This is a genomic window from Streptomyces sp. ISL-87 (assembly GCF_018614095.1).
GTDB lineage: Bacteria > Actinomycetota > Actinomycetes > Streptomycetales > Streptomycetaceae > Streptomyces.
This window is the reverse complement of record NZ_JAGGOY010000008.1, coordinates 1-53,841: the sequence shown is the minus strand read 5'-3', so window position 1 is coordinate 53,841 and position 53,841 is coordinate 1. Positions and strand designations below refer to the sequence as shown.

Sequence of the window (53,841 nt, the reverse complement as noted above, 5' to 3'; positions counted from 1 at the left end):
CATGCTCATCTCTCTCCTGATCTGACGTGAGGGCATCGCAAGGGTGGGCACCTCCGAGAGTGCCCAAGGCTGGTGATGGACATGCCGAATGATCATGGCCGTGGCCAACCTCTGGCCAGGACGACGGCCGAAGAGCAGGCGACGGAGCCAAAGGCCCAGGTGAAGGCGCGGGTGAGTTACGCCACGCGATCGGTCTTGAAAACCGTCGTGGCGCGAGTCACCGTGGGTTCAAATCCCACACCCACCGCACCAGGTCAGCGAACGCGCTGATCAGAAGGGGCGCCCCTTGCCAGGGGCGCCCCTTCGGCATGGGGCCTGTCTCGCGGGCTCGGCCGGGGCCGAGGGGCGGGGGTCAGTAGTCCTTGAGGGTGATCGCCTTGGCGGCCTTCTGGATGGGCTCGATGACCTTGGCCATCATGCGCTCCTTGCCGGGCAGTCGCCCGAGGATGGCCAGGATGGTCAGCTGTACGGAGATCTGCCGCTTGCTCCGCAGCACCATGTGCTTGATGTTCGAGGGGCCCAGCTTCTGGTTCTCCTCGACGAAGTGCCGCATCTCCCGCTCGTAGGCGGCGAAGGCGGTCCGGTGGTCGCCCTTGGCGGCAGCGAGCTCGCCCGCGAGGACGTACGCGCCGACCAGGGCCAGGCTGGTGCCCTGCCCGGAGGCGGGCGACGCGCAGTAGGCGGCGTCGCCGACCAGGGCGGTGCGGCCCTTGGACCAGTGGTCGAGGTGGACTTGGCTGAGGGAGTCGAAGTAGAAGTCCGGGGCCTCGCCGAGCGCCTCCAGCAGGCGCGGTACCTCCCAGCTCTCGTTGGCGTACGCGTCGGCGAGGAGCTTCTTTTGCGCCTCGGGGTCGTGGCGGTCGTAGTCCAGGGGCTCCGAGGCGAACAGGAACATGGCCTTGGCGCCGGTGTCCTTGGCCGTGCTGTACGTCAGCGCCGTCCGCTGTGGTGCGACGTAGGTCAGCTCCCAGCGGTCGAGGTTCAGGTGGTTGGGGACGCTGTAGATCGAGACGTAGTAGCCCAGATCCTTGATGAACTGCCCCTCGGGACCGAAGGCCAGGGCTCTGGTGTTCGAGTGCAGGCCGTCGGCGCCTATCACCAGGTCGAACACGCGGCTCTCCCCGCTGTCGAAGACCACTTCGACGCCGGTCTCGACTTCGGTGGCCGAGGCTATGGAGTCGCCGAAGCGGTACTCCACACCGTCGGCGGCGAGGTCGTAGAGGATTCGGTTGAGGTCACCGCGCAGGATCTCGGCATCCCCGCCCTCGCGGCCGCCGAAGGTGTCGCCGTCCAAGGTGGCCACGCGCTTGCCCGCGGCGTTGACGATGGAGCCGCCCTGTACATCGGTCCGGTGGGCGCGGACGGTGTCCAGCACGCCGGTGCGGGAGACGACGTCGAGTGCGGCGCCCCGGATGTCGATCTTGTAGCCGCCCTCGCGGATGGCCGGCGCACGCTCGACGACGGTCGGCTGGAAGCCGTGACGACGCAGCCAGTAGACCAATGTGGTGCCCGCGATGCTGGCGCCCGATATCAGGACGTGCTTGTTCTGCATGGAAGATCCCTTGCTGTCCGGAAGAGAGACGAGGAAAAGTCAATGTCCGGCGAGACGGCGACGAGGACAGACTTGCGTTGTGCGCAGGGGAGTTGGGCCTGAGGGCTGAGCCTGGCGGGGTCGTCCCGGGGAATGGTTCCGCAGGTGCCGGGGCGGCTGGGGCTTTCGCCCCGCTGGGCCTTCCGGGTGGTGTTTGTCGGAAGATCGGCGCGCGTGGTGGGGGCGGTGCGGTTGCGGCCACATCATGACGAATGTATGCAGATCCGCCCGTCGGAACATCGCGAAATGAGGCACTCCGTCATGGCTCACCGCAGCACCTTCACGTCGATCTGGACCGCCGTCGTCGCCGCGCTCGTGGCCCTGCTCGCAGCGCTCGGCCTTGGCGGGAAGACGGCCCTTGCCGCCGCTGGTGTCTCCGCCTCCTCCGGTACCCCGGCGACTGGGACCGGGACCGCGACCGGGGCCGCAACCGCGACCGCGGCCGTGCGCAGGCCGGGCCTGATGGCCCGGCGGACCTGGCGGGCGATGATGCGGGGCGGTTCGCTTCCGCCGACCATCAAGCAGCGCATCCGCGCCGAGGCTCACGGCAAGACCCCCTCCGTCCGCCGCTCGACCACCGCCGCGGCCCTGACCGCCGGAGCGCCTGCCGGAGCCGCCGGAATCGTCGGGGCAGGTGGAGCAGGCGGAGCAGGTGGAGCGCAGGCCGGGGCCGTCGGAGTGCTGGGATCGGTCGGTGCGGTCCGGGATGGGCTGGGGCTCGCCGCGTAGCGCAGGCGTATGGAAGCAGGCGCTGGAGCCCGGTCGTTCGCGCGACCGAGGATCGCGCCGCGAGGTGCCCCGGGAGCGGGGCAGGGGTGGAACACCCCGGCGTGCGCCGGGAGCGCGCAGAGGGCGCGCAGGGGGCGTGAAGGTTGATATCGCAGGGCCGCAGGCCCGGGAGACGGTGGGGTTCCCGGACGGCGCGGCCCTTTTTGGCATGTCCGGGGTGCGGCAGTTTGCCGGAACGCTTCAGCCCGTGCGGGGCGCGGGTTTCACCGGCTTTCAGTGCGCTGACCTGGGGCATTGGGGGCGTGAATGGCAGCAGGTCGCCACGGGCTCAGGTGCGTCCAACCAGAGCAACACCGCGCAGGTCAACGGCTCGGCCTTCACTGCGATCGAGCAGTCCAACTCGAACGTCGCGGTGAACTTCCACCCCTGGTGGTAGAAGCTCCCTGAGCTGCTCCGACCACTGAGGGCGCTTGTGTGACCGGACCGGCTGGGGTCCGGAGCGCAGGCGCCCTCGGCGCGTTCCCGCCGGCCGGAGTGAGCGCCGCATGATCGCCGCCTTCCTCCGCCCTTCCTCCGCTCTTCCTAGGCCCTTCTTCCGCCCTGCCTCCGGCCTTCCGCGGTTCTCCCCGACCTTGACATCCACAGCGAATCTGACGGACAGTCAGGTTCACTCGTTTGATGTGATGCCGGGAGGCCAGCGCCGTGCACCTCGCCCCGACCGAAGGCCAGTTGCGGCTCCACGCCGAACTGCGGGAGTACTTCCAGGATCTGCTGCCGGACGGCGTGCCCGAGGACCCCGCCGACCAGCGCTCACTGCTGCGCCGCATCGGCGCCGACGGGCTGCTCGGCCTCGGCTGGCCCGTCGAGTACGGCGGCCAAGGACGCGGCTCCGACGAGCAGTTCGTGTTCTTCGACGAGGCGTACCGGGCCGGCGCCCCCGTCTCCATGGTCACCCTCAACACGGTCGGCCCGACCCTGATGAAGTACGGGACGCCAGAGCAGAAGGACTACTTCCTGCCCCGGATCCTCAAAGGGGAGATCGTCTTCGCCATCGGCTACTCGGAGCCCGAGGCCGGCACGGACCTCGCCTCGTTGCGCACCCGGGCCGTCCGCGAGGGCGGGGCCGACGGGGACTGGGTGATCGACGGGCAGAAGATCTTCACCTCCAACGCCCAGAACGCCGACTGGATCTGGCTCGCCTGCCGCACCGACCCGGAGGCCCCCAAGCACAAGGGGATCTCCATCATCCTGGTGCCCACCGACGCCCCCGGCTTCGCCTGGACCCCGATCGACACGGTCGGCGGGCTCACCACCACCGCCACGTACTACGACTCCATCCGCGTGCCCGCCGGCAACCTCGTCGGCCCCGAGCACGGCGGCTGGGGACTGATCACCAACCAGCTCAACCACGAGCGCGTGGCCCTCGCCGCCATCGGCATGCAGGCCGAGGACTTCTACGAGCGCGCGCTCAGCCACGCCCGCACCACTGACCCGGTCACCGGCGACCGCCCGGCCGACCTCCCCTGGGTGCGGTCCCGGCTCGCCGAGGCGCATGCACGACTGGCCGCCGTACGCCTTCTCAACTGGCGCCTCGTCCAGGACGTGGGCGCCGACACCCTGGCCCCCGGCGACGCCAGCGGCGTGAAGTTCCTCGGCACCGAGTCCACCGTCGAGGTGTACCGGATGTGCCAGGAGGTGGTCGGCGAGGAGGCCCTGATACGGGGGCCTGCGGCCTTTGCGGGGGGCGAACTGGAGCGGATGAACCGGGCCGCCCAGATCAACACCTTCGGCGGCGGGGTCAGCGAGGTCCAGCGGGAGATCGTCGCCATGATGCGGCTCGGCATGAAGGGGAGGAAGCGATGACGGCAGACGGAGCCGAGGAGGCAGCCCGGTTCCACGAGCTGCTCAAGGCCTTCGAGGGGCGGCCCGCCGCCACCGCGGGCCGGGCCAAGGACGCGGTCAACGAGCCGATGATCCGCCACTGGTGCGAGGCGATGGGCGATGCCAACCCCGCCTACACCGGCCCGGACGCCATCGCTCCGCCCACCATGCTCCAGGCGTGGACCATGGGTGGGCTCTCCGGCCACACCGACCGCTCCTCCGCCTACGACGAGCTCTTCAAGCTCCTCGACGGCGCGGGCTGTACCTCCGTGGTCGCCACCGACTGCGAACAGGAGTACTTCCGGCCGCTGCGCCCCGGTGACGCGGTCACATTCGACGCCGTCATCGAGTCCGTGTCGCCGCACAAGACGACGAAGCTCGGTACCGGCCACTTCGTCACCACCCGCATGGACGTCCGCGCCGACGGCGAACTCGCGGGCACCCACCGCTTCCGGATCCTGAAGTACGCGCCCGCACGGAAGTCCGCGGCCACGCGGCAGGCGCGGCCCCAGCGCCCCCGCCCGGTGGTCAACCGCGACAACCAGGGCTTCTGGGACGGCGTCCGGGACCACAAGCTGCTGATCCAGCGCTGCACCGCCTGCGCGACCCTCCGCTTCCCCTGGCTGCCCGGATGCAACGCCTGCGCGAGCCTCGACTGGGACACGGTGGAGGCCTCCGGCGCCGGGACCGTGTTCAGTTACGTCGTCATGCACCACCCGCCGTTCCCCGCCTTCGCCCCCCCTTACGCGGTCGCGCTCGTCGAACTCGCCGAAGGGGTCCGGATGATCAGCAACATCACCGGTGTCCCGTACGACAAGGTGCGCATCGGCCTGCCCGTCCAGCTGGAGTTCCTGCGCGTAGACGACGACCTCGAACTCCCCGTCTTCCGAGGGGAGGCCGGCTGACATGGACTTCCACCCCACCGAGGAGCACGCCGCCGCGGCCGGCCTTGCCGCCCGGATATTCGGCGACCTCGCCACCCACGACCGCCTCGCCGCCGCGGGTACCGGCAGTGATGCCGAACTGTGGAAGGCCCTCACCGCCGCGGGACTGACCGCCGCCGTCGAGGACATCGGCCTGCTCGGCCTGGTGCTGCTGCTGGAGGAACAGGGCCGCACCACCGCACAGGTCCCCTACGCCGCCACCTGCGTCTACGGGATCCACGCCGTCGCAGGACACGGCAGCGCCGAGCAGCGGGCCCGCCTGCTGCCGGCCCTCGGCACGGGCGAGGCGGTGGCCACCGGTGCCTTCCCGGCCCGCGGCCGGATCACCGCCTCGCCGGACGGCCGGATCACGGGTACCGCGCCCGCCGTGCCCTGGCTGCGCGAGGCCACGCACGTGCTGGTCCCGGACGCGGAGCAGACGCTGTGGCTGGTACGCACGGACGCGCCCGGTGTACGGACGCGGGCGGTGGAGACCACCGCCCCGTGGTCGGCGGGGCGGCTGACTCTGACCGGCGCGCAAGGGGAGCGGCTCGGCGGCGCGGATGCGTACGGCCAGGTGCTCGCGGCCGCCCGGACCGCCTTCGCCGGGCTCCAGGCGGGCGTCTGCGCGGGCGCGCTGGCCCGCGCCGTGGAGTACACCTCCACCCGCGAGCAGTTCGGGCGGCCGCTGTCCACGAACCAGGGGGTCATGCTGCGCGCGGCGGACGCGTACATGGACACGGAGGCGATCCGGGTCACCGCGTACGAGGCGGCCTGGCGCATCGACGAGGGGCTTCCGGCGCGCGAGCACGCGCTGACCGCGGCCTGGTGGGCCTCGGAGGCGGGCAAACGGGTCGTACACGCGGGCCAGCACCTGCACGGCGGCATGGGCGCCGACCTGGACCACCCCGTCCACCGGCACTTCCTGTGGGGGCGCCAGCTGGACGCGTACCTGGGCTGCGGCAGCGAGCTGCTGGCCGAGCTGGGCGCGCTCCTGGCCGGCGAAACCGCGGTGACCGGCGAAAGCGCGCCGCCAGACGAAACCGCGGCGACCAACGCGACCAACGCATCCGAGGGGGACGACGCATGAACGTCGGCGACGCACTGCCACCGCTGGAGATCCCGGTCACCCGCACTTTGATCGTCGCGGGCGCGATCGCCTCCCGCGACTACCAGGACGTGCACCACGACGCATCGCTCGCGCGGGAGAAGGGCTCCCCGGACATCTTCATGAACATCCTGACCACCAACGGCCTGGTCGGCCGGTACATCACCGATCGCCTCGGGCCGTCCGCCATCCTGCGCAGGGTGGCCATCCGCCTCGGCGCCCCCAACTACCCCGGCGACACCATGACCCTGACCGGCACCGTCACCGCCCTCGACGGGGACACCGCCGAGATCAGCGTCGTCGGCGCCAACGGCCTCGGCCACCACGTCACCGGAACCGTCACCGTGACCGTCACCGTCGGCGGGGGCACCGCGGGAGGTGCGGCATGAGCGTCCGCAACCGCGACGAACTCGGCGGCCGCGCCGCCATCGCCGGCATCGGGGCGACCGAGTTTTCGAAGGACTCCGGCCGCAGCGAGCTCAAGCTCGCCGTCGAGGCCGTGCACGCCGCCCTCGACGACGCCGGGCTCACCCCGGCCGACGTCGACGGCATGGTCACCTTCACGATGGACACCAGTCCCGAGATCACCGTGGCCCAGGCGGCCGGCATCGGCGAGCTGTCCTTCTTCTCCCGCATCCACTACGGGGGCGGTGCGGCCTGCGCCACCATCCAGCAGGCCGCCCTGGCCGTCGCCACCGGAGTGGCAGAGGTCGTGGTCTGCTACCGCGCCTTCAATGAGCGCTCCGGGCGCCGCTTCGGCTCCGGCGTGCAGCAGCGCGAGCCCTCGGCGGAGGGTGCGGCGCTCGGCTGGTCGCTGCCCTGGGGGCTGCTCACCCCGGCCTCCTGGGTGGCCATGGCCGCCCAGCGCTACCTGCACACCTTCAACCTGATCCCCGAGGCCTTCGGCCATGTCGCGGTCACCGGCCGTCGGCATGCCGCCAACAACCCCGCCGCGTACTTCCACGGCAAGCCCATCACCCTCGCCGACCACGCCGCCTCGCGCTGGATCGTCGAGCCGCTGCGGCTGCTGGACTGCTGCCAGGAGACGGACGGCGGGCAGGCGATCATCGTCACCAGCACCGAGCGGGCCCGGGACCTGCGGCACACGCCCGCCGTGATCACGGCCGCGGCGCAGGGCGCGGGCCGCCGCCAGGAGGGCATGACCTCCTTCTACCGCGACGACCTCACCGGGCTCCCGGAGATGGACGTGGTCGCCCGCCAGCTGTGGCGGACCAGCGGACTGCGGCCCGCTGACATCGACGTCGGCATCCTCTACGACCACTTCACCCCCTTCGTGCTGATGCAGCTGGAGGAGTTCGGCTTCTGCAAGCCGGGGGAGGCCACCGATTTCGTGGCCGCCGACGCGCTGCCGCTGAACACCCACGGCGGCCAGCTCGGGGAGGCGTACCTGCACGGCATGAACGGCATCGCCGAGGCCGTCCGCCAGCTGCGGGGCAGCTCCGTCAACCAGGTCGCGGGCGCGGCGCACGTCCTGGTCACGGCCGGTACAGGGGTCCCGACCTCCGGGCTGATCCTCGGTACGGACGGCTGAGCACCGCCCGCGAACCGCCGGCGCCGAAGCCCCCGCCTCCTCCACCTTCAGGAGGTGGGGCACGCCCCCGTCCTACAACCTGAGACGGACCCCGCTTCGGCACCTGCGGGCGATCCCGGAAGCGGTGTCCGCTCCTAGCGTTGAGCCATGACCACGCCTGTGTGCACGCTCGCCTCGAATCCGACGCCGTACCCGTCGTTCTCGGCGTACGTACGGACCCGCGGCACGGTCCTGATGCGCACCGCCCGCTCACTCACCGCCAACCCCTGCGATGCCGAGGACCTGCTCCAGACAGCGCTCGCCAAGACGTACGTCGCCTGGGACCGTATCGAGGACCACCGCGCCCTGGACGGCTATGTCCGGCGGACCCTGGTCAACACCCGAACCTCCCAGTGGCGCAAGCGCAAGGTGGACGAGTTCGTCTGCGACGAGCTCCCGGAGACGGAAGAGGTGCCGGGCACCGACCCCGCGGAGGCCCAGGCGCTGCGCGATGCGATGTGGCGTGCGGTGACCCGGCTGCCGGACCGGCAGCGGGCGATGGTCGTGCTCCGCTACTACGAGGACCTGACCGAGGTGCAGACCGCCGAACTGCTCGGGGTCTCGGTCGGCACGGTGAAGAGCGCCGTCTCCCGTGCGCTGGTCAAGCTCCGCGAGGACCCGGAGCTCACGCCGATCCGCTGACCGGCCGATGTTTCACGTGAAAGCTCACGCCGATCCGCTGACTGGCCGATGTTTCACGTGAAACATGGCCGGGCTCCCGTCGGGGTGTTTCACGTGAAACATGGCCCGGGGCTCCGTCGGGTGTTTCACGTGAAACATCCCGCGGACCGACCCGCACAGCGATTACTCGCCGTGTTTGTACCCCCGGGTAGTGACATGCCGACCGGTACGTGCGCAGAATCGGCAGCATCCGTAGCCGCCGCAGCGCCGCAGCGCTCACCGGGAGGACGCTTTGCTGAGCACCATGCAGGACGTACCGCTCCTCGTCACCCGCATACTCCAACACGGGATGACGATCCACGGAAAGTCCCAGGTCACGACCTGGACCGGGGAGGCCGAGCCGCATCGCCGCAGCTTCGCCGAGATCGGTACCCGCGCCACCCGACTCGCCAACGCCCTGCGCGACGAGCTCGGGGTCCAGCAGGACGACCGCGTCGCCACCCTGATGTGGAACAACGCCGAGCACGTCGAGGCGTACTTCGCGATCCCCTCCATGGGCGCGGTCCTGCACACGCTCAACCTGCGGCTGCCCCCCGAGCAGCTGATCTTCATCGTCAACCACGCCGCGGACCGGGTCGTCCTGGTCAACGGCACCCTGCTGCCGCTGCTCGCGCCGCTGCTGCCGCACCTGCCCACCATCGAGCACGTCGTGGTCTCCGGCATCGGCGACCGCTCCGTGCTCGAAGGCCTCGACGTGCGTGTGCATGAGTACGAGGACCTCCTCGCGGGCCGCCCCGACAGCTACGCCTGGCCCGAGCTGGACGAGCGCCAGGCCGCCGCCATGTGCTACACCTCCGGCACCACCGGGGACCCCAAGGGCGTCATCTACTCCCACCGCTCGATCTACCTGCACTCCATGCAGGTCAACATGGCCGAGTCGATGGGCCTGACCGACAAGGACACCAGCCTCGTCGTCGTCCCGCAGTTCCACGTGAACGCCTGGGGTCTGCCGCACGCCACCTTCATGACCGGCATCAACATGCTGATGCCGGACCGCTTCCTCCAGCCCGCCCCGCTCGCCGAGATGATCGAGCGGGAGAAGCCCACGCACGCCGCGGCCGTGCCCACCATCTGGCAGGGGCTGCTGGCCGAGGTCACCGCCAACCCGCGCGACCTGACCTCGATGAAGCAGGTCACCATCGGCGGCGCGGCCTGCCCGCCCTCCCTGATGGAGGCGTACGACAAGCTCGGCGTCCGCCTCTGCCACGCGTGGGGCATGACCGAGACCTCCCCGCTGGGCACCATGGCGCACCCGCCGGCCGGCCTGAGCGCCGAGGAGGAGTGGCCCTACCGGGTCACCCAGGGCCGTTTCCCGGCGGGCGTCGAGGCACGCCTGGTCGGCCCCGGCGGCGGCTTCCTGCCCTGGGACGGCGAGTCTGCGGGCGAGCTCGAGGTACGCGGCACCTGGATCGCGGGCGCCTACTACGGCGGCGCGTCCGGCGAACCCATCCGCCCCGAGGACAAGTTCAGCGCGGACGGCTGGCTCAAGACCGGCGACGTCGGAGTGATTAGCCCCGACGGCTACCTCACCCTGACCGACCGCGCCAAGGACGTCATCAAGTCCGGCGGCGAGTGGATCTCCAGCGTGGAGCTGGAGAACGCCCTGATGGCGCACCCCGAGGTCGCCGAGGCGGCGGTGGTCGCCGTACCCGACGACAAGTGGGGCGAGCGTCCGCTGGCCACCGTCGTCCTCAAGGAGGGCGCCACCGTGGACTTCACGGGGCTGCGCGCGTTCCTCGCCGGGTCGATCGCCAAGTGGCAGCTCCCGGAGCGCTGGACGGTCATCGAGTCCGTGCCGAAAACCAGCGTCGGCAAGTTCGACAAGAAGGTGATTCGTGAACAACACAGGTTGGGTCTGCTCGACGTGACCAAGCTCGACTGACCAGGCCGTACGCCCGCACCTTGGCGCCTGCTGGCGCCCCAGAGAGCCCCTGGCGCCCCCGCCGGGGGCTCTTGCCGCTACCTGCCCCTCCCGGGCCCGCAGGGCCCGCCCACGGGGCGACCCGGCGCCAACGTAGATCGACTACCCGACTACGCGAATATTTCCGATTCGGCATAGACGGGCCCTGATGTGGTCCCTAGCGTTGTGGCCAGACGGCCCAACTGGGGCCCAGGTGAAGGGGGTTCGACATGGCTCGCGAGGAACTGACCCGACTTACCGGCAACGGCAATGGCGAGTGCAGTCAAAACGACTGCCCCAATGTGTACCGGACGGCCAGCGGTTCCATCGTCGTTCAGGGAGACCTGTCCGAAGCCTTCCAGCCTCCGCAGGGGGAAGGGCTTGTGGAGATCCCGGAAAGCGTGTTGCGGGAGGCTGTCCGTGCTCTTGGATGGTGACGCCTGGCAGGCCAAGTTTCGGGACTTCCAGAGTGAGGCATGGCGACTGGAGACGCTGCCCGTCTACACGGTCCCTCAGGAAGAGGACGACATTCGCGCCTTCATCGAAGGTCAGCGAATCGATCCCCACGCTTACTCGAACGAATACACCGACGACCTGAAACGAGTACGCCGCGAAGGAAAAACAAAGGGGCGCGTGCACGTCCTGAGCCGGCCGCTCTCCACCTACCTTCAGTACGAGTTCATGTATTACCGCCCCCACGCGTGGGCGGGCGAAGACATCCGCATCCTGGATGTCACCGACCGCGAGAACCCATTGCCTGACGTCCAAGACTTCTGGATGTTCGACAGAAGGGAGGTCGTCCTAATGAACTACGGGGCAGACGGGACACAGATCAGTCGGGAACTGTACGAGGGCGACGTGGCTCCCTTCCTCGAATATCAGCGCATCGCGCTTTCCGAGTCAGTTCCCTTCGAGGAGTACGTGAAGGGCATTGACGTTTGAACCGGAGGAGCTAGGCCAGTCCCGAGCCGACCTAGGAGCGTGGGTCAGTAACGGGCGAGTGGCCGGGCGGTCGGGGTCGGCGGAATCGGTCACGGTTGCCCGGCCGGTGTCGGCTGGCCCGAGGCTGGGGTCTCCTGGTCCCCGGGCTGGGGTCTCCTGGTCCCCGGGATGGGTGAGGGGCCCACGACCGTGCCGGTCACCCGGTTGCTGCGGCGAGTCCGGTGGTCGCGGTGTGTCGGAAGATCTTGCGGAAGTTGTGGCAAGCGGCCAGCAGTCGCCACTCTCCGCGGGCGCCGTCCTCGCCGCGGAGCATGAGCCGGCGGCCGTTCTGGCAGGTCATGATCTGGCCGAAGACGGGTTCGACGATGGCTTTGCGGCGGCGGTAGGCGGCTTTGCCGGGTTTGGTCCGCAGCTTGCGGGCCATGCGTTCCTTCAGTGTGGCGCTCGCTGGTATCCGTCCGCGCGGTGCGGGTGGGACCTGCTCGTCGTGGGCGAGTCGGCCGGTGGCCATGAATGTGTCGGTCCCGCAGTCGAGTTGGCGGTCTTTCGCAGCTTCGAGGTTCGTCTCGGAGCAGTACCCGGCGTCGAGGAGGGCCTGCCCCGGATGGATGCCGGTGTTCTGGGCGGACTGGTCGAGCATCGTGGTGTAGTTCAGCGCGTCCGAGGCGTTGGTCGTCACGTCGGCGGCGGTGATGACCTGGTGTGCCTCGTCGACCACGGCCTGCGCGTTGTAGGCCTGGATGTAGGCCCCGGCGCCGTTCTTCATGATCCGCGAGTCGGAGTCGGTAAAGTTGGCCTGCGCCTTCGGCTTGGGCCGGGCCTTCGCGGCGGCCTTCTGCCCGGCCTCGGTGACCGCGCCCTCGTCACTGGTGCCGGCGCGTCCCTGCCTGCGGCGTTCCTTCTCCTCGGCGTGGCGGCGGGCCTTGGCGGCGGCTTCGGCCTCGATCTGAGCGCGGGCCGCCTGCATCTTGGCCAGGCGTTTCTCGCGTCGGTCGAGTTCGGCGGGCAGATCAACGTCCCTGCCGTCGATGCCGAAGACCTGGTCCTCGGCGGTATCGCTCGCTTCGGCGTCGGCCAGCAGCGCGGCGGCCATCGCTTCCAGCTGGGCGATCTCGGCCTCGACGCGCTCCTCCTTGTCGACCAGCCGGCCGTAGCTCATCGCCTTGTGCTTGGAGGCGCTGGCTTCCAGCTTCGTGCCGTCCAGGGCGACGCGGCCCATCTTGACCAGGCCCAGCTTCTTCGCCAGGTGCAGGGACTGGGTGAACAGGTCGGCGAGCGCGTCCAGGTGACGGCGGCGGAACCGGGAGATCGAGCGGAAGTCCGGGGCCTGGTCGGCGGCCAGGAACCGGAACGCGACGTCGTCGGCGCACTTGCGCTCGATCGCACGCGAGGAGCGGATGCCGGTGGTGTAGCCGTAGATCAGCAGGCGCACCATCAGCCGTGGGTCGTAGGGCGGGTAGCCGCGCTTCTCTGTGTAGTCGGCCAGAACCGGCCCCAGATCCAGCACGTCGTCGACCAGGTCGGCGACGAACCGGGCCAAGTGTCCCTCGGGCAGCCAGTCGTCCAGCGACGGTGGCAGCAGCAGGACCTGGTGCGGGTCGAACGCCCTGAACCGCTTGTCCACCGCCGCCGGACGGCCCTGCGGCTGCTTCTTCTCGACCGGCTCGACCTCGAACAGCCCATCCCCACCACGCATACTGCCATTATTCCGTACGAATGATCACGAACCGAAGGCGGGTTGCCGGTTACTGACCCACGCTCCTAGCCGGACTGGCCGGACTGGCCGGACTGGCCGGACTGGCCGGACTGGCTGGACTGGCTGGACTGGCCCTGGCTCGACTTGGTGAGCCAGGGCCGCAGCAGCCGGCTGACCGCGGGCATGGCCACATAGGTCATCAGGGTGCTGAAGACGGTGGCGAAGGCGGCCGTCCTCAGTACGACGTGCAGATCCACCAGGAACGGCCCGAGCACCGCATTGCCGACGAGCGAGATCGGGAAGATGGCCAGCCCCGAGCTGATCGCCATCTTCCACCGCGGCGGCGCGGGCCGGGTCGTACCCGGCTTGGCGAACCAGGTCTCCATGCCGTGCAGTTCACGCCGGGCTATCTCGGTGTGGTGGTGGCCCAGGCAGTTCGAGAACCACTGGGCCCGCTCGGCGGAGTCCTGCCACTGTTGGAAGGCCGCCTGGTTGCGGAAGCGGTGGACCAGGAACCACGGCCCGCCCTCCGTCGCCGGACGGAACAGCCCGTATCCGAGATGGCCCGGGAAGGTCGCGGCCGTCTCCAGGATCCCGTGTGCCCAGGCCTCGAACGTCTCCTCGTGTCCCGGCTCCACCTGCCGGGCGATGAGGAGGTTCACCTCGCCGTTGTCGGCGGGGACGGTGTGTTCGGGCGTGTCGATGATGGCCATGCGGCCAGGATGGCTAGTTCGTCCCGATCTTGGCCAGCAGGTCCACGATGCGGCCCTGTACATCGGCCGTGGTGGCCCGCTCGGCGAGGAACAGCACGCTCTCGCCCGAGGCCAGCCGCGGGAGTTCGGCCGGGTCGATCCCGGCGGTCGTGTAAACGACCAGCGGGGTGCGGTTCAGCTGCCCGTTCGCGCGCAGCCAGTCCACGATCCCGGCACGTCGCCGACGGACCTGCATCAGGTCCATGACCACCAGGTTGGGCCGCATCCGGGTCGCCAGCTCCACGGCGTCGGTGTCGGCTCCCGCCCGGGCGACCTGGAGGCCGCGCCGCTCCAGGGCGGCGGTCAGCGCGGTCGCGATCTCGTCGTGCTCCTCGATCAGCAGCACCCGGGAGGGGTGCTGCTCGCTGTCGCGCGGCGCGAGCGCCTTGAGGAGGACGGCCGGATCGGCGCCGTACGCGGCCTCGCGCGTGGCATGCCCCAGCCCGGCCGTGACCAGTACGGGCACCTCCGCGGCCACCGCCGCCTGGCGCAGGGACTGCAGGGCGGTCCGGGTGATCGGACCGGTGAGCGGGTCCACGAACAACGCGGCGGGGAACGCGGCGATCTGCGCGTCCACCTCCTCGCGGGAGTGCACGATCACCGGCCGGTAGCCGCGGTCGCTGAGGGCCTGCTGAGTCTGCACATCGGGCGCGGGCCACACCAGGAGCCGACGCGGGTTGTCCAGCGGCTCCGGCGGCAGTTCGTCGTCTACGGGCTGCGGCACGGGCCGGTTGACCACCTCGACGGCGCCACCGGGGCCGTCCAGCGGCTCGGGCCCCTCGGCGGAGCCCGCCTCGGGGGCTCCTATGGCGAAGGCCCGGCCCTGAGGCGCGGGCTCGGAGAGCCGACGGCGGCGGCCCGAGCCGGTGGCGTCCACGGAGATGCCCTGGCCCAGGGTGCCGAGGGCGCGCACGCTGATCGGCTGCGCGCCGGGCTCCGCCGGAGTGTCCTGCGCCTGCCGGGCCCCGGGGAGGGCCACCTGCCCGGAGGCATCGTCGCCCTCGGGGGCGGTCCGGGCTCCGGGAACCGGCCACGCCGGGGTCGCGGGCAGCGCTCGGCGCCGCCCGGTGGGGGGTACCGGGCCCGCAGGGTTCTGTGCGGCCTGTGCTGCCTCGGCGGGCTGTGCGCCGGGGGCTTCGGGCGCGGCGGCGGGCGCGCCCAGCACCCGGCGGCCGCGCCGCCCGCCCGGAGCCTCGGAGTCGGCCTCGGCGGGAGCGGGGGCCGAACCGGCCATCGCGGCAGCCTGCGGGGCCTGAGGGGCCTGCGGGGCCTGGGCTGTCTGAGGGGCCGACAGGGACGGCGGCGCGGCCGGCGTCGGCCCGGCGGGCAGCGCGAAGCCGCCCTCGGGAGCGATGGGGCGCGCGGGAGCCGGAGCGGCCAGCCCGGTCGCCGGAACGGGCCCACCGGGCCGCGCGGGCGGACCGGCCGGCCCCAGCGCCCGGCGACGCCCTGCCGGATGCTCGGTCACCGGAATCGGCGGCACAGAAGGAGCAGAAGGACCGGAAGGAAGAGAAGGGCTGGGAGCACCGGGAGCACCGGAAGGAACAACAGATGAAGGAGACGAAGGGGATGAAGGAGACGAAGCAGGCGGACCGGACGGAACAGAAGACACCTGCGGCACGGACGGCACCGGTGCCAGCGCGGGCATGCCGGTGCCCTGCGGGGGCACGGGCCGCCCGGGGCCGCCCTGGCCTGCGTCACCGCTGTCGTCGCCGGCCCGGCCGCGGCGTCGCCCGGTACCCAGGCCCGCCGGGTTCACCGGCGACTGCGCCAGCCCCGGCCCCGCGTCGGGGACGCCGGCCTCACCGGCCCGGCGTCGTCCGGACGCCAGCGCCAGCGCGCCCCCGCCCTCTCGGGCCTCCGGCGCCTTCGCCTCGGCGGCCTCGTCATCCAGGAACGCGTCCACGCCGCGCCGGGCCCGGCGGCCGCCGCCGGAGCCGCCCTTGCCGGCGCCCTTGCCCGCGTCCGCCGCCTCCGCCGACTCCCCCGCGTTGGGGGCCGCGTCGTCCTTGGGGGCCTCCAACGGCTCCGGCAGGGTAACCGTCCCGGCTCCCGCACCCAGCGGCAGCTCCAGCACGTACGCCCCGCCCGGCGCGCCCGGGACCTCCACCGTCTGCAGTACACCGCCGTGCGCGGCCACGATGCCCCGCACGATCGGCTCGTGCACCGGGTTGCCGCCCTCGTACGGCCCCCGCACCTCGATCCGTACGACATCACCGCGCTGGGCGGCGGCCACCACGATCGTCGAATCCATGTACCCGCTGCCGTTGCGGGTCTTGCCGGTGGCGTCCACCCCGGCGACATCCGCGACCAGGTGTGCCAGCGCGGTCGCGATCCGCGCCGCGTCCACCTCGGCCTCGATGGTGGGCGCGTGGACGGCGAACTGCGCACGCCCCGGCCCGATCAGTTCGACCGCACCGTCGACGCCGGCCGCGACGACCTTGTTGATCAGGACCTTCTTCTTGGCGAGCTTCTCGCTGCCCGCGTCCAGACGCTGGAAGCCGAGCACGTTGTCCACCAGCGTGGTCATCCGGGAGTAGCCGGCGGCCAAGTGGTGCAGCAGCTGGTTGGCCTCGGGCCACAGCTGGCCCGCGTCGTCGGCGGCCAGCGTCGCCAGCTCTCCGCGCAGCTCCTCCAGCGGCCCCCGCAGGGACTCGCCGAGGACCGCCAGCAGCTGCGCGTGCCGCGCGGCCAGGGCGTCGTAGGGGCGCCGGTCGGTGAAGGTCATCACGGCGCCGACGAGCAGCTCCCCGTCCCGTACGGGCGAGGTGGTCAAGTCGACGGCGACGGGCTGCCCGGCCTTGTTCCACAGCACCTGACCGCGGACCCGGTGCTTGCGCCCACTGCGCAGGGTGTCGGCGAGCGGGGACTCCTCGAACGGGAACGGCGAGCCGTCGGTCCGCGAGTGCTGGACCAGCCCGTGCAGCTCGCGGTTGCCGAGGTCGGTGGCGCGGTAGCCCAGGATCTGCGCGGCGGCCGGGTTGACCAGGACGACCCGGCCGTCCGTGTCCGTGCCCACCACGCCTTCGGCGGCGGCGCGCAGGATCATCTCGGTCTGCCGCTGCGAGCGGGCCAGCTCGGCCTCGGTGTCCACGGTCTGGGAGAGATCCCGTACGACGAGCATCAGCAGCTCGTCACCGGTGTAGCCGGGCTGGGGCTCGCGGTAGGCGTCGCGGCCGTCGAGATGGGCGGCGGTGACCTCGACGGGGAACTCGGAGCCGTCGGTACGGCGCGCGATCATCCGCTTCGGCTTGGCCCGGCCGCCCTCGTCCTCGCCGGGCCGGCGCATGGAGCCGGGGATCAGCTTGGAGTCGAACTCGGGCAGGAGGTCCAGCACGCCCCGGCCGACGAGCCCCGTACCGGGGCTCTCCATGACCTCAAGGGCGATCGAATTGGCGTTGACGACCGTGCCGTTGGCGTTGACGAGCAACAGCGCGTCCGGAAGAGCGTCGAGTATTGCTGCGAGGCGAGCAGCGCCTCGGGATGGCCTGCTGCTCACGACGAGCTTCCTCCCTGACCACAACTACCGGCATGTCACGGGAGGAGTCTAAGGCCACAGCCCCGCGGCGAGGTGGCGGATGTGCGGTGGATACGCGCATCTCCCGCATCCTTCCTGGTCAGGAACGCGCAGGCGGAAGCACAGGTTCCAAGTCGTTCCAACGGCTGATCTCGCAACCGTTCTTCCGCCGGAAGGTGGTGTCGACCGTGCGGCCCTGCCAGGTACCGGTGACGCGGGCGGTGGCTGGCCCGCCGTCGACCATGGTGCACATCCCCCGCTTCGTGTCTGCGGCGAAGGGGTCCTTGCCCGCCTTGGTGAACTCGTCGAGGCGGGCACAGGCCTGCTCGGCCTCGGGGTGGTTACCGCCGACGGGGTGGCACTCCAGCCGGTACTCGCCGTCGGCGCGCCGGTTGCCGGTGTCGGAGACGGTGATCGTGAGCCGGTCCGGGGGCGCCGCGAGCAGCCGCCCCAGTGGCAGCGGCGGCAGCGGTCCGGTGGCCGCGGCGGCCAGGGCGGAGGTGACGGCGAAGGCGGCGAGACGCAGCATGGGGCACTCCAGGTCGTCCGTACGTCATATGCCTGACCAACGACCTGCCCGCCCCGACGTTGCGTGCGGTGCGTGACGTCCGTATGTGCGTGTCCTTAAGGCTTTGCCCTGTGGCCTCCGCTCCTTGTACCGTGGGAGCGGATTGGTGAGCGGCCCTGCGCCTGTGTCATCATCTGCACGCACCCTCGTACGCGGGGGTGTGCTGGAGGCGTCGCCTAGTCCGGTCTATGGCGCCGCACTGCTAATGCGGTTTGGGGCTTACCCCCCATCGAGGGTTCAAATCCCTCCGCCTCCGCACCTCGCCGAAGCCCCGGTCCACATGGACCGGGGCTTCGGTGCGTTCCGGCCACGATCCACGGGCCGCGAACCACGGGCGATCCACTCGGGCCAAATGATCTCCATCTGGCCCGTTTTTGCAGGTCAGCAGTGGTTTGGCTAATGGATTTCGCGTCCCGCCGAGGTCCATGTATTGTTGTTCTCGCAAGGCCAACGGGGCGCAAAACCCCGAGAAGCCCAAGCACTCGTAGCTTAACGGATAGAGCATCTGACTACGGATCAGAAGGTTGCAGGTTCGAATCCTGCCGAGTGCACAGCCGAAAAGGCCCCCCGGTTCGCCGGGGGGCCTTTTGCGTTGTCTGCGGCACGTCGCTCTCCTCCTCTGTGGGGAGGGCGGACCCGGGGGAAGTCCGGGGTGGGGGTCGGTCCAGCGGGGGACGACGCGTCGGGGGGCCCTGGATACGGTTTCTGGAGATCGTCCGGAGTCAAAGGGCGGAAACCAGGAAGAGGGGGGTCCTCATGGGGCTGTTCGGTAACGCGCACACCACCGATCCGGTGTCGGCGCAGCGGGACTACGCGCGGCTGCTGGGGCAGGGGGAGCAGGTGCATGCCGCGTATGTGCTGATCCGCGACACGATCCTGTTTACCGATCGGCGGCTGGTGCTGGTCGACAAGCAGGGGATCACCGGAAAGAAGGTGGAGTACCACTCCATCCCGTACCGGAGCATCACGCACTTCTCCGTGGAGACGGCCGGCCACTTCGACCTCGACGCCGAGCTCAAGATCTGGATCTCGGGCAGCGCGGCGCCGATAGAGAAGACCTTCACCAAGGGTGTGAACATCTACGAGGTGCAGGCGATCCTGACGCAGTTCGTCGCGCGGTAGCCGACCGCCCGGCCTAGCCTGGGATGGGGGGCCGTCCGGGTGAAGGGTGACGCCTGTGAGACTGCGAGGCGTTGGGGCTGTGGCCGTTGCCACGGCTGTGGTGCTCGGGGTGATGGGCGGATCGGCCCTCGCGGACGATCTCGACCCGAAGGAGATCTACGAGCGGGCCGCGCCTGCCACCGTGCATGTGCTGGGGTCCGACTCTGCCGGTACCGGAGTCGTCTACGACGCCGGCCAAGGGCTGATCGTCACCAATGCGCACGTCGTGCAGGGCCAGGCCGCGCTCAAGGCCGCCGTCGGGGACCACCCCCCGGCACCGGTGCAGGTGCTCGGCGTGGACCCCTGCGAGGACTTGGCCGTGCTGAAGTTCTCCGCGCCCCAAGACGGCTTGAAGGAGCTGAAGTTCGGCTCCAGCAAGGATGTGGAGACCGCGGACAGTGTGACGGCCCTCGGGTACCCCGAATCGTACGGGGACCAGAGCTCCGCGAAGGCTGCCTTCACCACCGGGTCGGTGCAGAACTCCGACGTCAAGAACGCCGAGCCGTCGCCCTCGCTGCCCAGGTACCCCGACACCATCCAGCACTCCGCGACGCTGAACCCCGGCAACTCCGGCGGTCCGCTGCTCAACGGCAAGGGTGAGGTCGTCGGGATCAACACCCTGAGGGCCACCGGTGAGGTGTCGGGGCAGTTCTACGCCATCAGCAGCGACCACGTCCGGCCGCTGCTGGACTCGCTTGCCGCAGGGGACACCAAGAACGACCCCGGCTGGAACATCGCGGCGCTGAGCGACCCAGGGCTGAGTGAGGAGTTCGTACCTGAGGATCAAGCCGGCGTCGCGAGGGACCAGAAGAAGCTGATCAACTCCGGGGTGGACGGCGTGGTCGTCCTGAACGTGCGGACCAACTCGCCCGCGTACAAGGCGCATCTCGGGGGCGGGGACCTGATCACGGACGTAAAGGACACGCCCGTGACCTCCGTCGGTGACGTCTGCGACATCCTGCAGTCGGCCGCGCCCGGCGAGAAGTTGGCCTTGGAGGGGGTCTGGTCCTTCAACGTCGCGGGGACCAAGTACAAGTTCGGGGAGGCCTGGGCTGAGAATCTGACGCTGTCCCCGGCGAAGCCCTAGAGAGGGCTAAAGAAGATCAGAGGGTTAGAGGGCGAGAGGGCGAGAGGGCGAGAGGACGCGCGGCAGGCCCGTCACCGACATCACCAGGGAGTACAGGGAGGTGGTGGCGGTGATGAAGAGGCGGTTGTTCTTCGGGCCGCCGAAGGCGATGTTCGAGACCGGCTCCGGGACGCGCAGGCGGCCGATCAGGGTGCCGTCCGGCGCGTAGCAGTGCACTCCTGACTCCATCGCGGCCGCCCACAGCCGGCCCTCGTCGTCGAAACGGATGTTGTCGAGCGGGCGGCACTGCGCGAAGACGCGGTCGTCCGTCAGGGTGCCCTCGTCGGTGACCTTGAAGGCGCGGATGTGGCCCGCGCGGGTGTCCGCCGCGTACAGCTCGCTCTCGTCGGGCGAGAAGACCAGGCCGTTCGGACCCAGGAAGCCGTCCGCGACCAGCCGGACATCGCCGCTCGATGGGTCGGCGCGGTAGAGGTTGCAGGCGCCGATCTCACTCGGCGCGCGACGGCCCTCGTAGTCGTTGGTGATCCCGAAGTCCGGGTCGGAGAACCAGATGGAGCCGTCCGAGCGCACCACCGCGTCGTTCGGGCTGTTGAGCCGCTTGCCCTCGTACCGGTCGGCGATGACGGTGAGAGTGCCGTCCGGTTCGGTGCGGGTCACGCGCCGGTTGCCCTGCTCGCAGGTGATCAGGCGGCCCTCGCGGTCCAGGGTGTTGCCGTTGGAGTGGCCGGCCGGGGAGCGGAAGACGGAGACCGCGCCGCTCGCCTCGTCCCAGCGCAGCATCCGGTCGTTGGGGATGTCGCTCCACACCAGCTGGCGCCAGGCCGGCAGGTACAGCGGCCCCTCCGCCCAGCGGCAGCCGTCGTAGAGCCGCTCCAGCCGCGCGTCGCCGTTGGCACAGCGGCCGGTACGGAAACGGTCGTCCAGGATCTCGTACAGATTGAGGTCGGCAATGCCTGACATGATTTCCCCCAACGGATGAGCCACCGAATTGTGTTCGGCATGAAGATGAGATTGCAGGATCCGGTACTGTCTTCGCAAGGCCTGACGGGGATACGGGAGGAAGATCGCGTGGACGACATCGACCGGGCGCTCGTCCGGCGCCTCCAGCAGGACGCGGGCCAGTCCTACGCCACCCTCGGCGCAGCCGTCGGGCTGTCGGCGGGGGCCACCCACGAGCGGGTGCGCAAGCTGCGGGAGCGCGGGGTCATCCGGCGGACGACGGTCGAGGTGGATCCCGCCGCCGTCGGCAGCGGGGTGCTGGCCTACGTGATGGTCGATTCCACCGCCTGGATGGGGGACTCCGCGGCCGCGTTCGAAGGGATCGCCGAGATCCAGGAGGCGCACATCATCGCGGGCAGCGCCTCCGTGCTGGTGAAGGTGCGCACGGCCTCGACGGAGCAGTTGCAGGACGTGCTGCGCCGCCTCTACGGCATCGACGGCGTGAGCGGTACGCACGCGACCGTCGTACTGGAGACCTTCTTCGAGCGTCCCCTCCCGCTGTGACCTGGTGGTGCACCGGGATCCGGTGGAGCGAGGGGCGCCCGGCCATCGGCTGGTACGGGGAGGGGCGCGGGGAGCGGACCAGCGTGCTCGTGTACGGGCAGCCGCTCGCCTTCGCCGCCCGCGGGGAGCGGCACTGCCTCGGCGTGCGGCGGGCCGGGAAGCGGACCCCGTGTCCGACGGCCGCGACCGTGCCCGCCCGGACGGGGAACGCCCAGTGCCCCCAGTGCGCCCGCCTGGACCGGTCCTTCTCGGTGGCCGCCGACACCAACGCCGCCGATCCGCGCACCTACCGGGTGTACCTGGCCTGGTTCGGGCCCGGGCTGGTCAAGGTCGGCATCACCGCCGAGGAGCGCGGCTCGGCCCGGCTGCTGGAGCAGGGGGCGGTGACCTGGGCCTGGCTGGGCCGCGGGCCGCTGATGGCCGCCCGGCGGACCGAGGAGCTGCTGCGGGCGGCGCTGGGCGTGCCCGACCGGATCGCGTACGCCCGCAAGCGCGCCGTACGGGCCCACCTGCCGCCGGAGCCCGAGCGGGCCCGGGAGGTCGCCGAACTGCACGCCCGGGCCGTGGCGCTGCCCGGGTGGCCGGAGTCGCTGGAGCGGGTGGGCTGTGAAGCCGTCGATCACGCGCGGGCGTTCGGGCTGAGAGGGCTGCCGGTGCCCACCCGGGTGATCACCGGGATGGTGCCGGGAGGGGTGGTGGCGGGTCGGCTGGCGGGCGCGGCCGGGCCGGATCTGCATGTCGCGGACGGGCTGGTGGTGGACACCCGGCTGCTGGCCGGCTGGGAGCTGGTCGCCCCCGGCGAGCACAGCGCCACCGACGTGCCGGTCGTGGGGATCACGCCACCCGTGGACCTTGAGCAGGACGGGCTGTTTTGACCACACAGGCCCGGGTTTCCAAGGTCAAAACTTGGATCCCTTTGGCCTCCAGGGCCTCTTACCCGTGGACATGCCAGGGGCTCGCCGCCGAGGGTGGAGGCCATGAGCATCCAGCCTGTACCGGCCTTCGAACCGCCTTACCTGATGGCGGTTTTCACCAGTGTCCGCACCCCGGACGACAGCGGCTACCCGGAGACCCTCTCCCGGATGAAGGAGATCGTGGGCGAGATCCCCGGCTTCCTCGGCTACGAGTCCGCGCGCAACCCCGGCGGCCTCGGCATCACCGTCGCCTACTTCCGCGACCAGGAGTCCCTCACCGCCTGGCGGGAGGACTTGGAGCACCAGGCGGCCATGGCACAGGGCCGCGCCGACTGGTACGAGAGCTACACCCTTCACGTCGCCACGGTAGAGCGGAGCCACGGCTTTGCCCGCAACGGCTGAGGCGGTCCGCGCCTTCCGGGAGCGGCTCGGGCTGCCCGGACTGGTCGACGTACACACCCACTTCATGCCCGAGCGGGTCCTGGACAAGGTGTGGGACTACTTCGACGCGGTCGGCCCGCTGACCGGCGTCGAGTGGCCCATCACCTACCGGCACGAGGAGGAGCAGCGGGTCGCGCTGCTGCGGGAGTTCGGGGTGCGGGCCTTCACCGCCATGCTGTACCCGCACAAGCCCGCGATGGCCGCCTGGCTCAATTCCTGGGCCGCCGATTTCGCCGCCCGGACCCCGGACTGCCTGCACACCGCCACCTTCTTCCCGGAGGAGGGCGTGGGGGATTACACCCGGCAGGCGGTGGAGGCCGGCGCCCGCGTCTTCAAGGCACACCTCCAGGTCGGCGGCTACGACCCGAACGACGACCGGCTCGCCCCGGTCTGGGGGCTGCTCGCCGAGGCCGGCATCCCCGTCGTGATCCATTGTGGTTCGGGGCCGGTCCCGGGCAAGTACACCGGCCCGGAGCCGATCGCCCGGCTGCTGGCCCGGCATCCGCGGCTGCCGCTGATCATTGCGCACATGGGCATGCCCGAGTACGCGGACTTCCTCGACCTGGCCGACCGGTACGCCGAGGTCCGCCTCGACACCACGATGGCCTTCACCGACTTCTCCGAACAGTTCAGCGGGTTCCCGCCGGGCGACGTCGGGCGGCTCGCCGACCTCGGTGACCGGATCCTGCTCGGTACCGACTTCCCGAACATCCCCTACCCGTACGAGCACCAGCTGGAGGCTCTGGAACGGCTCGGCCTGGGTGACGACTGGCTGCGGGCGGTCTGCCACGACAACGGCGCCCGGTTGTTCCGCCTCGACTGAGGGCCTGAACGGGCTGAGGGCCTGGGCTGGCTGAGGGGCTGAGCTGGCTGAGGGGCTGAGCTGGCTGAGGGGCCGGGCGTTTCTCAGGAAATTCACAGGAAGGGACAAGAACGCTCTCAGAGGCACGGGACAGCGTGTCCTCATGACTGCGACGACCACCTCCCACGCGTCCACGTCCACCAGTAACCCCACGGCCCTCGTGCGGCCCGACGGCGGCCCCTGCCGGGTGCTCGTGGTCGACGACGAGGCCGCGCTCTCCGAGCTCCTGTCCATGGCCCTGCGCTACGAGGGCTGCGAGGTCCGCAGCGCGGGCGACGGGGCGGGCGCGGTGCGGGCGGCGCGGGAGTTCCGTCCCGACGTGGTGGTCCTCGACATCATGCTCCCCGACATGGACGGCCTGGCCGTCCTCGGGCGGCTGCGGCGGGAGATCCCGCAGGTCCCGGTGCTGTTCCTGACCGCCAAGGACTCGGTGGAGGACCGGATCGCGGGCCTGACGGCGGGCGGCGACGACTACGTCACCAAGCCGTTCAGCCTGGAGGAGGTCGTGGCCCGGCTGCGCGGCCTGGTCCGCCGCTCGGGTGCCGCGCAGGCGGCGCGCGGCGGCTCGGTCCTGGCCGTGGGGGATCTGCGGCTCGACGAGGACAGCCACGAGGTGACGCGGGGCGGTCAGGAGATCCACCTGACCGCCACCGAGTTCGAGCTGCTGCGCTACCTGATGCGCAATCCGCGCCGGGTGCTGAGCAAGGCGCAGATCCTGGACCGGGTGTGGTCGTACGACTTCGGAGGCCAGGCCAATGTGGTCGAGCTGTACATCTCCTACCTGCGGCGGAAGCTGGAGAGCGGCCCCGGGCGGCCGCCGATGATCCACACCCGGCGCGGCGCCGGCTACCTGATCAAGCCGGCCGAGTAGTGAAGCTCCGCCGTCTCCGCCGTCTCCGCCGTCTCCGCCGTCTCCGCCGTCTCCGCCGTCTCCGCCGTCTCCGCCGTCTCCGCCGTCTCCGCCGTCTCTGCCATCTCCGCCATCTCCGCCGTCTCCCTTTTCCCCGGGCCCTCCGCCCTCTCCCCTTTCCCCGGGCCGTACGCCGGTCCGCGCGCCCGAGTCGCCTCCGGCGGCCCTGGTCCCTGCGGACCCGGCTGGTGTTCTCGGCCGTGGCGCTGATCGCCGTCGTGGGCGCCGCCATCGGAACCGTGACCACCCTCGCGCTGCGGTCCTACCTGGTCGACCAGCTCGACGACCAGCTGCGTACCTCCGTGGGCATGGCCATCCGCGGACCCGGCTTCGGGAAGGGGACACACGAGAGCACCCTCGGCTTCGTGCTGCCACCCGGATCCCCCCTCGGCACCGCCGGGATCCGGCTCGACGCCGCCGGGAAGGTGATCGGCACTGCCCGGATCGTCCCCGCCGACGGGCCCGCCCTCGACCACCGCCAGCCCCTCACCGAGGCCCAGAGCGCCGTCTTCGCCGAAGCCGCCCGCAAGGCCGTCCCCGGCGGGTTCGGCCCGGTGGACCTGAAGCTGCCCGGGCTGGGGGACTACCGGGTGCTCACCGCCCCCGACGGGAGCATGGTCCTCGGGTTCCCGCTCGACGGGGTCGACTCCACCGTCCGCATCCTGATCGCGGTGGAGGTCTGCGTCACCCTGGCCGGGCTGATCGCGGCCTCCCTCGCCGGGCAGGCCCTGGTCGGAGTCGCCCTGCGCCCGCTGCGCCGGGTGGCCGCCACCGCGACCCGGGTCTCCGAACTCACCCTGCACAGCGGCGAGCCCGCCCTGCACGAACGTGTCCCGGACGCCGAGGCCGACCCGCGCACCGAGGTGGGCCAGGTCGGCGCGGCCCTCAACCGGATGCTGGGCCATGTCTCCTCCGCCCTCACCGTCCGCCAGCAGAGCGAGACCCGGGTCCGGCAGTTCGTCGCCGACGCCAGTCACGAGCTGCGCACCCCGCTGGCCTCCATCCGCGGCTACGCCGAACTCACCCGACGGGGACGGGAGGAGCCCGGCCCCGACACCCGGCACGCCCTGGGCCGGATCGAGTCCGAGGCCACCCGGATGACCGGCCTGGTCGAGGACCTCCTGCTGCTGGCCCGGCTCGACGCGGGCCGCCCGCTCTCCTCCGACGAGACCGACCTCGCCCCGCTCGTCGTGGACGCCGTAAGCGATGCCCGGGCCGCCGGGCCCGAACACCACTGGCGCCTGGAACTCCCGGACGAGCCCGCGCCCGTCCGGGGCGACTCCGCGCGGATCCAGCAGGTCCTGGTGAACCTCCTCGCCAACGCCCGCACCCACACCCCGCCGGGCACCACCGTCACCGCGCATGTTTCACGTGAAACATCCGCCGTCCGGCTGCGGATCGAGGACAACGGGCCCGGGATCCCCCCGGCCCTGCTCCCCCACATCTTCGAGCGCTTCGCCCGGGGCGACGCCTCCCGCTCCCGGGCGGCGGGTTCCACCGGACTCGGGCTCGCCATCGTCGAGGCGGTGGTCTCGGCGCACGGGGGACGGGTCGATGTGGAGAGCGAGCCGGGGCGGACCCGCTTCCAGGTGCTGCTGCCGCTCGCCGCCGACGCCGACAGGCACAAGCACCAGCACCAGCACCAGTACCAGGCCCAGCACCAGGACTCACAGACGGGCCACAGGCTCACCACACAGCGGTGACAGCCCGCCCGGCGAGGGTCGGTCCATGCCAATCGACACCTCTCCCGGCCTTGGCGCCCTCCCGGCCCGGGCGCCCCTCCAGCCTGTGCCCGGCGAGCCCGTACTCGACGTGGTGATCCCGGTGTTCAACGAGGAGAAGGACCTCGGCCCTTGTGTGCGTCGGCTGCACGAGCACCTCACCCGGACCTTCCCGTACCCCTTCCGCATCACCATCGCCGACAACGCGAGCACCGACCGCACCCCCGAGGTCGCGGCCACCCTCGCCGACACCGTCGACGGCGTACGCAGCACCCGGCTGGAGGAGAAGGGCCGCGGCCGCGCCCTGCGCACCGTGTGGTCCGATTCCGAGGCGCCCGTCCTCGCGTACATGGACGTGGACCTCTCCACCGACCTCAACGCACTGCTGCCGCTGGTCGCCCCGCTGATCTCCGGCCACTCCGACCTCGCCATCGGCACCCGCCTCGCCCGTTCCTCCCGCGTGGTGCGCGGAGCGAAGCGGGAGTTCGTCTCCCGGGCCTACAATCTGCTCCTGCGCTCCTCCCTGGCCGCCCGGTTCAGCGACGCCCAGTGCGGGTTCAAGGCGATACGCCGGGAGGTCGCGGAGCGGCTGCTGCCGCTGGTGGAGGACTCCGGCTGGTTCTTCGACACCGAGCTGCTGGTGCTCGCCGAGCGGGCCGGGCTGCGGATCCACGAGGTGCCGGTGGACTGGGTGGACGATCCCGACTCCACCGTCCACATCGTGCGCACCGCCACCGAGGACCTCAAGGGTGTCTGGCGGGTCGGCAGGGCGCTGGCCGTCGGGGCGCTCCCGCTCGACCGGCTCTCCCGCCCCTTCGGCGACGACCCGCGCGACCGGACCGCCCTGCCCGGAGTGCCCAGCGGGCTGGCCCGCCAGTTCCTCGGCTTCTGTGTCGTCGGGGTGCTGAGCACCCTGCTCTACCTGCTGCTGTACTCCGCCTTCCGCGCCGGAGCCGGGCCCCAGGCCGCCAACGCGGCGGCCCTGCTGCTCTCCGCCGTCGGCAACACCGCCGCCAACCGCCGGCTCACCTTCGGGGTGCGGGGCCGGGCCCGGGCCGTACGCCACCAGGCCCAGGGGCTCGTCGTGTTCGGCATCGGGCTGGCCCTGACCAGTGGCTCGCTCGCCGCCCTCGGCGCGGCCAGCGCCGACCCGGCCCACAGCACCGAACTGGCCGTCCTGATCACGGCCAACCTCGCCGCCACCGTGCTGAGGTTCCTGCTCTTCCGCGCCTGGGTCTTCCCCGAGCGGCGCACCACTCCTGCGAAGGACGACATCCGATGACCACGGCAGCACTGCCGCTCTTCCCGCCCGTCGCGGCCAGGGCGCACACCCTCCGCCCGCGCTGGGAACGCCCCGCCTACGCCGCACTCCTGATCGCCACCGCCCTCCTGCTGCTGTGGGACCTCGGCGCCTCCGGCTACGCCAACTCCTTCTACTCCGCAGCCGTCCAGGCAGGCTCCGAGAGCTGGAAGGCCTTCTTCTTCGGCTCCTCCGACGCGGGCAACTCCATCACCGTCGACAAGCCCCCGGCCGCCCTGTGGCCGATGGCGCTCTCCGTCCGGCTGTTCGGGCTCGGAGCCTGGCAGATCCTCGTCCCGCAGGCCCTGATGGGCGTCGCCACCACCGCCGTGCTCTACGCCGCCGTACGCCGTCAGTTCGGACCGGTCGCCGCGCTGCTGAGCGGCACCGTCTTCGCGCTCACGCCCGTCGCCGCGCTGATGTTCCGCTTCAACAACCCCGACGCGCTGCTCACCCTGCTGCTCACCGTCACGGTGTACTGCGTCCTGCGCGCCCTCGACGGGGCCCGGACGAAGTGGCTGCTCTGGGCGGGCGTGGCGGTCGGCTTCGCCTTCCTCACCAAGACCCTCCAGGCCTTCGTCATCCTGCCGCCGCTCGCCCTGCTGTACGCGGTCTGCGCGCCCACCGGCTTGCGCCGGCGCCTGGGCCAGCTGCTGCTCGCCGGGCTCGCGATGGTCCTGGCCGGGGGCTGGTGGGTGGCCGTCGTGAAGCTCTGGCCCGCCTCCTCCCGCCCGTACATCGGCGGTTCGCAGAACAACTCCTTCCTGGAGCTGACCCTCGGCTACAACGGCCTCGGCCGGATCAACGGCAACGAGACCGGCAGCGTCGGCGGTGGCGGACGCGCCGGCGGTGGCGGGGGGATGAGCTGGGGGGAGACCGGCATCGACCGGCTGTTCTCGGCCAATATCGGCGGTCAGATCTCCTGGCTGCTGCCGACGGCCCTGGTGCTGCTCGTGGCCGGCCTGGTGATCACCTGGCGGGCTCGCCGGGCCACCGACTCGCTGGAGAGCATGGCCCGGGCGGCCTTCCTGGCCTGGGGCGGCTCGCTGCTGATCACCGCGCTGGTGTTCAGCTATATGCAGGGCATCTTCCACGAGTACTACACCGTCGCGCTGGCGCCCTTCGTGGCCGCGCTCGTCGGCATGGGCGTCGTCGTGCTGTGGGAGGAGCGGGGCAGCCGGGCCGCCTCCCTCACCCTCGCCGGAACCCTCGCGCTGACCGCGTACTGGGCGTTCGTGCTGCTCGGCCGCTCCACCGGGTACGTGCCGTGGCTGCGCTGGACCGTGCTCGCCGCCGGACTCGGGGCGGCGGCCGTGCTGCCCTTCGCCGGCCGGCTGGGGCGCCGGGGGCTGCTCGCGGTGGCCGCCGTGGGCCTGGGTGCGGCGCTCGCGGGGCCGCTCGCTTACTGCCTGACCACGGTGGGCACCGCGCACCAGGGGTCGATCGTGACGGCCGGCCCCGCGGTCATGGGCGGCCGGGGCGGGATGGGCGGCCCGGGCGGCCCCGGTGGCCAGGGCCTGCGCACCTTCTACCTGCCGGGCGGCGCCGCCCCGCAGGGCGCAGTGCCGGGCCGGATGATGCCGGGCGGCCCAGGCGGCCAGGGCGCCCCCGCGGGCCAGGGCGGCCAGGCAGGTCAAGGCGGGCGCGGCGTCGAGCGGATGGGCGGCGGCCCGGGCGGTATGGGCGGCCTGCTGAACGGTACAGAGGCCAGCGCCGAGGCGAAGGCGGCCCTGCGCACCGACGCCGCGAGGTACACCTGGGCGGCAGCCGCCATCGGCTCCCAGAACGCGGCGAGCTACCAACTGGCCTCCGGCGTCCCGGTCATGCCGGTCGGCGGCTTCAACGGGAGCGACCCTTCGCCGACGCTGAAGCAGTTCCAGGAGTACGTGAAGGCGGGGAAGATCCACTGGTTCATCGGCCAGAGCGGCGCCCAGAGCAGCGGCCAGGGCGTTGAGGGTGGCGGCGGCCCGGGCGAGGCCCCGGGCATGAACCGTGCGGGCGGCATGGGTGGCCCGGGCGGCGGCACCAGCAGCGCCATCGAGACCTGGGTGAAGGCCAACTTCAAGGCCACCACGGTCGGCGGAGCCACCTTCTACGACCTCACGGCTTCCACCTCCGGCACGTCCTGATCCGACCGGAATTTGAGACGCACCCCCTAGCATCAAGAGGAGCATCAAGAGGGCGGACCGGGCATTCCGGGCTGATCCACCTGTCGTGAGGAGGGTGCCTCCATGGTGACCGCGGCCGATTCCGGCAAGACCCGGACCAGTGTGTGGCTGGCCGCCAGGCCCGCCGCCCCGGCCAGACGCCGCACCGAGGCACCCTCCGGCCTCGACCGGGACCGGATCACCGCCGCCACCGTGCGGCTGCTCGATGCCGAAGGGCTGGGCCGGTTCTCGATGCGGCGCCTCGCCGCCGCGCTCGGGGTCACCGCGATGTCCCTGTACTGGTACGTGGACACCAAGCACGATCTGCTCGAACTCGCCCTGGACAGCGCCCTGGGCGAGCTCACCCTGACGGCCGGGCCGGCGCCGGAGACCTGGCCCGGCCGTCTGCGTGCCCTGGCCTGCGGCTACCGGCAACTGCTGGCCGACCATCCGTGGGTGGCCCCGCTCACCGCCACGTACCCCAACATCGGCCCGCACGCCCGGGCCTTCGACGCCGCCTTGCAGCGGCTGCTGGACGCCACCGGCCTGGCGGACCCCGGCCGGACCGGCGCCCACCTGGCCGTCTCGCATTTCCTGCACGGCTGCGGGGGCACGGTCCGGCGGGCGCCCGAGGGCGACTTCGGCCTCGCGCTCGACGTCCTGATCGCGGGCATCGAGGCGAAGACCGCCACCGCCTAGACCGCCACCGCCCAGGCCATCGCCGCTGGACCAGCCCCTCCCTAGAGCTGGGCCTGGGCCTTCTCCGGGAGGGAAGCCGGCGCGTCAGTCTCGGTGGAGCCGGCCGCCGCCGGGGCGTGCGCCGCCGGCTTCGACTTCAGCGCGACCTCCTTGATGCACAGCACCAGCACCAGCGAGAGCAGCGCGAACGGGGCGGCGTACAGAAACACATCGCCGACGCCGTGCCCGTACGCGGACTCGATGACCTGCCGCAACGGCGCGGGCAGCTTGTCGAGCTCGGGGATCGCGCCCCCGGCGGTGCCGCCGTGGCCCATGGCCGCCGCCTTCGGGCCGAGTGCGGTCAGCCCGTCCTTGACGTAGTGGGTGACCCGGGTGGCCATGACCGCGCCGAGCGCCGAGACGCCCATGGCGCCGCCGAGAGAACGGAAGAAGGTGACGACCGAGCTGGCCGCGCCCAGGTCCTCGGGGGCCACCTGGTTCTGCGTGGCGAGGACCAGGTTCTGCATCATCATGCCGAGACCGAGCCCGGTCAGCGCCATGTAGATCGCGATGTGCCAGTACGGGGTGTCGTACCGCAGGGTGCCCAGCAGGCCCAGACCGGCCGTCAGGAGCACACCGCCGGCGACGAGCCAGGCCTTCCACTTACCGGTCTTGGTGATCACCTGACCGGAAAGAGTGGAGGAGACGAAGAGCCCGCCGATCATCGGAATCGTCAGGATTCCGGACATCGTGGGGGACTCGCCGCGAGCCAGCTGGAAGAACTGGCTGAAAAACACGGTGCCCGAGAACATCGCGATGCCGACGAACAGCGAGGCCGCGGAAGCGAGGGTGATGGTCTTGTTGCGGAACAGCCGCAGCGGGATGATCGGATCGCTCGCGCGGGACTCGACGAGGACGAAGAGCAGGCCGAGCGCCACCGCGCCGCCGGTCATCGCCAGGGTCGTCCAGGAGATCCAGTCGTACGAGTCACCGGCCTGCGTGACCCAGATCAGCAGCAGGGACACGGCGCCGCTGATCAGGAAGGCGCCCAGCCAGTCGACCTTGACGTCGCGGCGGACCACCGGGAGCCGGAGGGTCTTCTGGAGCACGATCAGCGCGATGATCGCGAAGGGCACGCCGACGTAGAAGCACCAGCGCCAGCCCAGCCACTCGGTGTCGGTGATGACACCGCCCAGCAGCGGTCCGCCGACGGTGGCGACTGCGAAGACCGCGCCGAGGTAGCCGCTGTACCGGCCGCGCTCGCGCGGGGAGATCATCGCCGCCATCACGATCTGCGCGAGGGCGGACAGGCCGCCGACGCCGATGCCCTGGACCACGCGGCAGGCGATGAGCATGCCGGTGTTCTGGGACAGGCCCGCGACCACGGAGCCGAGGACGTAGATCACCAGGGATATCTGGACCAGCAGCTTCTTGCTGAAGAGGTCGGACAGCTTGCCCCACAGCGGGGTCGCGGCCGTCATCGACAGGAGGGCTGCGGTGACGACCCAGGTGTAGGAGGACTGGGTGCCGCCGAGGTCGCTGATGATCTGGGGCAGGGCGTTGGAGACGATCGTCGAGGACAGGATCGCCACGAACATGCCGAGCATCAGCCCGGACAGCGCCTTCATGATCTGCGGGTGGGTCATGGGTGCGCCGTCGGACGTGGTTTCCGACTGGCCGCCTCCCCGCACACCGTGGGGTGTGGTCGTAGCCATGTGTTTCCTTTGTCTAGAAGCTCGATCGGAGTCGGGCCAGCAGGGTGTTGAGTACGTCGATGTCCTCGGCCGGCCAGTCGGCCAGGGCCCTTTCCAGCGCGCCGGTGTACCGGGCGCCGAGCTCGGTGAGCAGGGCGCGGCCGGCCGGGGTGAGGCGCAGGATCCGGCAGCGGGCGTCGCCGGGGTCGGTCTCGCGGTCGATCCAGCCGCGCTCGGCGACGTGGGCGACGTGGCGGCTGGTCACCGAGATGTCGATGGCCATGAGCTCGGCGAGCCGGCTGAGCCGCATGGCGCCGTGCCGGTCGATCACGGTGAGGACGGCGGCGGAGCCGGGCGGGCATTCGGCGGGCAGGGTCCGGGCGAGGTCGCGCTTGACCGCGCCGATTCCGGTGAGCTGGCGGGCCAGCTCCTCGTACCGGGACTTCTGCATTGCCTGCGTGGTCACCGGAGAGCCCCCATCAATCTTGTTGCTTAGAGCAACCATAGAAGCGGATGGTTGCTACAGGCAAATGAATCCTGGGGGCGGGGCGGTAAAGGAATCGGAAAACCCGCTAGGGTCCTGAGGCATGTCTGACACCCACAACACACAGGGCCCCGAGGGCAACTACGACCCGGCGGGCAGCACCCAGATGTTCCGTGCGTTCGTCGAGGAGGCCGCACCCTCAGGGCCCGCCGGTCCGGGGGCGCGGATGCAGCAGCGTGCCGCGCAGCAGAAGTCCGGCTCGAAGGCGGGCGTATGGCTGGGCCTCGCGGCCGTGGTCGTGATCGGCGTCGTGATCTGGCTGGCCGTCCGCTAGGACGTAGGACGTAGTACGTACGGCGGGCAGGCCGGGCAGGCCGGGCGGTCCGGGCGGTCCGAGCACGTCGGGCAGGCCGGGCCTCAGCTCCAGGTCGCCGTGACCGTCCGGGTCTCCACGTGCATGCCCAAGAGGACCCGCCAGTCGTCCACGCAGACCGTGTAGGTCTGCGTCTTCGCCGTGCCGCCCGCGATGGGGGCCGGGAGGGGCTGGGTCGTGGTGCGGGTGCCCCAGTCGCCGCCCAGGATGCCGATGATGTGCGTCGAGAAGGTGACGGTGCCGGAACGGGCCGCCGTCGTACCGGTGTTGGTGAAGGTGACCGTGACCCGCTCGCACCAGCGGTCGGCCGCCGCCGTGCGGGTCGGGGTGCTCAGCGTCAGCTTCGCCGGCGTGGCGGGGGGCCGCGGCGGGGCGGTGGTGCCCGGCGGGGTGGTCCCCGGGGGTGTGGTCCCCGGGTGTGTGGTCCCCGGTGTGGTGGTTCCGGGTGTCGTGGTTCCAGGCCCGGCGCCGGAGCCGCCCGGGCTGGAAGGGCTGCCCGGTCCCGGGGTGATGCCGGGTGCGCTCGCGGTATCCCCGGGGGCGGCGGGCGCGGCTCCGCCTCGGGTGGAGCCGGCCGGCGCACTGGCTCCCGGCGCGCTGGGCGACGTAATGGCGGATGCCGAGGAACCCGCCGCGGCGGGCGGGGCGGCGAGCGGCTGGAATTCGACCTCGCCCCGCGGTGCCACGTTCTCCCCCGCGCCCCGTTCCGGCCCGGGGGCCGCCGCGCCCACGGCCACGTAGCCGTCTCGCGCGGAGCCGCCGCAGCCCGTCAGGGTGGCGGCGGCCGTGCACAGGGCGAGCCAGACGTACGCGCCTCGTGATCCCTTTCGCATCGCGTCAGTTTGGCTGACGATGCGTCAAATGGGAAGCGGCTGCGCCCCGTTCACTCGCCGATGAGGCCCACCCGGAGTTGGGCCAGGGTGCGCGTGAGGAGCCGGGAGACGTGCATCTGGGAGATGCCGACCTCCTCGCCGATCTGCGACTGCGTCATGTTCGCGAAGAAGCGCAGCATGATGATCTGCCGTTCCCGGGGCGGGAGTTTGGCCAGCAGCGGCTTCAGGGACTCGCGGTACTCGACGCCTTCCAGCGCGGTGTCCTCGTACCCGAGGCGGTCCGCGAGCGAGCCCTCGCCGCCCTCGTCCTCGGGGGAGGGCGAGTCGAGCGAGGAGGCGGTGTAGGCGTTGCCGACGGCGAGGCCGTCGACGACCTCCTCCTCGGAGACCCCGAGCACGGCGGCGAGCTCCGGCACGGTCGGCGAGCGGTCCAGTTTCTGGGCGAGCTCGTCACTGGCCTTGGTGAGGGCGAGGCGGAGCTCCTGGAGGCGGCGCGGGACGCGCACCGACCAGGAGGTGTCCCGGAAGAACCGTTTGATCTCACCCACGACGGTTGGCATCGCGAACGTCGGGAACTCCACGCCGCGTTCGCAGTCGAAGCGGTCGATCGCCTTGATCAGGCCGATGGTGCCGACCTGGACGATGTCCTCCATCGGCTCGTTGCGGCTGCGGAACCGGGCCGCGGCGTAGCGCACCAGCGGCAGGTTCAGCTCGATCAGGGTGTCGCGTACGTACGCACGTTCGGGGCTGTCCGCGTCCAGGGCGGCAAGTCGCTGGAAGAGGGAGCGGGAGAGGGTGCGGGTGTCGATGGCTTCCGAGCGGTTGGACACTGCCGGCAGCTCACGCTTGACGAGCGTGAGCACCTTGGAGCTGCCCTGGTCTACGGACATGCCACCCCCTTGAGGTCGCGGACGGTCGCGTCTCTGCGCGCCCGTCGGAGGAACGCAGCCTCCACCTGAATACCGGAGGCGGGGCTGCGGCAAACGCGGTTCCAGCAGAATGTCACATGTCGGCAACACGCTGTAGCGCCATGTCGACATATATCTCCAGCGACAGAGCGGAATGAGCCCGTTCTGCCGGAAACGAGGGAGTGATCTCCACTCGTTCCGGTTAAGCCTCGATCCTGTTTGCGGATCGCAGCCGGGCGAAGCTCCGGGCGAGCAGCCGGGACACGTGCATCTGGGATACCCCCAGCTCCGCGCTGATCTGCGACTGCGTCAGGTTGTTGTAGTACCGCAGGAGAAGGATCCGCTGCTCGCGCTCGGGCAGCTGTACGAGGAGGTGCCGGACGAGGTCGCGGTGCTCGACCCCGGCCAGCTCCGGGTCCTCGTAGCCGAGGCGGTCCAGCAGCCCGGGCAGTCCATCGCCTTCCTGGGCGGCTTCGAGCGAGGTTGCGTGATAGCTCCGGCCGGCCTCGATGCAGGAGAGCACCTCGTCCTCGGTGATCCGCAGCCGCTCGGCGATCTCGGGGGTGGTCGGGGTGCGTCCGTGGAGCGTGGTGAGGTCCTCGGTGGCCGCGTTGACCTGGACCCACAGCTCGTGGAGCCGACGGGGTACGTGGACGGTGCGGACGTTGTCGCGGAAGTACCGTTTGATCTCGCCCACCACGGTCGGCATCGCGAAGGTCGGGAACTGCACCCCGCGGTCCGGGTCGAACCGGTCGATGGCGTTGATGAGGCCGATGGTGCCGACCTGGACCACGTCCTCCATCGGCTCGTTGCGGCTGCGGAAGCGGGCGGCCGCGTACCGGACGAGCGGGAGGTTGGCCTCGATCAGGGCCCCGCGCACCCGGTTGTGCTCGCTGGTGCCCGGCTGGAGGCCCTTCAGCTGCCCGAAGAGCACCTGGGTGAGTGCCCGGGTGTCCGCGCCCCGGCTCTGCGGTCTCGGGGCGGCGGCCGGGGGCTCCTCCGGGGAGTCGTGCTGGGGTGGGACCTGGGAGTCGTGCGGGGGGCCCTGCGGGGCGTGCGGGGGGTCCTGCTGGGGTGGCACCTGAGGCGCTGTACTGGCCGGCACGGTCACGCCACCCCTTCAGTCAACTCATCGGTCAAAACCGGTCATAGCATCACAAGACATGTGCACTGTGTGCAAGCACCGTATATCACCGTGTTGAGGGCAAGTTGGGCATATTGGGGCATCAAGCCTAGCGGGGCGGACGGCCCCGGACGTGGCGCCGGACCGGGGCCGGAACGCACGAAGCCCCCCACCGTCGGAGTGGGGGGCCGGGATGTCCGGAAACCGCTTCAGCGTACGGGTTCAGCGCACCAGTTCGGTCATGAACTCGCCGATCGCGTTGGCGGCGTCCGAGATCCCCTGGAATCCGATGAGGACCAGGTCGGCGGCCTTGACCGGCTGGGTGATGATCACGAAGAGCACGAAGGCGACGAGCGCGCCCATGACGATCTTCTTGGTCTCCATGAGCGGTTTCGGCCTCCCCAACCGGTACTGCAAAGTCGGGTGAGTCTAACCGGTCGGGTTTGGACACTCACCCGGCCTTTAAAGACCAATGACCCGGTGCTCCAGGCCCTTTGCCGGTGGGGCCCGTGTTGCGCGGGGCGCAGGATTGAACACGAGCCCACCGGTTCTGGCAGGAAATCGGTGGGTGAGGGACAGGGCCTCACTGCGGGGTCCGAGCCGCGAGATTCCCCTGACTGCGGCCCGGGCCGGCAGGTCCCGTCCTCGTCGGGGGAGGTGGCTCGTCCCCCCGATGCCACTTCCCCCGTCCCGCACGTCGAAGGCCCCGGCCCCGGTCGGGGCCTTCTTCGCGTCCCGTCGCGGGTCCTGGGAGGGTTTAGGAGGCGACGACCGCGCCGGCCAGGTCCGTGACCGGCTGCACGGGGGCGATCACGGGCGAAAGCTGGTTCGGCAGGTCCATGAGCTGGTTGAGCTGGTTCACCCCCTGGGTGAGCCGCTCGCCGATCTCCTCCACCGAGGAGGGCGTGGCCTCTTCCGGCATGCCGGGGGCCGCCGAGGGCAGGTCCGGGAGGGTGATGGGCGCCATCGGGGCGGCGGAGGCGGCGGGTGCGGCGAGGCCCGCGGCGGCCCCCGCGAGGGCGATGGCGGCGAGCATGCGCTGGGTCTTGGTCATGCCGTGACAACGGCGGAACGGGCGGCCGGTCACGCGGGTGTCGCCCGGAGAGACGCGGCGGGGCGGGCCGGGACGCGGAATCCCGGCGAGGCGTGGAAGCGCGGCGAGGGGTGGAACCCCAGCGAGACGCGGAACCCCAGCAAGGCGTGGAAACGCCGAGAGCCCCGACCCTTGCGGGGCGGGGCTCTCGGTCAGAGCGGTAGCGGTGGGATTTGAACCCACGGATAGCTTGCACCATCACACGCTTTCGAGGCGTGCTCCTTCGGCCGCTCGGACACGCTACCGAGAGAGAGCTTAGCCCAAGGTGCCCCGTGCTCTGAAATCCGTATCCGCGGAGCCGCCGGAGTGCCCGCCCGCAGTCACAGCCCGCGGAAGAAGTCCGTGAGCTGCCGGGCGCACTCCTCGGCGAGCACCCCGCGGATCACCTCCGGGCGGTGGTTGAGCCTGCGGTCCCGTACGAGGTCCCAGAGCGACCCCGCCGCGCCCGCCTTCTCGTCCTGCGCGCCGTAGACCACCCGGGCCACCCGGGACTGCACGAGCGCGCCCGCGCACATCACGCACGGCTCCAGGGTCACCACCAGGGTGCACCCCGGAAGCCGCCATTCCCCGAGCTTCGCGGCGGCCCTGCGCAGCGCCAGTACCTCGGCGTGCGCGGTGGGGTCACCGGTGGCCTCGCGCTCGTTGTGCCCGGTGGCGAGGAGCTCGCCGTCCGGGCCGAGCACGACGGCACCGACCGGCACATCGCCGGCCGGCACCGCCCGGGCGGCCTCCTGGAGCGCGAGGCGCATGGAGGGCCGCCAGGGGTCCCGTACAGGGTCGGGATCGGGATCGGGGTCGGGTTTGTGGTCGTGGTCGTGGTCGTAGGCAGGGTCGTTCGGAGGGGGCACGTGCGGGTCGATCACTAGCGGACGGCCTCCAGCACCTCGGTGGCGCCGAGCGATTCGGCGATCTCCGAGAGGGCGTCCCCGTCGAGGGTCATCAGTTGTTTGTGGCTCACCCCGAGGTCGTCCAGCAGCCGGGGATCGCCGAGCGGACCGGCCGGTACCGGCTCGGCGCCGGCCCTGCCCTCCTCGTCCGCGTCGTCTTCCTCGTCGGTGAACGCGGCGATCACTTCGTCCTCGCCGTCCTCGGTGCCGTCCAGGTCCAGCTCGTCGAGTTCGTCGTCCTCCTCGTCGTTGCCCAGCAGCTCTTTGGTCAGCATCGAGCCGTAGGAGCTGCGGTCGGCGGCGGAGGCGTTCGATACGAAGTACCGAGGATCCTCCTCGCCGTCCACGCGGACGACGCCGAACCAGGCGTCCTCCTGCTCGATGAGGGCGACCACCGTGTCGTCATCGACAGCGGCGGAACGGGCGAGATCGATCAGATCACTCAAGGACTCGACATCGTCGAGTTCCATGTCGCTCGCTTCCCACCCGTCTTCGGTGCGCGCGAGCAGTGCGGCGAAATACACCGTGACTCTCCCACTGGTCATAGGCGTGCCGGTTGGAGGTCCCCCCGGCCGGAGGTTGGGGGTGGAACGGCCGTCGTGCTCACCGTTCATGCCCCGCCCAATCGGCATCGTGGCAGAAACAGCGGCTTTGCGAGAGGTCTTCCGCGCTGCGTCGTGCCGTGCCGTGTGCTCCGCGGGGGTATACGGGGGCGGTTACGGGGGCCACACCGGGGCGATTCGGCGGGCTGCCGGAGGGCCGTGATCCGCCCGTCCGGGGGCCGTGTCGCGGCGCGTCGGTCATCGCCGGTCATCGCCGGTCATCGGCCGTCACCAGCGGAAGGTACGCATCCGCATTTGTTGGCGCATCCGGGCGGCGCGGGCGCGTCGGGGCTGGACCCGGTCGCGCAGCTCGCGGGCCTCGTGCAGGTCGCGCAGGAACTGCGCGCGCCGCGCTCTGCGCTGCGCCGCGTTCTCCGGCGATTCCGGCGTCTCGTAGTCGCCGCTCTCTTTGCTGGGCTGCACGTCGGGCATCGGCCACCATCCCCGGCTGGTCCGGTCGTCCTCCTCCGCCGGCGCGAAGCAGTCCCCCCGCTCCCACCTTCCCCCGGATGGCCCGATTGATGCCACCCCCGTGCAGGTCAGACAGGTCGGACGGGTCAGACAGGTCGGATAGGTCCGGTGGGTCGGGTAGGTCGGGTGGGTCGGGTGGGACCTCAGGCGTCGGCCGTGAGCGTCGGTACGACGGCCACCGGGCCGTGCGCGTGCTGGAGCACCGCGTGTGCCACCGACCCGATCAGCAGGGACCGCACGCGCGGATGGTGACGGCCGACCACCACCAGGTCCGCGGACCGGGAGGCGGCCACCAGCCGCCCCGCGGCGTCTCCGGGTACCGCGGCCTGCTCCACCGGGACGTCCGGATACCGCTCGCGGAACGCGGCCAGCCGCTCCGTCTGGGAGCGCAGCATCTCCCGCTCGGCCGGTACGGCGTCCCCGCCGTCCGCCAGCCCCTCCGGCGTGATCACCGCGAAGGGCGTGTCGAGCAGCACCACCGGCGAGGGCGGGACGGCGTACGCCGAGACCACCTGGACGGCGGTCCCCCGGGCGGCCGCCTCCTCGAAGGCGAAGGCCACCACGTCGTCGGGGGTCTCCGCGGCGTGCAGACCGAGCACCACCCGGCCGGCCGAAGCCTCCTCGTCGGCATCCGCGTCGGCCTGCGGGTGGGCTTCCGCGTGGCGCGCCGCGTGCGGGACCACCACCACCGGGCAGGGAGCGGTGGTGGCCACGGCCCTGCTGTTGGAGCCGAGCAGCAGGGCGGCGAACCCGCCGCGCCCCCGGGACCCCATCACCAGCATCCGGGCCTCCGCGCCGATCGCCCGCAGCGCCTCCGGCACGGAGCCCTCCAGCGACTCGTACCGCACGTCCCGCGGCAGCTCGGGCGCCTGGTCGAGCAGGGTGCGTACGTGGTCCGTCACCGGGTCGGCGTACTCCTCCGGTTCGGAGGCGTCGTGGAGGGAGGAGCGGCGGCCCGCGTACAACTGGGAACTGTCGGACAGCACATGGGCGACCAGGAGCCCGGAGCCGTGCAGGAGCGCCGCGCCGCGGGCCCAGTCGAGGGCCCTGAGGCTGTGTTCGGATCCGTCGACGGCGGCGATGACCAGTCCGTTGCTCATCAACCAAGGGTGCTGGGCATCGGGGCGGGCCGCATCCCCAGGTTCGGCCGACAGGTTCGTACGCGGAGGGGTGCGCTCACCGCGTAGCCTTTTGGGTGTGGGTCGCGTTTGCGGCCGTTTTTTCGCTGGTCGCAGCTCGAAAGCCCAGAAGCTTTAGTTTTTTGGAGGATGTTGTGCGTTTGCAGGTCGTCGATCACCCGTTGGTGGCGCACAAACTGACCACCCTGCGCGACAAGCGCACCGACTCCGCCACCTTCCGGCGGCTCGCCGACGAGCTGGTGACCCTGCTCGCGTACGAGGCCACCCGCGACGTGCGTACCGAGCAGTCGGACATCATCACCCCGGTCGGCCCGACCACCGGTGTGAAGCTGTCGCACCCGCGCCCGCTGGTCGTGCCGATCCTGCGGGCCGGCCTGGGCATGCTGGACGGCATGGTGCGGCTGCTGCCGACCGCCGAGGTGGGCTTCCTCGGCATGGTCCGCAACGAGGAGACCCTGGAGGCATCCACGTACGCGACGCGCATGCCGGAGGACCTCTCCGGGCGGCAGGTCTACGTGGTCGACCCGATGCTCGCCACCGGCGGCACGCTGGTCGCGGCCATCCAGGAGCTCATCAAGCGTGGCGCCGACGATGTCACCGCCGTGGTGCTGCTGGCCGCGCCCGAGGGCGTCGAGGTGATGGAGCGCGAGCTCGCGGGCACGCCGGTGACGGTGGTGACGGCCGCCGTGGACGAGCGCCTCAACGAGCAGGGCTACATCGTGCCGGGCCTGGGCGACGCGGGCGACCGCATGTACGGCTCGGCCGAGTAGGCACGCCGGATCGGCCGAGTAGGCACGCCGGATCGGCCGAGTAGGCACGCCGGATCGGCCGAGCAGGCTGTCCGGATCGGCCGAGCAGGCCGGCCGGATCAGCTGGATCAGCCGGATCCGCTGGTCAGGCGGATCAGCCTGACCAGCCGCATCACCTGGATCAGCACTTCTGGGCGGGCGCGGGGTTGGCCAGTACGGCCAGCGCCTTGTCCGCGTCCTCCTTGGTGCTGAGCTCCTTGAACGAGTCGCCGAGGATCAGGTCGATGTCGTCGGTCTCGCGGGTGTCGGCCTGCTGCGTCGTGCCGGCGAGCTGGGTGCCGAGCACGGAGAAGGCCTCCTTGTCGGTCTTCGGGGAGCCGAGCAGTATCCCGGTGCCGGGGACCTTCTTGTCGAAGTCGGCGGGGGCGTTGCCCACGTGGCCGATGGCGAAGCCGCGTTTGCGCAGTTCGTCGCCGACGGCCTTGGCCAGGCCCGCGCGCGGGGTCGCGTTGTAGACGTTGACCGTGATCTCGGCGGGCGGCGGGAGCGCGACCGCCGGTTTCGCGGAGGCGGCGGGGCCGGCCTTGGGGGCCGCGGTCGGACAGTCCTTGGTGCCCGCGGCCGTGTTCCGCTTGGCGGTGTTGCCGCCGAACACGTCGATGAGCTGCAGTGCCCCGTAGCCGAGCAGGGCGAGCGCGAGGACCGAGCCGAGCACGGCGAAGACGATGCGACGACGGTGCCGCGGACGGCTCATGCGGGGGTAGGCGGCTCCCGTGACGCGGTATTTGCCGCCCATGCCGGGGGGAGTGAGCATGCTCATGGGCGCAGCGTAGTGCGGCCCGGAGTCGATGCCTACTAAATGATCTGTTGATAGGGCAAGACTGACCCGAAAGGCGCAATAGGCGCGAAGCGGGAGCCTGTCACAGGGCGTGCGAAGGCCCGCCGACCGGCGTGGCGGGCCTTTCGTCCGGCGCCTGCGGAGCCCGAGGAGTCCCCCGTCAGTCCATTTCGGTGACGTCAGTCCATTTCGAGGACGCGGGCGTGCAGCACCTGGCGCTGCTGCAGAGCCGCGCGCACGGCGCGGTGCAGCCCGTCCTCCAGGTAGAGGTCGCCTCGCCACTTCACGACGTGCGCGAAGAGGTCGCCGTAGAAGGTGGAGTCCTCGGCGAGCAGCGTTTCGAGGTCGAGCTGCCCCTTGGTGGTGACGAGCTGGTCGAGCCGGACCGGGCGCGGGGCGACATCCGCCCACTGCCGGGTGGTTTCCCTGCCGTGGTCGGGGTACGGCCGCCCGCTTCCGATGCGCTTGAAGATCACACGGAAAGCCTACCGGGCCGGTGCCTGCGGGCGCAGCCTTGCTCCGACGGTGCAAAAGTGGCAACTAGTGCTATTTCGGGAGGGATGCATGAACGAGAGCACCGACCCCGCGTCTGCGGCCGACCGGATCACCGCCGGGTACGCCTTCACAGGACCTGCCCTCGACCTGGGAGCCCTGCTGTGGGACGGCGGTTGCCTGCCCGGCCACCAGATAGGAAGGCGCCGATAGGAAGGCGCGGGCAGGAAGGCGCGGGTAGGAAGGCGCGGGCAGGAAGGCGCCGACAGGAAGGCGCCGACAGGAATCCGGCGAACCGGGTGTCGGTGCCACGTCAAGCGCTGACAGACTCGGTGTCATGCGGACCGAACTCACCGACACCACGTCCAGCAAGATCGACCGGGCCCTCCTCGAAGCCCGCCGCGCCGTCGGCACCCCCACCATGGGGCTGGTGCTGACGCTGGTCGTCGTCACCGACGAGGAGAACGCCTACGACGCCGTCCGGGCGGCTTCCGAGGCCTCGCGCGAGCACCCCTGCCGGATCATCGCGGTGATCAAGAGGACCTCGCGAGGCACGCACCGGCTCCGGCAGCACCGGCTCGACGCCGAACTGCGCGTGGGCGCGGACGCCGGGTCCGGGGAGATCGTGCTGCTGCGGCTGCACGGGGCGCTCACCGAGCAGGCGGGCTCCGTGGTGCTGCCGCTGCTGGTGCCGGACGCGCCGGTGGTGGCGTGGTGGCCGGCCGAAGCCCCGGCCGACCCGGCCCGGGATCCGCTGGGCGCGCTGGCGCAGCGCCGCATCACGGACGCCGAGGCCGGGGCGGACCCGGTCGGGCTGCTGGCCGAGCGGGCCGCCGCGTACGCCCCGGGCGACACCGATCTGACCTGGACGCGGCTCACGCCGTGGCGGGCGTTGCTGGCCGCCGCCCTGGACCAGAAGCCGCTGCCTGTGACGGGCGCGGCGGTCGAGAGCGAGGCCGACAACGCGAGCGCCGAGCTGCTGGCCCGCTGGCTGGAGGACCGGCTCGGGGTCGCGGTGGCCCGGGTGACCACCGCCGGGCCCGTCATCACCACGGTCCGGCTGGAGACCACCGGCGGCGAGATCCGGGTGGACCGGCCGGAGGGGGCGCTCGCCACGCTGGTCCTGCCGGGGCGGCCGGACCGCAGGGTCGCGCTGAAGATCCGCAGCACCGCCGAGCTGCTCGCGGAGGAGCTCCGGCGGCTCGACGCGGACCTGGTCTACGCCTCGGTGCTGCGCGGGCGCCCGGCCCAGGCCTCGCTCTCGGCGTAGTGGTTGTCGTAGACGGGCTGGCTGTCGATGATGTCCTGGACGGTGGCCTCGCCCGCGCGGACCCGGCCGAGGAGCCGGTAGTAGTCGAAGCGGGCCATGCCGGGGGTGAACCCGACGAACACCTCCGCTGTGTGGCCGGCGGCGGGGGCGAAGGCGTGCTTCACACCGGGCGGGACGGTGAGGAAGTCGCCCTTGCCGAGCGTGTGGATCTCGTCCCCGACGAGTACGTCGAGCCGCCCGTCGGTGACGTGGAAGAACTCGGTGGCCTTGGTGTGAAAGTGCACCGGGGCGCCGGCCGCACCAGCCTCGAAGCTCGCGGTGTTGCAGGTGAGCGCGTCGGTGTCGGTGAGCAGGGTGATCACGCTGCCCGGGCCGTCGGAGATGATCTCGGCGGAGTCCGCGCGGGTCAGGTTGTCGGTCATGATGTTGATCTTATGGTCCGCCCGACCCGGCCGGCCCCGGCCACGGCCCCCCGCCCCCCTCAACTCGACGCGGGCTTCGCCGCCTTGGCGGCGGCCTTCTGCTCCTGCTTGTACGCGCGGACCTTGGCCAGTGATTCCGGTCCGGTGATGTCCGCCGCCGAGCGGTAGACGTTCGCGGGCCCGTAGCCCCCGGCGGCCTCCCGCCAGCCCGTCGGGCGCACGCCGAACCGCTTGCCCAGGAGGGCCAGGAAGATCTGCGCCTTCTGCTCGCCGAACCCGGGCAGTGCCTTGAGCCGGTCCAGCAGCTCGGCGCCGGTGCCCGCGTCCGCCCACACCGCGGCCGCGTCCCCGTCGTAGTGCTCCACCAGGTACGCGCAGAGCTGCTGGATCCGCTTCGCCATCGACCCGGGGTAGCGGTGCACCGCCGGCTTCTCCGAGAGCAGCGCGGCGAAGGCCTCCGGGTCGTACGCGGCGATGGCATGCGCGTCCAGATCGTCCGCGCCGAGCCGCCGGGAGATCGTGTACGGCCCCGCGAACGCCCACTCCATCGGGACCTGCTGGTCGAGCAGCATGCCGACGAGGGCCGCGAGCGGGCTCCTGGCCAGCAGCGCGTCGGCCTCCGGCTGCTGGGCCAGCCGCATGGTGATGTCCTTGTCCATGGCTCCAGCGTCCCCTCTGGCCGCGCTCCCCGCGCGGTCGGCACACCGCGCACCTAGCGTGAGTCGGGAACGTCGTACACGACACAGGAGTCGATCGACCATGACTGAGTTCCCGGAAGGCGCCCCCTGCTGGGCGGACGCCATGTTCTCCGACGTGGAGGGCGCCAAGAGCTTCTACGGTGACGTGCTGGGCTGGACCTTCGGCGAGGCCAGCAGCGAGTTCGGCAACTACACACAGGCCTATTCCGACGGAAAGGCGGTCGCGGCCGTGGTCCCGCCGATGCCGGGCGGTGAGGCGCCGTCGCAGTGGTGTCTGTACTTCGCCTCGCCCGACGCGGCGGCCACCGCCAAGAAGATCAAGTCGGCCGGCGGCGAGCTGGTGATGGAGCCGATGCAGGTCGGCAGCTTCGGCACGATGCTGATCGCGAAGGAGCCGAGCGGCGCGGTCTTCGGCGTATGGCAGCCGGGCGAGCACAAGGGCTTCGAAAAGGTCGCGGAGCCGGGCTCGTTCGCCTGGGCGGAGGTCTTCACCCGGGACGTGGCGAAGGTGGACGCGTTCTTCCCGAAGGTCTTCCCGTACGCCGCCCAGCAGATGGACACGGCCGACTCCCCCGAGGGGGAGGAGGTGGACTACCGCATCTACAGTCTGGGCGGCCGCGGCCCCGAGCACGCGGTGCTGGGCCGGATGAACATGGGCGCCGAATTTCCGTCGCAGATCCCGCCGTACATCCAGGTCTTCTTCGGCGTCCCGAACTGCGATGACGCGGTGGCGAAGGCGCAGGAACTGGGCGGCACGCTCCAGTTCGGCCCGATGGACACCCCCTTCGGCCGGTTCGCCGCGCTGACGGATCCGCAGGGGGCGGCGTTCGCGGTGATCGACATGTCGACGACGGCGGGCGACATGCCGAAGATGAAGGACGTGTAGCCGTCCCCTCCGGGGCGGGGCGGGCGGGGTCACCGACCGGGTGGCCCCGCTCCTCTTTCGTATTCGGGGGTGGTCGTACAGCCCTTGCAGGTGCCCGGGGCGGGGCTGCGGAAGGCGCGGTCGCACTTCGGGCAGGTCTGGAAGGGGTCCGGCGGGATGAAGGGCTGCCGACGGGCGAGTGGCGGCAGGAACGGGGGGAGCTGGACTCTCAGCCGGTACGCGACCAGGCCGGGCGGGTTGATGGGTCTGTCCGGGAGGTTCGCGACAAGGGCGGCGGTCACCGCCTGATGGGTGGCGCCGCGTTCCAGCCAGGCCTCGACCGCACCTGCGAGGCGTTCTCCACGACCCGCTTCAGGTAGCCGTGGGCCTCCAGGTCGCGCAGGGCGGTGCTGATCGCCTTCTCCCCGAGGGGGAGCTGCTTGGCCAGGGCCTTGATACCGACCGCAGCGCCGGGGCGCAGCGACTGGATGTACGCGCCGAGCAGCCGGGCATTCGCCGACAAGTGCGGGTGCTGGATCAGCTCGTTGCTGATCACTGTGAAGTTGCGGGTGTGCCGCACGTTGGAGTGCTGTACGCCGTACTCCGCGCGCGAGGGCGCGCTAAAGTTCTTCCAAGCCATTGGGAAGAGAGGCCTTCTCGTGGTCAGGCCCTCGATCGGGATTGCCGTCCCGGCCGGGGGCCGTCGTATGTCTGGAGTTGTCGGGGTGAGCATATGCCAGGCAACCGGCATGAAATCCAGTCGAGTTGGGTCGATTCACCCAAGTGAGTGAGCCGGTCGTCCGGGGAGGCTGGAGGGGCAGGGCAGGTTCTTTCCCTCAGTACTGCCAAGCAAAAGAAGCGTCGAGGCGCAGGGGGTCCCGGTCCACCGGGACCCGGTGGCGCACGATCCGGTGGCGCCCGGTTTGTCCGAGCCTGTCGAGACTGGAACGCCGGGCCATGCGCGGGTGCCGCGAGTCAACGACTGAGACCGGCTTTGCTCCTGCCGCACGGTCTGGGCATGATGCGCCGACAGGACGGCTGGTATGGACAGCGAGTTGGGGGACTTGTGGGGGTTGCGTCGCCGGGCGGTACCGAGAGCGTGATGCCGCCGCCCATGCCCCCGTCGCCGCCGCCCGGGCCCACGAGCACCGCGCGGCGGGCCGGTGAGGTGGCCGCCTGGATCTCGGCGATCACCGGGATCTTCGGGCTGCTGCTGGGGTTCTACGGCCTGCCGGCCGTGGTCAACTCCCCGACCGCGGGGAACGCGGCTCCGACCGCCACCGTCACGGCCACCGTCCAGGTAACGGCGACGGTCACGGCCCCGGCCGCCGCCCCGCCCCCTGCCGACGGTGCACCGTCACCCTCCGGGGGTGCGCCGACGACCGGGGGCGGCCAGTCCCGGATCAACCTGCCGATGAACCATGTCCTCGACCTGATGTCGGACCCGGTGGCCGTGGCGCCGGCCGAAGGCAGTGGCCACAGGGGCATCTCCTACGACTACAGCACCAGCCTGTACCCCCGGTCCGCCAAGATCATCCTGCTCGACTCCGGGCAGCAGGGGGCAGAGGCTGTCTGTAAGGCGGAGACCCGGTACAGCAACTACCTGAAGTCCTCCGACGTGGTGCAGGGCTCGCAGATCTGTGTGATCACGGACAAGGGCGTGGTCGGCCTGCTCACCGTCCGGGCCCTGCCCGGCGCGGCCGGTTCGGTCAGCAACTTCTACGCCTTCGACGTCACCGTCTGGCGGGGAGTCTGACCGCAGGGGCCAGCCGTGTGAGTGGTTCCGGGTGGCGGATGCGACGGGTTGAACGCCAGTCAACGCGATGGCTCGTAGCGTCGATCTTGTGCGGTTCCCGCCGGGCCGTACGACGCGCCTACCCAAGAGGTCGAACCACTCATGAGCCTGAGCATCCGCAACCAGCTCGCCGGTACCGTCACCGCCGTCACCACCGGTGAGGCCATGGCGACGGTCAAGGTCCGGCTGGAGGGCGGCCAGGACGTCATCGCCGCCATCACCACCGACGCCGTCAAGGACCTCGGCATCGCCACGGGCTCGGCCGTCAAGGCGCTGGTCAAGGCCACCGAGGTGGCCCTCGCCACCGGCGCCGTCGACGGGATCAGCATCCGCAACCAGATCGCCGGGACCGTCGTCGACGTAGCCACCGGTGGCGCCATGGCGTCCGTCAAGGTGGACGTGGACGGCGGCGGCCTGACCGCCGCCATCACCAAGGACGCCGTCGACGCGCTCGGCCTGGCCGCCGGCACCTCCGTCGTCGCGCTGATCAAGTCGACCGAGGTCTCGCTCGCCACCGTCTGATCCGGACGGCCGGCGTCCATCACGCCGTTGGTCAGCGCGCGGCCATGACGCGTGCACCCGTATCCGCACCCGTACCCGTACTGGCATCGATACCGGACCCGGTGTCGAGCGGGTACGGCGCGAAGTCCTGGTTGTCCTTGCAGCCGAGGTTCTCGTACGTGTTCACCTTGGTCTCCGGGTCCGTCTTGACCAGGTGGAACTTGCACGCCTGCTTGATGTAACGGCCCTCGACCCCGCCCGGGAAGTCGATCTCCTTGTTCCACAGATACGGCGACTGGTAGCCGTTGTTCCGGGCGGTGGCGTTCACGTCGATACCGCCCGGAGCGTCGATCTCGTAGACCCAACCGGTCTTGGCGGTGCCGTAGGTGGCGAACTTCTGGGCCACCCACTTCTCGCAACTGGTGCTGAGGTGTGCGGTGTTCTGCCCGCCGCCCTTGACGATGTAGTCGGCCAGCGGGGTCAGCTCATCGCCGCGCGGCGTGAACCCGGCCTTGAAGAGCTCCTCCACGTTCTCCCGGGTGTCGCCGCGCCACAGCGTGTTGTGGTCGTCGCGCCACTGCCAGGTCTCCGCCTGGGCGGCGGCCTCGACCGCGCGGGCGAGGAACGGGTTCGTCGTCGTACTGAACCAGTCCGCGTCCCGGTACTCGACGACGGGGCCGCAGGGGCCGGTGTCGGGAGCGGGCGCGGCCGCGGCCGGAGAGATCGCGGCGACGGAGGCGAGAGAGGCGACGGCAAGGACCTGCAGAGTGGCGTTCAGCATGGCGAGTGCCCATCAGTTGATCAACGTGACGGGCCCTTTTATAGCGCTATGCGAAGCATGCGTCGGGGGGTCGCGGGCGGTGATCACTCGCACGAGTGGCTTGCCGTGTCGATTGATTGGCTCCGACGGCAAGAGTTCGCCGCGCGCCGTGTCAGAGGCAGGTTCAGGAGGCGGGGGCGCGGCGGATGGGGGCGATGGTGGGGACCGGTTCGCGGGTGAGGAAGTCGACGATCAGGTGGTTGACCAGCTCGGGCTTCTCCTGGGTGAGGAAGTGGGAGGTGCCGGGGACGATGGCCAGTTCCGCGTTCGGCAGGGCCTCGAAGGTCTCGGCCATGTGCGTCAGCGTCACCAGGTCGTCGTCGGCGAACATCACCAGGGTCCGTGCGGCGACGGCACTGAGCTGCGACGCCTGAAGGTCGGGTTCCCTGGCCGCCATCTCGCCGATCTTCGCCGCGACGACCTTGAAGTGCTCCTCGCCGTCCGGCGAGACCTCGCCGTACGACGGCCCGAGGAACCGGGCGATCTCGTCCACGTTCCACTCGGCCCCCTCCGGTTCGGCCGAACCGGACTTGTTGAAGCCGCCGCTGACCAGCACCAGCCGCTTCACCAGCTCCGGCCGCTGCATCGCGACCAGCATCGCGGTGAACGCCCCGTCGCTGTGCCCGACGAGGTCGGCCGGTTCGCCGACGACCGTCTCCAGGAACGCGATCGTGTCGTCGGCCATCAGCTGGTAGGTGATCGGCCCCTCCGCATCCGGGGTGTGCCCGTGTCCGCGCCGCTCCGGCGTGTAGACGTGGAAGTGCTCGGCCAGCGGTGCGAGGTTGGGCGTGAAGAACCGGGCGTCCACCAGCCCCCCGTGCATCAGCACGAGCGGTTCGCCCTTGCCGTCCTCCCCGTACCAGGTCTTCACGGCGCCGAGCTGAACGTACTTGCCCATCGTCTTCCCTGCCTCACCTTGGGGTTACGCCAACAGCGACCGTCATGCCGCCACCGGATCACCGCGCCCGCTCGATCCCACAGTAGTGATCCAGAGCACGCGACCGGGCGCCCTGGCCGCCCACGTGGGCGGGCCGGCCGAGGAGCGCTGCCGCCACCGGGCGGTTGTGGCTGCCGCCGTGTGTCCACAGGGTGCGGGCGGGGATCGCGTACCGCCGTGACATGCGGTAGGTGGGGACCGGGCTGCTGCTGACGCTCTCCTTGTACTTCACGGCGGCCCACCCCTTCAGGTACCAGCGCCGGGGGGTGTCGTCGCCGTAGGTGAACTGGATGACCGCGTCGCGGCGGCCGAGGCTCACCGGCTGGTGGATGTAGCCGAACCGGAACGGTGCGGGCTCGCGGCCGCGCAGCCGTGCTGCGATGGCGTCGGCCGCGTACACGGCCGTGGGGATGCCGCTCTGGCAGGTGCCGTGAATGACGCCGTACGTCTGACCGACGGCGGCGGCGTCGCCTACCGCGTACACCGAGGGGTGGGAGACCGAGCGCAGGGTGGCGTCGGTGACGATCCGGCCCCGGTCGTCGGTGGTCAGGCCCGCGTCGGCGGCCAGCGGCGTCACCCGTACCCCGGTGGTCCACACGGTGGCATCGGCGGGGACCAGTTCGCCGCCGGTCAGCTCCACGCCGTCCGGCAGCACCTTGGTGATCTCCGCACCGGTCCGCACCCGGACCCCGAGGCGCTCCAAGGCCCGCTCCAGGTAACCGCGGGCCCGATCGCCGAGCATCGCGCCGGGCACGTCCCGGCTGAGCAGCTCGACTCGCAGGCCCGGCCAGGACTCGGCGATCTCGGCGGCCGTCTCCACGCCGGTGAGGCCGCCGCCGCACACCGCGACGGTGCCGCCCGCCGCGGCGATGGCCGGCAGCCGGCCGGCCAGCTGGAGCGCCGAACGCGTGTCGTCGAGGGTGCAGGCGTGGAGGCCGGCGCCGGGCACCATGGTGGTGTCGCAGACGCTGCCGATGGCGTAGACCAGCGTGTCGTAGGGGAGCACGCGGCTGCCGTCCGCCGTCTCGACCACGACCTCACGCCGGGCGGCCGAGATCCCGGTCGCCCGGCCCTGCACGAAGACGATGCCGGTGCCGGCGACCAGTGCCTCGATCCGGTGGCCGGCCAGCGGCTGCCCGGCCGCGAGCTGGTGCATCCGCAGCCGCTCGGTGAACCGGTCGGACGGGTTGACCAGGGTGACCTGACCGCCGGTCCGGCGCGTACGGAGGGCCGTACGGATCGCGGCCATCAGGCCCGCGTAGCCCGCGCCGAGGACGAGTACGCGGTGGGTGGCGTCGGTGGTCATGACCGGGACCTCCTGGTGAGGCTTCGCCGGTGCCTTTGCCGCCCCGGCATGTCACCCCACGGACGAGACGACTCCGCGCCGCGTGATGCGCCGGGGGTGTGACCTGCGCCACATGCCCGTCGGTCGCGCAGCACTCAGTGGAGCCGAAGCCCCGTCAGCCCGTCGTCAGCCCGTCATCAGCCCGCGTCAGCCCCGTTACCAGCCCCGTCATCTTCTCCGGGTTCGCCATCAGGTGGATGGTCTCCACGGCCCCGTCCACCAAATGCAGCACCAGCACGCTCGTCGGAGTCCCTGCCACGCTCGCCACGATGGCGGGACCGCCGTTGATCTCGGCCAGGCGCACGCTGGGCTGCTCCTGCTCCGCCAGCCGCGCCGTCTTCCGGGCGAAGATGGCGAAGGTCTGGGCCACCTGCTCCGCGCCCCCCTGCTCCGCGTCCACCCGGCTCCAGCGCAGCCACGCCTCCTGGACGACGTCCTCGGCATCCCCCGCCCGGCCCAGCACCCGGTACGCCACCGCCTGCAGCCGCCCCCGGTGCTCATGGAATGCGCGATGCGCCTGGCTCTCCACCCTCACCGTGCCCTCCCAGCGCTCGCCTTGGACCAACGATGCCGCACCGCTGTCTCTTCGGTGCGGGCGGTCCCCCGCTCGCGGCCGGGCCCTACGACGTCCGAACCGCCGACCGCCCACGCCGCCGTCGGCGGCCCTCCGGCTGGGCCCACGCTCGTCCTGACCCGCGGCGCAGTGGTTTCGTGGCCCCGGCCCACGGACACCACCTGCGCGGAAGGCGGAAGGGGGTCGAACGGGGCGTGCCATTCCGGCCCGCGCAGCGCCAGCGCGACTTCGACGGGCATGCGCGCGGGGCCGTACCGGTGGCGGTCCACGATCAGGAGCCCCCGGTCGAGTGCCCATCGCGCGCCGGGTTCGAGGTCGGGGCCAGGTGACCCGAACATGATGAACTGCTGCTGCCCTGTGGCGGAGTCCGCTCGGCGGCCGAGCAGCTTCCGTGTGATCGAGGGCGCCCGTGCCACCACTTCGGCGACGGCTCCCGGGTCGCTGTGGTGTTCCACCAGGGCCACCAGTCGCTGCTGCCTAGTGCCCGGTGGCTTGATGCCGAGGGCCACCAGCATGGCGCGCAGCTCCTCGGAGGTCGCGCCTGCCAGCAGCTTCTCCAAAAGTACCCAGCGGTTGCGGTACGAGACGGCCTGCCCGCCAGCCGGACCCCGTGGACCATGCCGTCTCCGAAGAACCAGTGGCCGGAGGCGGCGTCCGCCGGGTTGGGCCCGTTGCGCAGGTACCAGCCGGTCAGCTCGGCCGGGATCTGCCCCGTGACGGGCAGGTCATGCGCGGTCAGTTCTTCGCCGACCGGGGCGTAGTTGCCCGCGAGGTGCCGTGGGGTGTTCATCGGGCACCGGCCTTGGCCTGCATGGCGGCGACGTAGCGGACGGTGAAGAGCATCGGGACGACGAACCCGGCGGCCTGGACGAGCGTGGCAGGCATCGAGTGGCCGTTGCCGGCGTGGGCGAGGGCCGCGAGCGCGGCAGCCGTAACCGTGAAGGCCGCGGTCCACACAGCGGTGATGACGACGTTGGTCCGGATGAACGGCCCCAGGCCCCAGACTTCGCGGGGGGTGCTGCGCTTGGCGATGCCCAGAGTGAACGGCTTGCCCACGAGCAGTGAGATCCCGGCAATGAGGGCCAGGGTGGCCGAGGAGAGGGCTGCCGAGTAGTCGTGCACGCCCGAGTGCGGGTTGGCGAAGGCGATGACCGTCAGGGCCGCGAAGAAGACCGCCGAGCCGAGCTCGATGATCAGCGCGTCGTAGCCGACCCCGGCCCGGCGCTGCTGGACGGTCACCGCCACCGCCGCCACGAGACCGGCGAGCGCGGCCCACTGCCACTGGCCGGACGGAAGCACCGCGAAGACGATCCACGGAAGGAAGGTGCGTACGTACGACATCGGAAACCCCCGGGTGATATTCCTGTTCTGACATGTCGAAACTAGACGTTCCATTGCTGACATGTCAAGGATGGAATGTAAGGTGAGGGGTATGAGCCTTCGACACGCCCTTCTCGGACTCCTGTCAGAGCGCCCGGCCAGCGGATATGACCTGCTCAAGCGCTTCGAAACCTCGCTGGCCAACGTCTGGCCCGCCACCCAGAGCCAGATGTACACAGAGCTGTCCAAGCTCGCCGACGCCGGGATGATCAGCGTCTCGGCGGAGGGCCCGCGCGGGCGCAAGGAGTACACCCTCACCGACGAGGGGCTGGCCGAACTGCGTCACTGGCTGACCGAGACCAAGCCGCAGCGCAACACCCGCAGCGATGTCCTGCTGAGGGTCTTCTTCCTCGGCGTGCTCACCCCCGAGCAGGCGCGGGGCTATCTCGCCGAGCTGATGGAGCTGTCCGAGCAGGAGTACGAGAGCCTGCGCCGACTGGACGAGTCCATCGACTGGGGCGAAGACCCCCTGTCGGTCCACGGCAAGATCGCCCTGGAGTACGGCCTGCGGTTCAATGCCATGCGCCGGGAGTGGGCCGAGTGGGCGGCCGACCAGATCCGGTAGCGGCGGTTCGCGGCCCAACGCTGTCAGCCGAAAAGCGAAACGGGGGAACGCAGAAGGCCCCGGGGCGTGTTTCCCGGTCGGGGCCTTCAAGTGCCCGGTGAGGCACTGGCGGAGGATACGAGATTTCGTACGCCCGTCCGGCTGGGCCCGTACCCGTCCTGACCTGCGTCGGAGTGCTTTCGTGGCCTTAGTCCGAACGCACCCGGACGGAGGCGAACGCAACCAGAACTGCAACCACAGGCCCTACTTGCCGCCCTCTGGGCCGTACCACTGGAGGGGCTGCCCGGTCACGGCGGCGATGCATTCGAAGTCGTGGTCGCGGTGCAGGAGAGTGAGGCCCTGGAGCTCCGCTGTTGCGGCGACCACGAGATCCACTGCGC

At 71.1% G+C, this 53,841-nt stretch carries 59 protein-coding genes, 4 tRNA genes and 2 pseudogenes; 33 read left to right on the top strand and 32 right to left on the bottom strand.

Features of this window, described 5'->3' with window-relative positions; all coding sequences use genetic code 11:
• Positions 1 to 170 precede the first annotated feature (170 nt).
• Positions 171 to 247, top strand: a tRNA-Ser gene (locus tag J7I97_RS02500).
• 105 nt (positions 248 to 352) lie between these two features.
• Here J7I97_RS02500 and J7I97_RS02495 read toward each other — a convergent pair.
• Complete coding sequence (locus J7I97_RS02495) at positions 353 to 1,552, bottom strand: FAD-dependent monooxygenase (RefSeq protein WP_214930658.1); 1,200 nt, start codon at positions 1,550 to 1,552, stop codon at positions 353 to 355.
• Positions 1,553 to 1,852: 300 nt separating this feature from the next.
• Between J7I97_RS02495 and J7I97_RS02490 the strand changes: the two genes are divergently transcribed.
• The 11 genes from J7I97_RS02490 to J7I97_RS02440 all read left to right on the top strand — a co-directional run bounded on the left by J7I97_RS02490 (position 1,853) and on the right by J7I97_RS02440 (position 11,346).
• Positions 1,853 to 2,320, top strand: a complete 468-nt coding sequence (locus tag J7I97_RS02490; RefSeq protein ID WP_214930657.1) for a DUF6344 domain-containing protein — start codon at positions 1,853 to 1,855, stop codon at positions 2,318 to 2,320.
• Between the two features lie 136 nt (positions 2,321 to 2,456).
• On the top strand, positions 2,457 to 2,756 hold the full coding sequence (locus J7I97_RS02485) for a hypothetical protein (protein ID WP_214930826.1): 300 nt from the start codon (positions 2,457 to 2,459) through the stop codon (positions 2,754 to 2,756).
• Between the two features lie 266 nt (positions 2,757 to 3,022).
• Positions 3,023 to 4,183, top strand: coding sequence for an acyl-CoA dehydrogenase family protein (locus J7I97_RS02480; RefSeq protein WP_214930656.1), 1,161 nt, complete (start codon positions 3,023 to 3,025; stop codon positions 4,181 to 4,183).
• Positions 4,180 to 5,106, top strand: coding sequence for a bifunctional MaoC family dehydratase N-terminal/OB-fold nucleic acid binding domain-containing protein (locus J7I97_RS02475; RefSeq protein ID WP_214930655.1), 927 nt, complete (start codon positions 4,180 to 4,182; stop codon positions 5,104 to 5,106). Before J7I97_RS02480 ends, J7I97_RS02475 begins: the two co-directional genes overlap by 4 nt.
• 1 nt (position 5,107) lies before the next feature.
• Positions 5,108 to 6,214: an acyl-CoA dehydrogenase family protein gene (locus J7I97_RS02470; protein ID WP_214930654.1), complete on the top strand. Its 1,107-nt coding sequence runs from the start codon at positions 5,108 to 5,110 to the stop codon at positions 6,212 to 6,214.
• Positions 6,211 to 6,621 (top strand): MaoC family dehydratase, encoded by a 411-nt coding sequence (locus J7I97_RS02465; protein ID WP_214930653.1) that lies wholly within the window; start codon positions 6,211 to 6,213, stop codon positions 6,619 to 6,621. The genes J7I97_RS02470 and J7I97_RS02465 overlap by 4 nt, the downstream gene beginning before the upstream one ends.
• Positions 6,618 to 7,784, top strand: coding sequence for a lipid-transfer protein (locus J7I97_RS02460; protein ID WP_214930652.1), 1,167 nt, complete (start codon positions 6,618 to 6,620; stop codon positions 7,782 to 7,784). Before J7I97_RS02465 ends, J7I97_RS02460 begins: the two co-directional genes overlap by 4 nt.
• A gap of 147 nt (positions 7,785 to 7,931) precedes the next feature.
• Complete coding sequence (locus J7I97_RS02455) at positions 7,932 to 8,465, top strand: SigE family RNA polymerase sigma factor (protein WP_214930651.1); 534 nt, start codon at positions 7,932 to 7,934, stop codon at positions 8,463 to 8,465.
• 271 nt (positions 8,466 to 8,736) lie between these two features.
• Entirely contained in the window at positions 8,737 to 10,386 is a 1,650-nt protein-coding gene (locus J7I97_RS02450; RefSeq protein WP_214930650.1) for a long-chain fatty acid--CoA ligase, read from the top strand.
• 248 nt (positions 10,387 to 10,634) lie between these two features.
• Positions 10,635 to 10,841 (top strand): hypothetical protein, encoded by a 207-nt coding sequence (locus J7I97_RS02445; RefSeq protein WP_214930649.1) that lies wholly within the window; start codon positions 10,635 to 10,637, stop codon positions 10,839 to 10,841.
• The gene (locus tag J7I97_RS02440; protein WP_214930648.1) at positions 10,825 to 11,346 is read left to right on the top strand and encodes a DUF6879 family protein; all 522 of its coding nucleotides are present in this window, start codon (positions 10,825 to 10,827) and stop codon (positions 11,344 to 11,346) included. The genes J7I97_RS02445 and J7I97_RS02440 overlap by 17 nt, the downstream gene beginning before the upstream one ends.
• Before the next feature lie 196 nt (positions 11,347 to 11,542).
• Here the strand turns inward: J7I97_RS02440 and J7I97_RS02435 are convergent, their stop codons facing one another.
• The 4 genes from J7I97_RS02435 to J7I97_RS02420 form a co-directional block, all read right to left on the bottom strand.
• Complete coding sequence (locus J7I97_RS02435) at positions 11,543 to 13,024, bottom strand: IS1182 family transposase (protein ID WP_214930813.1); 1,482 nt, start codon at positions 13,022 to 13,024, stop codon at positions 11,543 to 11,545.
• 83 nt (positions 13,025 to 13,107) lie between these two features.
• A complete protein-coding gene (locus J7I97_RS02430; RefSeq protein WP_251058411.1) occupies positions 13,108 to 13,755 on the bottom strand; it encodes an antibiotic biosynthesis monooxygenase in 648 nt (215 codons plus the stop codon).
• A gap of 13 nt (positions 13,756 to 13,768) precedes the next feature.
• Positions 13,769 to 17,293 (bottom strand): PAS domain-containing protein, encoded by a 3,525-nt coding sequence (locus J7I97_RS02425; protein WP_214930647.1) that lies wholly within the window; start codon positions 17,291 to 17,293, stop codon positions 13,769 to 13,771.
• Positions 17,294 to 17,411: 118 nt separating this feature from the next.
• Positions 17,412 to 17,840 carry an SSI family serine proteinase inhibitor gene (locus J7I97_RS02420; RefSeq protein ID WP_214930646.1) on the bottom strand — a complete coding sequence of 143 codons (429 nt, stop codon included), beginning with the start codon at positions 17,838 to 17,840 and terminating at the stop codon, positions 17,412 to 17,414.
• Positions 17,841 to 18,044: 204 nt separating this feature from the next.
• On the opposite strand from J7I97_RS02420, the gene J7I97_RS02415 reads away from it, so the two are divergent.
• From J7I97_RS02415 to J7I97_RS02400, 4 genes are all read left to right on the top strand, one after another.
• Positions 18,045 to 18,135 (top strand) — tRNA-Ser (locus tag J7I97_RS02415).
• Positions 18,136 to 18,357: 222 nt separating this feature from the next.
• Positions 18,358 to 18,430, top strand: a tRNA-Arg gene (locus tag J7I97_RS02410).
• 205 nt (positions 18,431 to 18,635) lie between these two features.
• Complete coding sequence (locus J7I97_RS02405) at positions 18,636 to 19,001, top strand: PH domain-containing protein (protein ID WP_214930645.1); 366 nt, start codon at positions 18,636 to 18,638, stop codon at positions 18,999 to 19,001.
• 79 nt (positions 19,002 to 19,080) lie between these two features.
• Positions 19,081 to 20,127 (top strand): S1C family serine protease, encoded by a 1,047-nt coding sequence (locus J7I97_RS02400; protein ID WP_308369215.1) that lies wholly within the window; start codon positions 19,081 to 19,083, stop codon positions 20,125 to 20,127.
• Positions 20,128 to 20,151: 24 nt separating this feature from the next.
• On the opposite strand, the gene J7I97_RS02395 is transcribed toward J7I97_RS02400, so the two are convergent.
• Entirely contained in the window at positions 20,152 to 21,087 is a 936-nt protein-coding gene (locus tag J7I97_RS02395; protein ID WP_214930644.1) for an SMP-30/gluconolactonase/LRE family protein, read from the bottom strand.
• Between the two features lie 108 nt (positions 21,088 to 21,195).
• Between J7I97_RS02395 and J7I97_RS02390 the strand changes: the two genes are divergently transcribed.
• The 5 genes from J7I97_RS02390 to J7I97_RS02370 all read left to right on the top strand — a co-directional run bounded on the left by J7I97_RS02390 (position 21,196) and on the right by J7I97_RS02370 (position 24,718).
• On the top strand, positions 21,196 to 21,630 hold the full coding sequence (locus tag J7I97_RS02390) for an Lrp/AsnC family transcriptional regulator (RefSeq protein WP_214930643.1): 435 nt from the start codon (positions 21,196 to 21,198) through the stop codon (positions 21,628 to 21,630).
• On the top strand, positions 21,627 to 22,505 hold the full coding sequence (locus J7I97_RS02385; protein WP_214930642.1) for a DUF2797 domain-containing protein: 879 nt from the start codon (positions 21,627 to 21,629) through the stop codon (positions 22,503 to 22,505). The genes J7I97_RS02390 and J7I97_RS02385 overlap by 4 nt, the downstream gene beginning before the upstream one ends.
• A gap of 102 nt (positions 22,506 to 22,607) precedes the next feature.
• Complete coding sequence (locus J7I97_RS02380) at positions 22,608 to 22,946, top strand: antibiotic biosynthesis monooxygenase (RefSeq protein WP_214930641.1); 339 nt, start codon at positions 22,608 to 22,610, stop codon at positions 22,944 to 22,946.
• Positions 22,930 to 23,808: an amidohydrolase family protein gene (locus J7I97_RS02375; protein WP_214930640.1), complete on the top strand. Its 879-nt coding sequence runs from the start codon at positions 22,930 to 22,932 to the stop codon at positions 23,806 to 23,808. The genes J7I97_RS02380 and J7I97_RS02375 overlap by 17 nt, the downstream gene beginning before the upstream one ends.
• Positions 23,809 to 23,950: 142 nt before the next feature.
• Complete coding sequence (locus J7I97_RS02370; RefSeq protein ID WP_214930639.1) at positions 23,951 to 24,718, top strand: response regulator transcription factor; 768 nt, start codon at positions 23,951 to 23,953, stop codon at positions 24,716 to 24,718.
• On the opposite strand, the gene J7I97_RS02365 is transcribed toward J7I97_RS02370, so the two are convergent.
• Positions 24,694 to 24,831, bottom strand: coding sequence for a hypothetical protein (locus J7I97_RS02365; protein WP_214930825.1), 138 nt, complete (start codon positions 24,829 to 24,831; stop codon positions 24,694 to 24,696). The two genes, J7I97_RS02370 and J7I97_RS02365, sit on opposite strands and share 25 nt — an antisense overlap.
• 111 nt (positions 24,832 to 24,942) lie before the next feature.
• On the opposite strand from J7I97_RS02365, the gene J7I97_RS02360 reads away from it, so the two are divergent.
• The 4 genes from J7I97_RS02360 (at position 24,943) to J7I97_RS02345 (ending at position 30,624) form a co-directional block, all read left to right on the top strand.
• Entirely contained in the window at positions 24,943 to 26,460 is a 1,518-nt protein-coding gene (locus J7I97_RS02360) for a cell wall metabolism sensor histidine kinase WalK (RefSeq protein ID WP_214930811.1), read from the top strand.
• 25 nt (positions 26,461 to 26,485) lie between these two features.
• Positions 26,486 to 27,760 (top strand): glycosyltransferase, encoded by a 1,275-nt coding sequence (locus tag J7I97_RS02355; protein ID WP_214930638.1) that lies wholly within the window; start codon positions 26,486 to 26,488, stop codon positions 27,758 to 27,760.
• Entirely contained in the window at positions 27,757 to 29,907 is a 2,151-nt protein-coding gene (locus J7I97_RS02350) for a glycosyltransferase family 39 protein (RefSeq protein ID WP_214930637.1), read from the top strand. Before J7I97_RS02355 ends, J7I97_RS02350 begins: the two co-directional genes overlap by 4 nt.
• 102 nt (positions 29,908 to 30,009) lie before the next feature.
• Positions 30,010 to 30,624 (top strand): TetR/AcrR family transcriptional regulator, encoded by a 615-nt coding sequence (locus tag J7I97_RS02345; RefSeq protein WP_214930636.1) that lies wholly within the window; start codon positions 30,010 to 30,012, stop codon positions 30,622 to 30,624.
• Positions 30,625 to 30,665: 41 nt separating this feature from the next.
• On the opposite strand, the gene J7I97_RS02340 is transcribed toward J7I97_RS02345, so the two are convergent.
• Entirely contained in the window at positions 30,666 to 32,318 is a 1,653-nt protein-coding gene (locus J7I97_RS02340; RefSeq protein ID WP_214930635.1) for an MDR family MFS transporter, read from the bottom strand.
• Positions 32,319 to 32,331: 13 nt separating this feature from the next.
• The gene (locus J7I97_RS02335; protein WP_214930810.1) at positions 32,332 to 32,748 is read right to left on the bottom strand and encodes a MarR family winged helix-turn-helix transcriptional regulator; all 417 of its coding nucleotides are present in this window, start codon (positions 32,746 to 32,748) and stop codon (positions 32,332 to 32,334) included.
• Between the two features lie 136 nt (positions 32,749 to 32,884).
• Between J7I97_RS02335 and J7I97_RS02330 the strand changes: the two genes are divergently transcribed.
• A complete protein-coding gene (locus J7I97_RS02330; RefSeq protein ID WP_214930634.1) occupies positions 32,885 to 33,115 on the top strand; it encodes a hypothetical protein in 231 nt (76 codons plus the stop codon).
• An 83-nt stretch (positions 33,116 to 33,198) separates the two neighbouring features.
• Here the strand turns inward: J7I97_RS02330 and J7I97_RS02325 are convergent, their stop codons facing one another.
• The 10 genes from J7I97_RS02325 to J7I97_RS02280 all read right to left on the bottom strand — a co-directional run bounded on the left by J7I97_RS02325 (position 33,199) and on the right by J7I97_RS02280 (position 40,171).
• Positions 33,199 to 33,987 (bottom strand): hypothetical protein, encoded by a 789-nt coding sequence (locus tag J7I97_RS02325; protein WP_214930633.1) that lies wholly within the window; start codon positions 33,985 to 33,987, stop codon positions 33,199 to 33,201.
• Between the two features lie 50 nt (positions 33,988 to 34,037).
• A complete protein-coding gene (locus J7I97_RS02320) occupies positions 34,038 to 34,877 on the bottom strand; it encodes an RNA polymerase sigma factor SigF (protein WP_214930632.1) in 840 nt (279 codons plus the stop codon).
• Positions 34,878 to 35,097: 220 nt separating this feature from the next.
• On the bottom strand, positions 35,098 to 35,976 hold the full coding sequence (locus tag J7I97_RS02315; protein ID WP_308369214.1) for an RNA polymerase sigma factor SigF: 879 nt from the start codon (positions 35,974 to 35,976) through the stop codon (positions 35,098 to 35,100).
• A gap of 264 nt (positions 35,977 to 36,240) precedes the next feature.
• A complete protein-coding gene (locus J7I97_RS02310) occupies positions 36,241 to 36,402 on the bottom strand; it encodes a hypothetical protein (RefSeq protein ID WP_214930630.1) in 162 nt (53 codons plus the stop codon).
• A gap of 373 nt (positions 36,403 to 36,775) precedes the next feature.
• Positions 36,776 to 37,072 carry a hypothetical protein gene (locus tag J7I97_RS02305; protein WP_214930629.1) on the bottom strand — a complete coding sequence of 99 codons (297 nt, stop codon included), beginning with the start codon at positions 37,070 to 37,072 and terminating at the stop codon, positions 36,776 to 36,778.
• A gap of 197 nt (positions 37,073 to 37,269) precedes the next feature.
• A tRNA-Ser gene (locus J7I97_RS02300) sits at positions 37,270 to 37,356 on the bottom strand.
• A gap of 75 nt (positions 37,357 to 37,431) precedes the next feature.
• Positions 37,432 to 37,860, bottom strand: a complete 429-nt coding sequence (tadA, locus tag J7I97_RS02295; protein ID WP_251058419.1) for a tRNA adenosine(34) deaminase TadA — start codon at positions 37,858 to 37,860, stop codon at positions 37,432 to 37,434.
• 113 nt (positions 37,861 to 37,973) lie between these two features.
• Positions 37,974 to 38,522 (bottom strand): hypothetical protein, encoded by a 549-nt coding sequence (locus J7I97_RS02290; protein WP_214930808.1) that lies wholly within the window; start codon positions 38,520 to 38,522, stop codon positions 37,974 to 37,976.
• Positions 38,523 to 38,828: 306 nt separating this feature from the next.
• Positions 38,829 to 39,032, bottom strand: coding sequence for a hypothetical protein (locus J7I97_RS02285; protein ID WP_251058408.1), 204 nt, complete (start codon positions 39,030 to 39,032; stop codon positions 38,829 to 38,831).
• Positions 39,033 to 39,214: 182 nt separating this feature from the next.
• Positions 39,215 to 40,171: a universal stress protein gene (locus J7I97_RS02280; RefSeq protein ID WP_214930627.1), complete on the bottom strand. Its 957-nt coding sequence runs from the start codon at positions 40,169 to 40,171 to the stop codon at positions 39,215 to 39,217.
• A 173-nt stretch (positions 40,172 to 40,344) separates the two neighbouring features.
• Between J7I97_RS02280 and upp the strand changes: the two genes are divergently transcribed.
• The gene (gene upp, locus J7I97_RS02275) at positions 40,345 to 40,980 is read left to right on the top strand and encodes a uracil phosphoribosyltransferase (protein ID WP_214930626.1); all 636 of its coding nucleotides are present in this window, start codon (positions 40,345 to 40,347) and stop codon (positions 40,978 to 40,980) included.
• 160 nt (positions 40,981 to 41,140) lie between these two features.
• Here the strand turns inward: upp and J7I97_RS02270 are convergent, their stop codons facing one another.
• Both J7I97_RS02270 and J7I97_RS02265 read right to left on the bottom strand, forming a co-directional pair.
• Positions 41,141 to 41,755 (bottom strand): LytR C-terminal domain-containing protein, encoded by a 615-nt coding sequence (locus J7I97_RS02270; protein ID WP_214930807.1) that lies wholly within the window; start codon positions 41,753 to 41,755, stop codon positions 41,141 to 41,143.
• Between the two features lie 221 nt (positions 41,756 to 41,976).
• Positions 41,977 to 42,273, bottom strand: coding sequence for a type II toxin-antitoxin system VapB family antitoxin (locus J7I97_RS02265; protein WP_030010424.1), 297 nt, complete (start codon positions 42,271 to 42,273; stop codon positions 41,977 to 41,979).
• Positions 42,274 to 42,361: 88 nt separating this feature from the next.
• Between J7I97_RS02265 and J7I97_RS02260 the strand changes: the two genes are divergently transcribed.
• Together J7I97_RS02260 and opcA are read left to right on the top strand one after the other, a co-directional pair.
• Complete coding sequence (locus tag J7I97_RS02260) at positions 42,362 to 42,502, top strand: hypothetical protein (RefSeq protein WP_214930824.1); 141 nt, start codon at positions 42,362 to 42,364, stop codon at positions 42,500 to 42,502.
• A 124-nt stretch (positions 42,503 to 42,626) separates the two neighbouring features.
• Positions 42,627 to 43,559 (top strand): glucose-6-phosphate dehydrogenase assembly protein OpcA, encoded by a 933-nt coding sequence (opcA, locus tag J7I97_RS02255; RefSeq protein WP_214930625.1) that lies wholly within the window; start codon positions 42,627 to 42,629, stop codon positions 43,557 to 43,559.
• Here opcA and J7I97_RS02250 read toward each other — a convergent pair.
• The gene (locus J7I97_RS02250; protein WP_214930624.1) at positions 43,508 to 43,981 is read right to left on the bottom strand and encodes a cupin domain-containing protein; all 474 of its coding nucleotides are present in this window, start codon (positions 43,979 to 43,981) and stop codon (positions 43,508 to 43,510) included. The genes opcA and J7I97_RS02250 overlap by 52 nt on opposite strands.
• A 59-nt stretch (positions 43,982 to 44,040) precedes the next feature.
• A complete protein-coding gene (locus tag J7I97_RS02245; protein ID WP_214930623.1) occupies positions 44,041 to 44,640 on the bottom strand; it encodes an HhH-GPD-type base excision DNA repair protein in 600 nt (199 codons plus the stop codon).
• A 100-nt stretch (positions 44,641 to 44,740) separates the two neighbouring features.
• Here J7I97_RS02245 and J7I97_RS02240 point away from each other — a divergent pair, with 100 nt between their 5' ends.
• A complete protein-coding gene (locus J7I97_RS02240; RefSeq protein WP_214930622.1) occupies positions 44,741 to 45,565 on the top strand; it encodes a VOC family protein in 825 nt (274 codons plus the stop codon).
• Between the two features lie 277 nt (positions 45,566 to 45,842).
• Here the strand turns inward: J7I97_RS02240 and J7I97_RS39775 are convergent, their stop codons facing one another.
• On the bottom strand, positions 45,843 to 46,184 hold the full coding sequence (locus tag J7I97_RS39775; RefSeq protein ID WP_308365577.1) for a hypothetical protein: 342 nt from the start codon (positions 46,182 to 46,184) through the stop codon (positions 45,843 to 45,845).
• A gap of 474 nt (positions 46,185 to 46,658) precedes the next feature.
• Between J7I97_RS39775 and J7I97_RS02230 the strand changes: the two genes are divergently transcribed.
• The gene (locus tag J7I97_RS02230) at positions 46,659 to 47,300 is read left to right on the top strand and encodes a hypothetical protein (RefSeq protein ID WP_214930621.1); all 642 of its coding nucleotides are present in this window, start codon (positions 46,659 to 46,661) and stop codon (positions 47,298 to 47,300) included.
• 141 nt (positions 47,301 to 47,441) lie between these two features.
• Complete coding sequence (locus tag J7I97_RS02225) at positions 47,442 to 47,861, top strand: molybdopterin-binding protein (protein WP_214930620.1); 420 nt, start codon at positions 47,442 to 47,444, stop codon at positions 47,859 to 47,861.
• 31 nt (positions 47,862 to 47,892) lie between these two features.
• Here J7I97_RS02225 and J7I97_RS02220 read toward each other — a convergent pair whose 3' ends face one another.
• The 7 genes and pseudogenes from J7I97_RS02220 to J7I97_RS02195 form a co-directional block, all read right to left on the bottom strand.
• Positions 47,893 to 48,621 carry a hypothetical protein gene (locus J7I97_RS02220; RefSeq protein WP_214930619.1) on the bottom strand — a complete coding sequence of 243 codons (729 nt, stop codon included), beginning with the start codon at positions 48,619 to 48,621 and terminating at the stop codon, positions 47,893 to 47,895.
• Positions 48,622 to 48,784: 163 nt separating this feature from the next.
• The gene (locus J7I97_RS02215) at positions 48,785 to 49,558 is read right to left on the bottom strand and encodes an alpha/beta fold hydrolase (protein ID WP_214930618.1); all 774 of its coding nucleotides are present in this window, start codon (positions 49,556 to 49,558) and stop codon (positions 48,785 to 48,787) included.
• Positions 49,559 to 49,616: 58 nt separating this feature from the next.
• The gene (locus J7I97_RS02210; RefSeq protein WP_214930617.1) at positions 49,617 to 50,903 is read right to left on the bottom strand and encodes an NAD(P)/FAD-dependent oxidoreductase; all 1,287 of its coding nucleotides are present in this window, start codon (positions 50,901 to 50,903) and stop codon (positions 49,617 to 49,619) included.
• A 154-nt stretch (positions 50,904 to 51,057) separates the two neighbouring features.
• Entirely contained in the window at positions 51,058 to 51,477 is a 420-nt protein-coding gene (locus tag J7I97_RS40145) for a sigma factor (RefSeq protein WP_374195431.1), read from the bottom strand.
• Positions 51,474 to 52,076, bottom strand: a complete 603-nt coding sequence (locus J7I97_RS38065) for a hypothetical protein (RefSeq protein ID WP_251058431.1) — start codon at positions 52,074 to 52,076, stop codon at positions 51,474 to 51,476. The genes J7I97_RS40145 and J7I97_RS38065 overlap by 4 nt, the downstream gene beginning before the upstream one ends.
• Positions 52,076 to 52,306, bottom strand: a pseudogene (locus J7I97_RS02200) (carotenoid oxygenase family protein); the annotation flags it as partial. The gene J7I97_RS38065 and the pseudogene J7I97_RS02200, both read right to left, overlap by 1 nt.
• A complete protein-coding gene (locus J7I97_RS02195; protein ID WP_214930615.1) occupies positions 52,303 to 52,857 on the bottom strand; it encodes a hypothetical protein in 555 nt (184 codons plus the stop codon). The gene J7I97_RS02195 and the pseudogene J7I97_RS02200, both read right to left, overlap by 4 nt.
• A gap of 91 nt (positions 52,858 to 52,948) precedes the next feature.
• Here J7I97_RS02195 and J7I97_RS02190 point away from each other — a divergent pair, with 91 nt between their 5' ends.
• Positions 52,949 to 53,461: a PadR family transcriptional regulator gene (locus J7I97_RS02190; protein WP_214930614.1), complete on the top strand. Its 513-nt coding sequence runs from the start codon at positions 52,949 to 52,951 to the stop codon at positions 53,459 to 53,461.
• A gap of 243 nt (positions 53,462 to 53,704) precedes the next feature.
• Here J7I97_RS02190 and J7I97_RS38060 read toward each other — a convergent pair.
• Positions 53,705 to 53,841: pseudogene (locus J7I97_RS38060) on the bottom strand (VapC toxin family PIN domain ribonuclease); the annotation flags it as partial.

Coding starts and splice junctions, on each gene's coding strand:
- J7I97_RS02325 (WP_214930633.1), bottom strand. CDS start 33,987: ATGCGAAAGGGATCACGAGGCGCGTACGTCTGGCTCGCCCTGTGCACG.
- J7I97_RS02260 (WP_214930824.1), top strand. CDS start 42,362: ATGAACGAGAGCACCGACCCCGCGTCTGCGGCCGACCGGATCACCGCC.
- J7I97_RS02220 (WP_214930619.1), bottom strand. CDS start 48,621: ATGCTGAACGCCACTCTGCAGGTCCTTGCCGTCGCCTCTCTCGCCTCC.
- J7I97_RS02210 (WP_214930617.1), bottom strand. CDS start 50,903: ATGACCACCGACGCCACCCACCGCGTACTCGTCCTCGGCGCGGGCTAC.
- J7I97_RS02405 (WP_214930645.1), top strand. CDS start 18,636: ATGGGGCTGTTCGGTAACGCGCACACCACCGATCCGGTGTCGGCGCAG.
- J7I97_RS02305 (WP_214930629.1), bottom strand. CDS start 37,072: ATGACCAAGACCCAGCGCATGCTCGCCGCCATCGCCCTCGCGGGGGCC.
- J7I97_RS02380 (WP_214930641.1), top strand. CDS start 22,608: ATGAGCATCCAGCCTGTACCGGCCTTCGAACCGCCTTACCTGATGGCG.
- J7I97_RS02490 (WP_214930657.1), top strand. CDS start 1,853: ATGGCTCACCGCAGCACCTTCACGTCGATCTGGACCGCCGTCGTCGCC.
- J7I97_RS02350 (WP_214930637.1), top strand. CDS start 27,757: ATGACCACGGCAGCACTGCCGCTCTTCCCGCCCGTCGCGGCCAGGGCG.
- J7I97_RS02285 (WP_251058408.1), bottom strand. CDS start 39,032: ATGCCCGACGTGCAGCCCAGCAAAGAGAGCGGCGACTACGAGACGCCG.
- J7I97_RS02395 (WP_214930644.1), bottom strand. CDS start 21,087: ATGTCAGGCATTGCCGACCTCAATCTGTACGAGATCCTGGACGACCGT.
- J7I97_RS02355 (WP_214930638.1), top strand. CDS start 26,486: ATGCCAATCGACACCTCTCCCGGCCTTGGCGCCCTCCCGGCCCGGGCG.
- J7I97_RS02225 (WP_214930620.1), top strand. CDS start 47,442: ATGAGCCTGAGCATCCGCAACCAGCTCGCCGGTACCGTCACCGCCGTC.
- J7I97_RS02495 (WP_214930658.1), bottom strand. CDS start 1,552: ATGCAGAACAAGCACGTCCTGATATCGGGCGCCAGCATCGCGGGCACC.
- J7I97_RS02280 (WP_214930627.1), bottom strand. CDS start 40,171: ATGAGCAACGGACTGGTCATCGCCGCCGTCGACGGATCCGAACACAGC.
- J7I97_RS02365 (WP_214930825.1), bottom strand. CDS start 24,831: ATGGCGGAGATGGCAGAGACGGCGGAGACGGCGGAGACGGCGGAGACG.
- J7I97_RS02310 (WP_214930630.1), bottom strand. CDS start 36,402: ATGGAGACCAAGAAGATCGTCATGGGCGCGCTCGTCGCCTTCGTGCTC.
- J7I97_RS02330 (WP_214930634.1), top strand. CDS start 32,885: ATGTCTGACACCCACAACACACAGGGCCCCGAGGGCAACTACGACCCG.
- J7I97_RS02320 (WP_214930632.1), bottom strand. CDS start 34,877: ATGTCCGTAGACCAGGGCAGCTCCAAGGTGCTCACGCTCGTCAAGCGT.
- opcA (WP_214930625.1), top strand. CDS start 42,627: ATGCGGACCGAACTCACCGACACCACGTCCAGCAAGATCGACCGGGCC.
- J7I97_RS02430 (WP_251058411.1), bottom strand. CDS start 13,755: ATGGCCATCATCGACACGCCCGAACACACCGTCCCCGCCGACAACGGC.
- J7I97_RS02345 (WP_214930636.1), top strand. CDS start 30,010: ATGGTGACCGCGGCCGATTCCGGCAAGACCCGGACCAGTGTGTGGCTG.
- J7I97_RS02230 (WP_214930621.1), top strand. CDS start 46,659: ATGCCCCCGTCGCCGCCGCCCGGGCCCACGAGCACCGCGCGGCGGGCC.
- J7I97_RS02240 (WP_214930622.1), top strand. CDS start 44,741: ATGACTGAGTTCCCGGAAGGCGCCCCCTGCTGGGCGGACGCCATGTTC.
- J7I97_RS02475 (WP_214930655.1), top strand. CDS start 4,180: ATGACGGCAGACGGAGCCGAGGAGGCAGCCCGGTTCCACGAGCTGCTC.
- J7I97_RS02270 (WP_214930807.1), bottom strand. CDS start 41,755: ATGGGCGGCAAATACCGCGTCACGGGAGCCGCCTACCCCCGCATGAGC.
- J7I97_RS02455 (WP_214930651.1), top strand. CDS start 7,932: ATGACCACGCCTGTGTGCACGCTCGCCTCGAATCCGACGCCGTACCCG.
- J7I97_RS02195 (WP_214930615.1), bottom strand. CDS start 52,857: ATGTCGTACGTACGCACCTTCCTTCCGTGGATCGTCTTCGCGGTGCTT.
- J7I97_RS02250 (WP_214930624.1), bottom strand. CDS start 43,981: ATGACCGACAACCTGACCCGCGCGGACTCCGCCGAGATCATCTCCGAC.
- J7I97_RS02470 (WP_214930654.1), top strand. CDS start 5,108: ATGGACTTCCACCCCACCGAGGAGCACGCCGCCGCGGCCGGCCTTGCC.
- J7I97_RS02465 (WP_214930653.1), top strand. CDS start 6,211: ATGAACGTCGGCGACGCACTGCCACCGCTGGAGATCCCGGTCACCCGC.
- J7I97_RS02420 (WP_214930646.1), bottom strand. CDS start 17,840: ATGCTGCGTCTCGCCGCCTTCGCCGTCACCTCCGCCCTGGCCGCCGCG.
- J7I97_RS02445 (WP_214930649.1), top strand. CDS start 10,635: ATGGCTCGCGAGGAACTGACCCGACTTACCGGCAACGGCAATGGCGAG.
- J7I97_RS02215 (WP_214930618.1), bottom strand. CDS start 49,558: ATGGGCAAGTACGTTCAGCTCGGCGCCGTGAAGACCTGGTACGGGGAG.
- J7I97_RS02245 (WP_214930623.1), bottom strand. CDS start 44,640: ATGGACAAGGACATCACCATGCGGCTGGCCCAGCAGCCGGAGGCCGAC.
- J7I97_RS02370 (WP_214930639.1), top strand. CDS start 23,951: ATGACTGCGACGACCACCTCCCACGCGTCCACGTCCACCAGTAACCCC.
- J7I97_RS02340 (WP_214930635.1), bottom strand. CDS start 32,318: ATGGCTACGACCACACCCCACGGTGTGCGGGGAGGCGGCCAGTCGGAA.
- J7I97_RS02335 (WP_214930810.1), bottom strand. CDS start 32,748: ATGCAGAAGTCCCGGTACGAGGAGCTGGCCCGCCAGCTCACCGGAATC.
- J7I97_RS02460 (WP_214930652.1), top strand. CDS start 6,618: ATGAGCGTCCGCAACCGCGACGAACTCGGCGGCCGCGCCGCCATCGCC.
- tadA (WP_251058419.1), bottom strand. CDS start 37,860: ATGCGCCTCGCGCTCCAGGAGGCCGCCCGGGCGGTGCCGGCCGGCGAT.
- J7I97_RS39775 (WP_308365577.1), bottom strand. CDS start 46,184: ATGGCTTGGAAGAACTTTAGCGCGCCCTCGCGCGCGGAGTACGGCGTA.
- J7I97_RS02190 (WP_214930614.1), top strand. CDS start 52,949: ATGAGCCTTCGACACGCCCTTCTCGGACTCCTGTCAGAGCGCCCGGCC.